This window comes from Bifidobacterium asteroides (genome assembly GCF_009683175.1).
Taxonomy (GTDB): Bacteria; Actinomycetota; Actinomycetes; order Actinomycetales; family Bifidobacteriaceae; genus Bombiscardovia; species Bombiscardovia asteroides_H.
In genome coordinates this window covers 230,687-287,608 of sequence record NZ_WKKW01000001.1, presented here as the reverse complement: position 1 = coordinate 287,608, position 56,922 = coordinate 230,687, and the positions used below count along the sequence as shown (strand labels likewise).

The following is a 56,922-nucleotide window of genomic DNA, read 5'->3' as shown; positions in this document are numbered from 1 at the left end:
CCATCAGCCTTATGGTTCCCTCCTGGATGGGGGAGAGCCCGGTGATCAGACGCATCAGAGTGGTTTTGCCAGCGCCGTTCTCGCCAATCAGTCCGTAGACCTCGCCCTTGTTTATGGAAAGGCTGAGATCGTCCAGTGCCTGGAAGCGGCCGAACCGTTTGCTGACATGGCTAATATCCAGAATGGTATCGTCCATGGAGTTCCTTTCTCTGTGTTGCTATCAAAGAATCTAAAATGCCTTTCTTAATTGCACGGCTAAGAAATCATTAAGAATTGCATAAATCCGCTTGGGCGAGATCGGCCTCGTTAAGCGGCTTCAGTAACATGAGGGTGACTCGCGAAAGGAAGACAGTATGCTGACGATTCTGGTCGTGGAGGATCAGGAGGACATCCAGTCCCTGCTCAAGGATGTGCTGGGTGGGACCTACCGGATCATTCAGGCGACGACGGGTGCCCAGGCCTTGGCTTGCTTCCAGCAGGAGGAACCCGACCTGATCCTTCTGGATCTGATGCTCCCTGTAGTCACCGGGGACAGCGTCCTCAAGGCCATCCGGCATCTGTCGTTGGTGCCGGTCATCATTCTCACGGCCATTCAGGATAAGACCAGAACCGTCAGCCTCCTGGAGAAGGGCGCCAATGATTATGTGACCAAGCCTTTCGACATTGACGAGCTCCGCGCTCGTGTCCAGGTCCAGCTGCGCCAATCCGGGGCACTGAAAACGGATGCGGATGCAGCAGGTGAATCGGATGCCAAGATTTGTTTTCAGGGGATCGAGTTGGACCGGATGGAGCACACGGTCAGCGTTGATGGGCACAGGGTCGAACTGGCACGCAAGGAATTCGCCATCCTTGAGCTTCTGATGGACCATCCACATCGGGTCTTCGAGAAGGAGGACCTTTATCGGCAGGTTTGGAACCAGCCATACATCAATGCCGAGAATACTCTCAATGTGCACCTGAGCACCCTGCGGACCAGTCTGAACAGGTACGCCGGCGGTCAGCGTTACATTGTGTCGGTCTGGGGCATCGGCGTTCGCCTGGTCTGAATTCGGATGGAAGAAAGAACGATGAATAAGGGTCGTCGGAGGTGAATCCGTGAAGGTGGCCGCACTTGTTTTGGGTCTTGTCGCCCTCGCCCTGGCGATTGGCCTGATAATGCTGATTGCCGACCTCAAACGGATCAGTGATGATCTGGACTTCATCAACCATGCCGACACCAATGCCTTGGTAACCACTGGGTCCAATATCGGGCTCATCCGCACTCTGGCGGATAGGATCAATGCCGTTCTGAACAAGACCAGGCGGCTGCAGATCACCCAGGCTGAGCAGAACAAGCAAGTCCGGCAGATGCTGACCAATCTGACCCATGACATCAAGACTCCGCTGACCGTGGCCAGGGGATACGCCCAACTGCTCAAGGAAGGATCGGCTGATCAGGAGCAATTGAGCAGGATCCTCAATAACCTGCAGTCGGTGGATCACTATCTGCATTACCTGATGGATTTCAATCTGATACAAGAGAAGAGTGTGAGCCTGGATCTGACCCGGGTGAACCTATCGGAACTGGTTCAGCAGGAGCTCTTCAACGCTTTCGATTCGCTGACTGCGCGGTCCGTCACGGTGGAGCCCAGGATTCAAACTGGTGTGGAAATTACGACGGACCAGACCATGATGAGTCGAATAATTCAGAACCTGATCGGCAACTGGCTCAAGTATGCTGACGAATCAGCCTGGGTTGAACTGAACAAGAGTGAAGACGGGCGGATTCATCTGGACTTCGGCAACAAAACCAAGGGCGGAGCCGTCGAGGTGAACAGGCTCATGGAACGGTTCCAGACCGACGACCAATCTCGGACCAAGATCAGAAGCACAGGCCTGGGTCTGAGCATTGTTGACTCTTTGGTGGATTCGCTCGGAGGCTCCATGAGGCTGGAATCCAGCAAGGGTATTTTCCTGGTCCACTTGCTGCTGAGTGATGCTCCTCAACCGAAGGAACTATGAACAACGTGGTTTTGCGACCGTTTGGTAAAATGCAGCGGCCTGCCATGGCCTTTATGGCAAGACCTTGACAGGCCGCAGTGCATGTAGGCGGAGAATAGTGTCAGCACATGAATCTAACAGTACCTAAAACTGATTGTTTAAATCCGGCTGACAGGTAAGCCGCTTCTCCGTCTACAATCAAAAGGGAAATCAGGCCTTGGTGTGGGGCACTATAACAGCCCTGGCCGAGAGCTTGTTGTCGACCAGCTTGTGATAGGCATCCAGGGCATTGTCCAGCGAATAGGTTTCGATCTCCGTCTCGATCTGGCCGTTGCGATACATGTTGGCCACATCGTAGAGCTCAGGGATGGAGCCCCAGTAAACGCCAAGCAGCTCCTGCTCCCAGGGCTTGGAGTACCAGTCGTACTCCGCCTTGCCGCCGGCGATGCCGACCACGGTCACCCGGGATCCCGGGCCGCCTGAAGCCTGTGCCGCAGCAATGGTCGGAGCCACACCCACGAAATCGAAGGCGGCATCCACGCCCTCCCCGTGGGTGATCTTCCTGATGTTTTCCACCTGGTGCTCGTCGCTCATAACGGGGATGGCACCCTTGGCCTCAGCCTTGGCCAGGGCCTCAGGCTTGGTGTCTGTGGCGATCACAGTGGCGCCGGTCAGTGCGTGCAGAATCTGAATGGCAATCTGGCCCAGTCCGCCCAGGCCAATGACCAGAGCGTACTTTCCGCCACCATTGAGGTGAGGCATGGCAGCCCGGATGGCGTGGTATGGAGTCAGGGCCGCATCAGCCAGGGGTGCTGCGCCGATTGGATCCGCATCTCCCAGCGGCACCAGGTTGCGGGCCGGGACGGTCATGTATTCGGCCATGCCGCCGTCGCGTCCCAGGCCCAGAGCCAGTGACTTATTGGTTGCGGCGCTGGAGCAGTAGTTCTCCTGGCCTGCCACGCAGTGAGGGCAGTGGCCGCATCCGGTGGGCCCATAGACGATGTAGGCATCGCCCTTCTTGAAGCCTGTGACATCGGGTCCTACTTCTTCGACCCAGCCGGTGGTCTCATGCCCCAGAATGAACGGCGGCTTGGTGTGGCTGCCGGTTTCGGGAGTGTAGTCCTGGAAGACTGAGACGTCTGAATGGCAGCAACCTGCCCCAGCCACCTTCAGCAGAACCTCGCCGCTCCCGGGAGTCGGTTCCGGCACTTCCTTGAGGGTGGGGAAGGTGTTGAATTGTTCAAAAACAACGGCTTTCATAAGTTTCCTTTCATCGTTGAAGCATTCCGCCCCCTAAGCTCAGGGCGGGGATGTGTGCATCAGCATCGTTGCAATAAAAATCTTACTGAAGACCAGCTTCGCACTCACCCGAACGAGTGTGATATGTCCAACAATGTTGGGATTGCTCGTATTTGCAGGGCGGATGAAAAGTTCTCGTATATATACGAATACCCCTCCCCCTAAAGATTGCCGGCGGGGGAGAGGATGACTTTGGTTTGCTTTGGTTTAGCTTGAGCGGCTTTTACAGCAGATTGATCAGAGCCTGGGTGTCTTCGACTGTCGTCGCCCAGGAGGTGGCCAGCCGGATCACCGTGTGGGTGGCATCGCTGCGTTCCCAGAAATCGAAGGCGACCTGTTTGGACAGCTCCTCCATGCGCTCATTGTCCAAGCGGACGAAGGTCTGATTAGTGGGGGAGTCCATGACGATCTGATACCCCTTCTCGCGCAGGGCCTTTTTGATCATCGCTGCCGACTGTATGGCGTTGCGGCTGATTCGTGAATAGAGGTCGTCGGTGAAGAGGGCATCGAACTGCACCCCCAGAAGCCTTCCCTTGGCCAGAAGTGCTCCCCTTCTTTTGATCATGGTGCTGAAATGCTCGGGAGCGTTCCCCCTGGGGAAGACCACCGCTTCCCCACAGAGTGCGCCGACCTTGGTCCCGCCGATGTAGAAGACGTCGCAAAGACGGGCTATGTCCGTCAGGCCGACGTCGGTTCCGGGGGCCACCAGTCCGTACCCGAGTCTGGCACCATCCAGGTAGAGCGGAATCTTGTGTTCCCGACAGATTTGCGAGAGGTCTTCCAGCTCCTGGCGAGTGTAGAGGGTTCCATATTCGGTGGGGTGGGAAATGTAGACCATGCCGGGGTAGACCATCTGTTCATGGTTTTCGTCGGCGTAGAAGCCTTCCAGGAAGGCCTTGAGATCCTCTGCGCGAATCTTGCCCTGTTCGCCGGGGATGGTCAGGACCTTATGACCAACTGCTTCAATGGCGCCGGCCTCGTGGACGTTGACATGGCCCGTGTCCGCGGCGACCACTCCCTGGTAGGACTTCAGCAGGCAGGAGGTGACGACCTGGTTGGTCTGGGTCCCACCTGCCAGGAAATAGACCTGCGCTTGCGGGCAGCCACAGGCCTGGGCGATCTTCTGAGAGGCGGAGGAACAGTACCGATCCTTGCCATAGCCGGGAAGGTGCTCCATGTTGGTGTCGATCAGCCGCTGCAGGACTTCGGGGTGGGCGCCCTCGGAATAGTCGTTGACGAATGACAGCATCTAGGTCCTTCCTGTTCGATGATGATTGCCTCCGGACCAGCAAAGCCGATCCGGAGCCATGGCTCTGACTACAGCATATGCTCAGGCGATGAGTTCCTTGACGGATGCAATGATCGCTTGCAGGCTGACCTTGGCATCGTTGAAGAGCATCTGCGTGTTTGGATTGAAGTAAAGCTCGTTCTCGATGCCGGCATACCCCTTACCTCTGCCTCGTTTGAGGACGACAACATGCTGGGCCTTGTCAACGTCCAGAATGGGCATGCCGGATACCGCGGTCCCCGGTCGGCGGGCTGCCGGGTTGGTCACGTCATTGGCGCCGACAACCAGGGCAACGTTGGCTGATGGGAACTGGGGATTGATATCGTCTAGGTCGATCAATTCCTCGTAGGGGACGTTGGCCTCGGCCAGGAGGACGTTCATGTGTCCGGGCATACGGCCAGCCACCGGATGGATGGCATAGGATACCTCCACGCCACGGCCCTTGAGCAGTTCACCCAGATCGGCCAGTTCGCGCTGGGCCTGGGCCTGAGCCAGACCAAAGCCGGGGACGAAGATGACCTTGTCGGCATAGACCAGCTGAACGGCCACATCGTCGGGTGTGGTCTCCTTCATGGTCCCCTGGGCACCCTGATCCTTGCTGGCGCTCGCAGAGGAGCTGCCGAACCCACCGGCCAGGACGCTCAGAAGCGGCCGGTTCATGGCCTGGGCCATCAGGACGGACAGGGTAGCACCTGCTGCGCCGACCAAGGCGCCTGCCACGATCAAGGCGACGTTGTCGATAGCCAGTCCGTTCATGGCCACAGCTGTGCCGGTGCAGGCATTCAAGACGGAGATGACCACGGGCATGTCGGCGCCTCCGATGGGGATGACGAAGACCAGTCCGTAGCCTAGAGCGAAGATGGCTGTGAGGATGGCCCATAGGGTCCGATTGCCAGGATTCAGGCAGAGCATGACCAGGCTGAGGATCGTCAGTAGGGCGAATAGCATATTCCAGACAGCCTTGGCCGGCAGCTTCAGGTTTTTGATCATGCTGATGCCTTGGAGCTTGCCGGCAGCTATCAGGGAGCCGGTGAAGGTGATGGAACCGATGACCACGCCCAGGCCGGCGGTGATCAACACCACCAGAGTCGGGGTACCCTCGGAAGTCAGTATGTCGTTCAGGGCGACCAGGGCTGCAGCGCCGCCGCCGACCGTGTTGAAGACGGAAACCAGCTGAGGCATGTCCGTCATTTTGACCTTTCTGGCTGAATAGACACCTGCTGCCGATCCGATCAGGATGCCGAGCACGAGCAGAATGATAGCTAGGGAGGAGTTGAAACCGGTGGCGAACAGATGGATGAAGGCCATGGCTACGGCGATGACCATGCCCGCTGCAGAAATCCTATTGCCTGTACGGGCCGTCTTGGGGGAATTCATGTAGTGCAGGCCCATGACGAACATGACTGAGGAAAGGAGGTAGACGAACCAGGTGATGATGTCGAGGGTGTTCACTTGTCGGCTCCCTGATCCTTAGCGGTCTCGGTCGTGACGGCCGAAGCCTGTTCGTCCTGGCTGGCCTTACCCTTCTTCTTGTCGGGTTTGGAGGACTTGAACATCTCCAGCATCCGGTCGGTTACCACGTAGCCGCCCACCACATTCATGGCGCCAAGGACGGCAGCCAGGAATATGAGTACGTAGGAAAGCGGGGAGTGAGCCTCCGCCGCGATGATGACTACCCCGACGATCACAATGCCATGAATGGAGTTGGCGCCTGACATGAGCGGTGTGTGAAGCGTGGCCGGAACCTTGCCAATCACCTCCACGCCGATCAGCAGGGCCAGAATGAAGAGCGTAATTGCTATGACCAAAGAATTCATTGCTCTTGACCTTTCTCTTCGGTCTCTTCGACACCTGGAGCATCCGCGCTTTCGCTCGTGCCGGATTCGGCTGCCTTTGTTACAACAAGTGCTTGATCAATCTCGTCGTCTGCTTTGATGCTGAGCGCGCCATTGCGAAGGAAATGCACCAGCACGTCCGCCACATTTCTGGACAGCAGGTTGGATGCCGTCGTGGCTACGCCGCTGGCCAGGTACGGGGCTCCGATCATGGTGACTCCGTTATCGGTGGTTTTTGTTCCCACCTGTGACCCCTCGACGTTGCCGCCCAGCTCGCTGGCAGCGCAGTCCATGATCACGGCTCCGGGATGCAGGTTGGCCACACCCTCGGCGCTCAGGAGGCGGGGAGGCTTTCCACCAGGAACCTTGGCTGTGGTGATGACCACGTCGAAGCCTGCCGCTTTGGTATCCACCGCAGCCTGCTGCTGGGCCTGTTCCTGATCGGTCAGCTGGCGTGCATAGCCGCCCTGCCCCTGTCCCTTGGAGAAATCCAGTCCCAGGTCGAGGAACTTGGCTCCCAAGGATTCCACCTCCTGTCTGGAAGCGGGTCTGACGTCATAGGCGGTGACCACGGCTCCCAGACGTTTTGCGGTCCCGATGGCCTGCAAGCCTGCGATCCCAGCGCCCAGAACCAGGACCTTGGCCGGTCGGATGGTTCCAGCTGCAGTGGTCATCATGGGGAAGAAGGATCCATAGGCATCGGCAGCCACCAGAGCCGCCTTGTATCCCATGACCGAGTTCTGCGAGGTCATCTCATCCATGGACTGGGCCGAGCTGAGTTGTCGGGGGAGTCGCTCCATAGCGATTCCGGTAAGTCCGGACGCCTCCAGGGATTCGGCGTAGTCCTTGTCGCTCAATGACCCCAGCATGCCGATGATCCATGTTCCGGCTGGAATTCGCTTTAGCAAGGGGCTATCCGGTCTGCCGACGAAACCCAGGACTGTCGACTTGGATAGGACAGTATCCCTGTCGGTGACGGTGGCTCCTGTCCGTTGGTAGTCCTCATCTCGGAAGCCGGCTCGGACCCCGGCTCCGGACTCCAGGAGGCAGGTAACGTCTTGCCTGGTCAGCCGGGTCACGATGTCAGGCGTCAGAGCCACACGGGCCTCCTCATCGTCTGTCTCTTTGAGGACCCCGAAGGTTACAGGAGATTGTTCTGGTCCACTCATGTCTTTCCTTCTTCAAGCACAACTGCGTGTGAACAATTTCATCAATGATTCTAGTTGCTGAATGTTCTTGTTGGGGGGCCACGGCAACTTATTATGCATCTGCGTTTTATAAGTATCAGTCGAGGATAAACTAAGTTCAAGATATCTTGTAGAGTATCTTGGCTTGGGGGATGAGAAACAGAAAGAGCAAAAGCTATGCTCGCCCAGTTGTGTCTACACAGCTCATAAATTGTCTGAAGAGTGGTTTTGCGGTTTTGATGCCGGATTGGCGGCATAGTGCAGGGCATTGCAGCCCGAGTCAAGTTGCAGCAGGTGACATGATCAAATTAAAGGGTGCCGCGCATCTTCAAGAACGATGAGCGGCACCCTGAGGCGGAAGGCCTTGGCGGGAAGAAAGCTGTGGCAATTTCACATGCACGGCCGTCTATTAGGCCTTCCCAACCTTCTTTTCTGTTTCAGACTAATGCTTGCTGCGCCTTATTGCTTCCCTTCGCGTTTATCGTTTGCCGCAGGGTCCTTGGGCTTGGACTGCAGGGGATTGTGATGATAAATAAGAGCGAAGGCAGCCAGGGTCTCGATCATGCTGGCAATGATCCAGGTGATGACGATGGCATTCTGGTGTTTGCCCACTGTTCCCATTCGCGTGAAGATGAACACATCCATGATGAAGGTCTGCAGAACCAGAAGGACCGTCGCCACAACTACCGTCCTGGTGTGCCTGTCCGTCTCCGTTCCCTCTCCTTCTGGTTTACCTGGAGACTTGAAGCTGGCATAGGAGAGGAGCCAGATGCCGATTCCAAAGAGGACAGCGGCAAGAGGCAGGGAGAAGAAGATCGGCATGGTGCTCAGACTGAGACCCAGAGCTGCGACCAGGACTGCCGAGGCCAGGCCCAGATAGAAGGAATCATGGTTTTTCGCCTTGCGCGGTTTAGGTAAGCTGGCAACGCTCGTCGGCTGAGATGGCTTATCGACAGGCTTACTGGGTTGGTTCGGCTTGTCGTCAGGGGAGGGGCCATGCTCTTTGTCTGGATGGCCGGCTTGCGCATGGCTGGCGGGTAGAGCCTGTTCCTGCTTATTCTGCGTTTCAGGTCCGCCATGGTCAGCGTTCTTGCTGGATGAATCCCTGCCTTCCTTCTCGCCAGTTTGTCCTGATGCAGGCTTGGCCTTGGAAGCATTTTCTGCTTTGCTTTCTTTTCCGATGTTCGCATTCTCCACTGGTTTCGGCATGCGATTCTTGTCATCCATTGTTGAGTGTTGGGAACTTTCCCGGGTGTTGTTGCTCTGTGAGGAGTTGCCCTCGTACCTCTTTTTCTGGTTATCGGGCACCCGCGATTCCTCATGCCTGCCTTGGTTCTTATTTGTACGTTCGTTTCGATTGTTACTCATCTGACCCTCCAGGCTTGTTCTTCCCCATTGCTTGTGGCAGGTCATCTGGCGGCCTGCCCATTTTTAGGAAGCAACCTCCGTTGAGGCCAGTGTATGTGCCGTTTTCTTGTAAAAGCGGCATTGACCGGCACTAGGCCAGCATCATTTTGATATCGACTTTTGCGGGTGAAGTGCTGGATTCGTTGCAGTGTATTCAAAGACGAAAGACGTTTGTTTATGGACGTGCAGAATCAGCGGTCATATTCTAGACTTCGACTCTTGACTAGGCTGCTTGTGCACTCTCACGTACTTTTATTCCTCTGCTCATTTTTATGCAGAAGATGTATCCTGCGCCGCTATGTTGCTGTGTGTCAATCAGATGATTGTATATCCTGACTTGTCGAGGGCATCCAGTGCGGCAGGGAAGTCATCGGCCTTGGTAAGGACATAGTCTGTGTTGTAGGTGGAGACGGCGAAAATACCTATGCCCTTGTCTGCCAAAATTGTGGCAATCGGCGCCAGGATGCCAATGAGCGAAAAATCGAGAATGCCTTGGATGCGGAAGGCCCGCCAGCCGTCGCTGCGTTCCAGGGCCTGGCGGGAACCATGTTGGCCGGACAGACCAATGAAGCCTCTTGATCGGTTCGCACTGTAAAAACATAGGGTGAGTTCAGGTCAACCCCTGTGCAATTAGCAACTTTGCAGACAGTCAGCTTCCGCTTCTGTAGGCTGAATGCAGATGCCTTGCCCCTGCCTGGTCGCGGAGCTGCAATTCTTGGTCGTAAGTGACTTGCTTTTTGAGTGGGAACGGGTGAAGGCGTATAGCGCAACCAAGGCCCATCCGCACTCGAGGGCAAAAGGGCCCACTGCCGGTTAGCCAGGGCATCGACGGCCAGCAAGCTTGCACCGACAAGGTTTAGGACAAGGTTGACTCGGCTGCCACTGGGCAGGTCTAGCAGCTGCTTCGCGACAAAGGCCATGAGCAGCAGCAAAAATCCAAAAAGTTGAACCAGCATGAATAAACCAACCACATCCTTCCACGAGTGACCTAATGAGCGTCGTCAATCCGGATACGGCGCGTCTCGTCCGGGGAAGGGATGCTTCCGGAAAGACACTGTAGCACCACTGGCAGGAGGCCGAAGGTCTGGTGCGCCGCATATGCAGAAGATGAATGGGCAGCCGTATACTGCAGGCATTGTACTGTTTTCCCGCGCTTTGTTAGATTGCAGGAGGGCATCACCAAGGAGACGATAGCGCATGGAAGACCTGTACGAGCATGGCCGAGCAGGGGGTTGCACCCATGGCCTGGGCGCCCCTGGCTGAGGGTCGTCGGGGCATTTTCGACAATCCTGTCCTCAAGCGTATTGGTCAGCGCTATGGCAAGACCCCGGCCCAGGTGGTATTGCGCTGGCTGATCCAGCAGGGGATATGCGCCATCCCGAAATCCGTGCATGAGGAACGGATTCGTGAGAACCACAATATTGCAGATTTCAGTCTTGATGATGACGATATGCATGACATAAGTGCTATGGATACGGGTGGGCCGCTCATTCTTGATGTGGATACGCCCGAGGAGGCTACACGTTTGCATGGGATATCCTATACACAGTGACTGAGGTCCGCTGAGTCGATAAGACGAGGGCGCCCGCACTTGAAGATTCCAGTGTGGAAGCCCTCGTCTTGATGTTAGGGATCGTCGCTGAGGCTTATTGTGTTGGCCAGTCGTCTTGCAGACGGCTCAAATAATCCTTGGCCGCCTTTTCCAGGTTCTGATCGCTCATGCCTGAGCTCACTCCTGTGAGAATAAAGGGCTTCCGATAAACGGTTCCGATGAGATTGCTGGTAGCTTTGAACGGAGCCAGGAGCTCGTCCACCGTATAGCCGAATTCACCCTCATGGTGATAGTTCTCTCCAGCAGAGCCAACCGAGACGGCGAGCATGAGTTCCTTGCCTTTCAGGGCATCGCCGTGGGTACCGTAGGCCCATCCGTAGGTAAGCACCAGGTCTTCCCACTCTTTGAGCAGGGGAGGGCAGCTGTACCAATACATGGGAAACTGCCATACCAGACGGTCACAGCCTTTGACGAATGCTTGTTCGTCGGGAATGTCGATTTGACCTGAGCGCAAGGCAGCGTATTCGTCCCGGACCAGGATGCCCTCATCATCATGCCCCATGGCTTCCCGCATGAGGCGGGCGTTGATCCGTGAGGCTTCCATATGGGGGTGGAAGACCAGGACCGCCGTCTTGGTGTTTTGTGCCATTCCTTGCTCTCTTTCAGTCATCATTTTGCCAGATTTGCTTGGCGCGGTTGAAGGCCGACCAGGCCTTCGGTCAGCCTGCGTAGAAGGCCAGATGGGTGATTTCCGCTACTATCTCGTCCTTGGTGATTCCGTTCTTTTTCCCGATGTTCAGATGGGCGTCGAGCTGTTCTGCGCTGCCCATGGCAATCAATGCAGCTATGGTGATCATGCTTCTGTCGTGTGCGGACAGTGCTTGTTCATCAGCCCAGACTTCGCCGAATAGAACATCGTCATTCAGAGCTGCGAACTGAGGTGCGAATTCACCCAACTGCTCTCTTCCTGCTGTTTGTTTTGTGGCCATGATACTCCCTTCCTTGCTGACTGTATGGTGGTCCAAGATGCAGGTTCACTGCTGTCATGGATGTGAATGGCAACAGTCTAGGGCTCTCGAAACGGTATTTATAATGCCGATTGCTTATATGTAGGTATTCGTTTTTTGCATGGATTTATTGTCGTGCTTCTGCCCGATCGGTTTCTTCTCGGCTCGGGTAGAGGACTTGTCTGTTGTGGCAATGGGTCGCCTTCTTTGCTGGTCGTAATGCCGTTTTTTGGCTTGCGGGAGTCTAGGCTGTCTTTTGGGTTGTTCTGCGATTGGAGTTGGGTGAATGAGGATCACTGGTTTGGATCATCTGGTCATCACGGTGCGGGATGTCGATGCGACCTGTGCCTTTTACCGTGAGGTGCTGGGCATGCAGGTGCAGACTTTCGGTAATGGGCGGTTGGCATTGAAATTCGGCCGGCAGAAGATCAACATTCATGAGGCCGGCTACGAGATTGACCCCAAGGCGGACAAGCCTACACCCGGCTCTGCTGATTTGTGTTTGCTGGTGGAGGATTCGCTGGATGATGTGGTTGCCGCGCTCCGTGAGCATCGTGTCGACTATCTGGGTCCGGTCAGCCGGACCGGCGCGGATGGGGCCATCACCTCGGTGTATGTCAGGGACCCCGATAGGAACCTGATCGAGCTTTCCAGATACGACCAGGACTGATACTGGAGAAGAACCGGATGCGTCGGCGCATGCATCCTTGCGGCTAGATTCTTTGAGCCGGTGGTTCGATAAGTGCAGGCTGGGTTTCGTGTTTCTGATATATTTTGAGTCGAATCATAGGGTTTTCCTGGCTTCTGCCGATTTGCAGGCGTATTCTGCTCCAATCTGGCTTCGTAATATTTCCAGATAATGACGCTGGAATCTGGTATACACAAAGCATAGGCCTTGAGGACACACTATTCAGGCCCCCAAAACTTTCAGGCGCTCCAGCGGCATAGTAATGAGGGATGTAACCATGCCTAATGCGGATGAGACGCTCTGGAATTGTCGCGACATCGATATGGAGCACGTCAGCGCGCAAGGCGATTATTTTGCCATGAACAGCCACGGCATCAAAGCACGCGATTTCAGCTTGGATGGCGATTATTCCTTTGATGGTGCCAGTGACGTTAATATTGACCATGCTCGAATACTGTCCAAGGACGCATTCTGGAACTCGGAGAATGTAACGGTCCGGAATTCGACCATCTCAGGGGAATACCTGGGTTGGAACTCTGAAAATCTGACCTTCGAGAATTGTCAGATTGAAAGTCTGCAGGGCATGTGCTACATAGATAACCTTGTTCTGCGCAACTGCCGTCTGATCAACACAACCCTGGCTTTCGAGTATTCAAATGTGGATGTGGAAGCCAAGGGTTATGTAGACAGCATACTCAATCCGCAGTCTGGAACCATTCAGGCGGATGGATTCGGCAAGATTGTTTTGGAGTCTGCGCGAGTCGATCCTGAGAAAACCATCATTGAAGACAATTCTCCGACTTCGCGTACGCGGTAATTGCGCCGGAAGCCGCTGCCCTATCAGGAGTAATAATGATCAGCTTGCTGACAGGTCTCGTGATTGGACTGGTTTTTGGAATGCCTGTTGGAGCTGCGGGAATTATGAGCATGCAGAGAACCCTGTCTGCAGGGCCGGCAACTGGTTTCATCACCGGCATGGGGCAGCCGTGGCAGTGTGCTTGTATCGTGCTCTCGGATTTTTTGGCCCCAGCCTGCTTTCTCAGACTTTCCTCAGTTATCAAAAGCCGATTGTATTTGCGGGAGCCATACTGGCTGCGGCGATCGGGGTCCTCAGACTTTACGACTTCCTTAAGCCGGAAAGGCCTGCCGAATGAACTGATTGCAAAAAAAGCGATGTTCGCCCTGCGGGGGACGAAATAGCATCTGGTAGTTGTGAGCAGCTTATACATTCGCAATCGCAGCTGTTCATGACACCTAATATCGGTAACAGATATAATCTAATTTCTTTCGCTTTGGGTCTGGCTGCAGGTGTTACCAATCCAGTTTCAATGCTTGGACTGTCGCTCTCTCGCTCTGTTCTCAATGCTGACTGGAATCAGAACTCTTGTTCGGGTATATGGATCATAATTGTCATATTTACAGGGATGATGACTTGGTGGTTCCTCTTGACTGCCATGGTGGAGGTATTACAAAAGAAGACACAGCCACGCATCGTAATTTGGTTCGATTTGGCTAGCAACCTGCTCCTTATCATATTCGGAATCTCGGTCTTCATCTTCAACTTGTGAGCTGTGCTGCTCTTTAGATAAGAGGGTATTTCTGATGTATCAAACCAACACATCGCATGTTGTTGTCGATGTATTTCGTCTGAATATTCGCCTCACCCTTGGGTAGAAAAGCGTTGTGCAGGTTCGCGACAGAGGGTTGGTTCCTTGTCCAATTATTGTCGGGAACAATACGAGAGGAGCTCGTTAGTGCAATACATAAACTATCCTGCCTTGCATATTTTGAAGACGGCTTCTAAAGAGGCTGAAAAGAAATTGAGAAAACCTACCCGTCAATGGATACGAGCACGTTATGGAGTCGGGAGTTTGGTGTCGGAACTCGGTTTCGACTTCATTCAGCTCTAATAGCTTTGTGATTAGTCATAGCCTTCCGTGTCGAGTGTCTACCGACAGTGGTTTCTCCCAGAATGGTGAGAAAAGCGGTCAAACTTCAAAGTCAGTAAGGAAAAGAACAGACGGATTTGATGCTGTAGCACGGTATGGCCCGTGCATGTCCGCATACTGCGTAATGGGGATCATGGCCATGTCAGTCCCCCTGCCCGCGCAGTGCCTCCTGAGCGTCCAGGATGGCATGGACGGGCTCCTGATGATCGACCCACCATGATGCGGACGCCTGGGCCTTGAGCCAGGCGGAGGTGCGGTCGGCCAATTCTGTCCCCTCTTCGGTGGCCCCGCTCTCGGCCCGGCCGTCGTGGTCCTCCTGTGTCTCGTCCAGCATCTCCAGCAGTTCCATCATCTTCTCACGTATGTCGGCGGCGCGAGCCACCTGCTCGTCGCTGCCTTCAAGTGCGGGCAGGCTATTGAGCTCTCGGCGGACCTTCGCCGCCCGGCAGGCTGGGCAGTCGATAGTCCCGTACCAGGCGGCCTTCTTCTTGCGCCTCCCGAACCAGTTGATGCCCTTGATCTCCACTGTGTCCGTGTGCCCGCATCTGTAGGTGATGCCGCAGAGTGCCATCTTATCCTCTTTGATTGTGTGTACCCCTTGCTGATGTCTATATTACATCTCTAGCGATGTGACGCATGATGGGGATACTAGGCCGCGTCGCACTGGGGCGGCGACCTCCCGGCCCTACTCATATCGTCATATGAGTCCGGCCTGTCATCCATGTATGGCCTATATCCTTGATGACATCTCCCAGATGCGCGACAACCATCCCGGCTATGTGCCCGCGTCAGAAGATTCGCGAAGAGGCTGATTATCCTCTTTCACAAGCTTCTCGACCAGGTCATCGACCAGTAGCAGCAGGCCGGCCTCAGCCGGCAGGACCATGAGCACCCCGCAAGTATCCATCAGCAGATTAGAGCAGATTTGGCCGCTATCTGGTACGGGGCCATCGAAAGGACCGTCAGGGAGATCGAGCGTAGGCATAGGGCGGGTCGCTATATTTTTCCTGATTTTGGCACACAAATGGCGCACAAGATTCGACCATAAGCAGGAATCACATATATGATAAAACCCCTGTTTCCCAGTCGGGAGTAGGGGCCTGATCTGGGGTGGCTAACGCGGCTCGAACGCGCGACCTCCTGAACCACAATCAGGTGCTCTACCGACTGAGCTATAGCCACCATGGTGAATCAACCCGCATCGCGGATCAATGCAACAGATGAAACTATACACGATGACATGACATGGCACGCCGGTGAAGTGTGACCCATGCCCAAAGACCGTGCTTTGTCCTTGGACTTTCAGTTCACGACCATGGCCTCTACATAAAAAGTCTCCAGCACCACCAGGGTCTGATCATCGACGGTGAAGTCCGGATCATCCAATGCTTGTCGCATGTTTTCTGAGGTCCAGAAAGACTCATGAGCCTCGCGCCACTCAGGAAGGCTTTGATAGTCTTCTCCTTCATTCAGAACATGCTGCAGTGTGACCAGGCCGAGTCGGGTCACACTCACCGAGGCATATCTGAGGACGGCAACTGGTTGGTCATCTGAGTTCAACAGAAGCGTTCGTCGGCCGGAGGAGGGGAGTGGCTCATGATCATGGATGAATTCTGCCATCAGGCTGGTCGTAGCGGTTTTGCGCCCCTCCAGGATCGCTTCCACCAGACAATCACGTCCTGGACCGGGGAAGGCAAATTCATCCCTGGGAAGATTCGCAACATCTTGGGCTTTGACCGCTGGTATTTGCTTATTTGTCATAGTCGTTGTGATTGTCTTGCCTATCAGACTTAGGCTCTTTGTCGTCGAGCGCTTTTCTTATGGGTTGGTATGCCTTGATCAGATCAGCCAGGCTCATAGCGGCATTGGCGGGACTGGTGGATGGCAGATTGATCATCGTCGATCGATATCCCTTCTCCTGCAGGATAGGCAGGCAGTAGCGACGGTAAAGCTGGCCGGCCTTGCGTCCTGTGGTGAATATGGTGCCGATGGGCACACGGTCCAGCAAGCCAGCGATGTCGGTCGGCACGACATTGGTTATTGAAGCGTCGGAGGCGCCGTGGATGTCGCATTCCTGGATGACATCCCAGAGTGCTATGCAATGATTGAGGGCAAACCTAGCACGGACAGCCGGATCAGGCCCTGGAACAGGCTGGTCGAAGAGTGCGGCCAGCACGGGCCAGAAGCGGTTGTGCGGAAACATGTAGTAGAAGCCGGCTTCGCGCGAACTCGGGCTGGGAATGGATCCCAGGATCAGCACACGAGATCGGGCATCCCAAATGGGTCCGAACTCGTGGGTGACGTGTGTGGTAGAACCTGCAGTCATGCGCCAAGCAGTCCAGTCAGAGACGCGGTCATCACGTTAGCCTGTGCAATCACCAGAATGAAGACCAGCAGGCTGGTTGCGCATTCGACCAGGCCCACATACAGAATGGGAATGCGGCGCCGCCTGGAGATGGCAGGCAGTGAGGCCGCGCGAACCAGCAGAACCAGGGCGGTCAACAGAGGCCACCATCCTGCGGTGCGTACCATGGCGACCCCGATCAGGCAGAGGGCCAGGTTCCAAGCCAGCGAAAGCAGGTAGCACCAGGTCTTGCCGCGCTCGCGGATCATGGTCTTGACGAAGATGACCGAACCGAACTGGGTTACAGCGAAGACAGCTGCACTGACCACTCCAATCGATGGCAGGGCAGCGCTTGGGAAAAATCCGCTGGCGAAGCAGTCCACAGCAGGATTCGGTTGGCATCCGAAGTAGCTGGCCTTGGCGCTTTCCGGACTCGGTCCCGGCGTCTGGAATCGTGACCCCAGGGAGACGGCGATCAGACAGAGCATGCAGGCCGCAATCACGGCTACGGTATCGTTCCACCAGGAGCGTTCCGTGCGCAGCCAGGCGGCGGCAAAGTTCAGCACACCTAGCACCAGATAGAGCGGGGCCCATCGCAGGAGCCCAGGGGTGCCGACCAATAGGATCAGTCCGGTCACGGCCGTGAGCAGGGCGTAACCCAGAGCTGGCGGTGCGAATCTGGCAGCCCGGTGCGATACCATCCATCGCGAGCCGGTGAATTCAAAGCAGTAGCAGAAGGCCCAGGCGACCATGAGCAGCAGACCCCTCCAGGTCGGGCCTCCGATCAGCAGACCGGCCAGGCCCGGCATCAAGGCCATGGCCCAGCCGCCTATCTGATCGGGTATCCATAGCCGCCGCCACTGTCGTCCCTTGGATCCTGATCCGGTCGATTCTGCCGATTTGCGGGCTTGAGGGTTTGGTCTGCTGCCGTTCGACCCGGCGGCCTTGCCCCTGTCTGCGTCTGTAAGCATACTCATCAGCCTACGCCCCGGTATGGGTGTCACTGCCTCTTCCGTAATGCAGATTCGGTCAATATCATGGTCGAAGGAGTCATGAATCACACGGGTTCCTGGTTTCAGGAGGCAGATGATGGGTCAGGTGGATATCAAGCGCGTATACGAGCAGACAGCTGACGAGGACGGGGTCCGCATCCTGGTCGACAGGCTTTGGCCGCGCGGCGTCAGCAAGGAGCGGGCAGCCCTGTCCGGCTGGCTCAAGGATGTCGCGCCCAGTCCGGACCTGCGGCGCTGGTGGCACCATGATCCTGACCGCTTCGAGGACTTCGTCCGCCGCTACCGTACTGAGCTGGATGACAATCCTGCCTTGGAGGATCTGCTGAGCATTGTGCGCGAACACGATCGGACGACACTGGTCTATGCGGCCAAGGATCCAGCCGTCAACCATGCTCTGATCCTGCGCGACTACATTCGTCAGGCCCTTGAAAAGAAAGACAAGTAGACGACTGGCCTTTTACAAATTCCAGGGCGTTGCGGGACACTGGCATTTGATGGAGCCAAAGCTGCTCCACCTAGGCACACTGCCAGCGCAAGTCCTAAAGCGGCCATCTTTTCGGAATATGAAACAGGAACGCCAGCGACTGTTCGCCCGCCTGTTCGGACACCATTCGGAGCAATGGCACATCTTCGTCGGTGCTGTTCGCTGAATCCGGAACGTAACCGGCGGCTCCCGCAAAGCCAGGCCCACCATTGTTCCTGGCATTTATCTGTCCTGGTTTAGACATGTATTCCCATGTATTCATATTCCGTCACTTGTAACGCTTATGGATTAGGAATCTGTTGGAGGCGTGTACCCGATTACTGGACCTGCATATATATGGTATGTGCAAAGGCCTATTGGGATTCTGCTGCAAGGGCTTTTCCCAAGACGTTTCCAATACGGCATCACAGTGAACAAAGCCTAGAGCATACAGACACGTGACAGGCGTAACGATGTCTGGTTCGGTGATATACTTTTCAACGTGTGTGCCGACAGCACGCCTTATGTCACAGGTGAGCTTGTCGGGATATCCCCAATCCGAAGAATGCAGGCAGCAATGCCCGGCAGGAGGATCAGGGGCCATCGGGCCGGTGGACAGTGGCTGATCTCTCCTCCTGGGAGCGACTGCGGCTGCGGTGCGGCGGTCTCGCAGTGCAAACGAAGACAAGTTCATCAAAGGAATCGGAGAGAGTCAGTTGCCAACAATTGAACAGCTCGTCCGCAAAGGGCGCAAGGCCAAGCCTCGCAAGTCGAAGACTTTGGCACTCAAGGGCAGCCCGCTGCGTCGCGGCGTGTGCACCCGTGTCTACACCACCACCCCCAAGAAGCCGAATTCGGCTCTGCGGAAGGTTGCCCGTGTCCGTCTGAGCTCCGGCATCGAGGTTTCCGCCTACATCCCCGGAGAGGGACACAACCTGCAGGAGCACTCCATCGTGCTGGTGCGCGGCGGACGTGTCAAGGATCTGCCCGGCGTGCGCTACCACATCGTGCGCGGTGCGCTGGATACCCAGGGAGTCAAGGATCGCAAGCAGGGCCGTTCCCTGTACGGAGCAAAGAAGGCCAAGTAACACATGTCACGCAAAGGACCAGCTAAAAAGCACCAGCTCCTGCCCGATCCCATCTACGGTTCCACCGTGGTGGCCCAGCTGATCAACAAGATCCTGCTGGACGGCAAGAAGTCCATCGCCGAGAACATCGTCTATACCGCCCTGGAGCAGGTCAAGGAGAAGACCGACCAGGAGCCTGTGGCCGTGCTCAAGCGCGCCCTGGACAACATTCGTCCCAGCCTGGAGGTCCGCAGCCGTCGTGTCGGCGGCGCCACCTACCAGGTCCCCGTCGAGGTCAAGCCGAACCGCGCCAATACGCTCTCATTGCGGTGGCTGACCGATTACAGCCGCGCCCGTCGTGAGAAGACCATGTCGGAGCGGCTGGCCAACGAGATCCTTGATGCCTCCAACGGCCTGGGTGCCGCGGTCAAGCGCCGCGAGGACACCCACAAGATGGCCGAGGCCAACAAGGCGTTCGCCCACTATCGCTGGTAATCCCAAGAGAGCGAGAACAAGGAATTATGGCACAAGACGTGCTCACGGACCTGACCAAGGTCCGCAACATCGGCATCATGGCCCACATCGATGCCGGCAAGACAACGACGACCGAGCGTATTCTCTACTACACCGGCGTCAACTACAAGATCGGCGAGACCCACGACGGCGCCTCCACCATGGACTGGATGGACCAGGAGAAGGAACGTGGCATCACGATCACCTCCGCCGCCATCACGGCCTTCTGGAACCGCCAGTCCCACGACCCTGAGGACCGCTACCAGATCAACATCATCGACACCCCCGGCCACGTGGACTTCACCGCCGAGGTGGAGCGCTCCTTGCGTGTGCTCGATGGTGCCGTGGCGGTGTTCGACGGCAAGGAGGGCGTGGAGCCCCAGTCCGAGACCGTCTGGCGTCAGGCCGACAAGTATGGCGTGCCCCGCATCTGCTTCATCAACAAGATGGACAAGCTGGGCGCCGACTTCTACTACTCGGTGGACACCATCAAGGACAAGCTGGGCGTCAAGCCGCTGGTCATGCAGCTGCCCATCGGCGCTGAGAGCGACTTCCACGGCGTGGTAGACCTGGTGCGCATGGTGGCCTACTACTGGAAGGACGAGGCCGACCTGGGCGCCAAGTACGACACCATCGACATCCCCGACGACCTCAAGGACAAGGCCGAGCAGTACCACACCGAGCTGCTCGAGGCCGTGGCCGAGTCGGACGAGGACCTGCTGGAGAAGTATTTGGGCGGCGAGGAGATCTCCCAGCAGGAGATTCGCACCGCTGTGCGCAAGATGACCATCGAGCAGTCGGCCTTCCCGGTCTTCTGCGGATCCGCCTTCAAGGACAAGGGCGTGCAGCCCATGCTGGATGCAGTCGTGGATTACCTGCCCAGCCCCGAGGACGTGCCGGCCATCAAGGGTTACAAGATTGGCGACGAGTCCGTCGAGATCGATCGCAAGCCTACAGTGGACGAGCCCTTCTCGGCCCTGGCCTTCAAGGTGGCCACCCACCCCTTCTACGGCAAGCTGATCTACGTGCGCGTCTACTCCGGCAAGGTGGCCCAGGGCGAAACGGTCCTGGACTCCACCAAGGACAAGAAGGAGCGCGTCGGCAAGCTCTTCCAGATGCACTCCAACAAGGAGAATCCGGTCGACGAGGCCATCGCCGGCAACATCTACGCCTTCGTCGGGCTCAAGAACGTCACCACTGGTGACACCCTGTGCGACGAGAAGGCGCCGCTGGTGCTGGAATCCATGACCTTCCCCGATCCTGTGATCGAGGTGGCCGTGGAGCCCAAGACCAAGGCCGACCAGGAGAAGATGGGCATCGCCCTGCAGAAACTCTCCGAGGAGGATCCCACCTTCCAGGTCAAGACGGACGAGGAGTCCGGCCAGACCCTGATTTCCGGCATGGGCGAGCTCCAGCTGGACATCCTGGTGGACCGCATGCGCCGCGAGTTCCATGTGGAGTGCAACGTGGGCAAGCCCCAGGTGGCTTACCGCGAGACCATCCGCAAGCCCGTCATGAACCAGGAGTACACCCACAAGAAGCAGACCGGTGGTTCCGGCCAGTTCGCCAAGGTGCTCATGAACTTCGAGCCCCTGGACACTTCTGAGGGCGAATCCTACATCTTCGAGAACAAGGTCACCGGCGGCCACATCACCAAGGAGTTCATCCCCTCGGTCGACGCGGGCGTGCAGGAGGCCATGGAGTCCGGCGTGCTGGCAGGCTTCCCGGTCGTGGGTGTCAAGGCGACCCTGACCGATGGCCAGATCCACGAGGTCGACTCTTCGGAGATGGCCTTCAAGATCGCTGGCTCCATGTGCTTCAAGGAGGCTGCTCCCAAGGCCAAGCCCGTCATCCTCGAGCCCATCATGGCTGTTGAGGTCCGTACTCCCGAGGAGTACATGGGCGACGTCATGGGTGACATCAACTCCCGTCGTGGCTCCATCCAGTCAATGACAGACGCCACCGGCGTCAAGGTCATCGACGCCAAGGTGCCCCTGTCGGAGATGTTCGGCTACATTGGCGACCTCAGGTCCAAGACCCAGGGACGCGCCATGTTCACCATGCAGATGGACTCCTACGCTGAGGTTCCCAAGACCGTCAGCGACGAGATCATCAAGGCCCAGCGAGGCGAGTAATGCCGGTTCGGTCCGCCGCCACGGCGGGCCTGCGCAAAAAGGCTCTTCTGTCACAAGTCGGCGTTACACTCTTGTAGCGCTGACTGGGCGGAGGGCAAAAGTGGCAAAGAACCCGATAACCCAGTAATATGTAGCGAGTGCTCTGTGCGTGGTTCGCGCAGGCAACCTACGAGACGTCCAGGAGGACAAAACACAATGGCAAAGGAAAAGTACGAGCGGACCAAGCCGCACGTTAACATTGGCACCATCGGCCACGTCGATCACGGCAAGACCACCCTGACCGCGGCCATCTCCAAGGTGCTGCATGAGGAGTACCCGGACGTCAACCCCGAGTACGATTTCGCTCAGATCGATGCTGCTCCTGAGGAGAAGGAGCGCGGCATCACCATCAACATCGCGCACATCGAGTACCAGACCGCCAAGCGCCATTACGCCCACGTGGACTGCCCCGGGCACGCCGACTTCGTCAAGAACATGATCACCGGCGCTGCTCAGATGGATGGCGCCATCCTGGTGGTCGCCGCCACTGACGGCCCCATGGCCCAGACTCGTGAGCACGTGCTGCTGGCCCGCCAGGTCGGCGTGCCGAAGATCCTGGTCGCCCTGAACAAGTGCGACATGGTCGACGATGAAGAGCTGATTGAGCTGGTCGAGGAGGAAGTCCGCGATCTGCTGGACGAGAACGGCTTCGACCGCGACTGCCCCGTCATCCGCACCTCCGCCTACGGCGCCCTGCATGACGATGCCCCTGACCACGACAAGTGGGTTCAAACCATCAAGGACCTCATGGATGCCGTCGACGACTACATCCCCACCCCGGTCCACGACCTGGACAAGCCCTTCCTGATGCCCATCGAGGATGTCTTTACCATCTCCGGCCGCGGCACCGTGGTGACCGGCCGTGTCGAGCGTGGCAAGCTGCCTGTGAACACCAACGTGGAGATTGTCGGCCTGCGGGATACCCAGTCCACCACCGTCACCTCCATCGAGACCTTCCACAAGCAGATGGACGAGGCTGAGGCTGGCGACAACACCGGTCTGCTGCTGCGCGGCATCGGCCGTGAGGACGTCGAGCGCGGCCAGGTCGTGGCTGCTCCCGGCACCGTGACCCCTCACCACAAGTTCGAGGGCGAGGTCTATGTGCTGACCAAGGACGAGGGTGGACGCCACTCGCCGTTCTTCTCCAACTACCGTCCGCAGTTCTACTTCCGGACCACCGACGTCACCGGCGTCATCACCCTGCCCGAGGGCGTGGAGATGGTTCAGCCTGGCGATCACGCCACTTTCTCCGTCGAGCTGATCCAGCCCGTCGCCATGGAGGAGGGCCTGACCTTCGCTGTTCGTGAAGGCGGCCACACGGTCGGCTCAGGTCGAGTCACCAAGATCATCGAGTAGGATTGTCTGTCGCTTGTCGACACGATCCAATGACGGGGCCCGGAATCCTTTCTGTGATTCCGGGCCCCGCCCATATCCGGCAGGCTTCGCCGCCGGACCAGCCCCGGTGTTCATGCGCCGTGGCATAATAGGCGAGGATTTATCGCGAGCGGGCCGGATCCTGTGTGGCCCGGTGCTTTCGGCAGATGGCCAGGAGCCCTCCGAAGGAACGTTCATCAGAATGAGGTGGTATCAAGGTGGCACAGACTTCCAACGACATCAAGAACGGATCGGTCATCAACCTGGACGGCAAGCTTTGGACCGTCATCAAGTTCCAGCACGTCAAACCGGGCAAGGGGCCGGCCTTTGTGCGCACGACCATCAAGGACGTCCTCTCGGGCAAGATTGTGGACCGTACATTCAACGCGGGCATGAAGATGGACTTCGAGACCGTCGACAACCGGACCATGCAGTACTCCTACCGGGACGGTGACTCCTTCGTCTTCATGGACATGAACACCTATGAGCAGGTCAACATCCCCGAGGCCCTGGTCGGCGATCAGGAGCGCTTCCTGCTTGAGGGCACCGACTGTATCATCAGCTTCCATGACGGCAACCCTCTGTCCGTGGAACTGCCTGCATCCGTGGTGCTGACCGTGACGGCAACCGAGCCCGGCGTGCAGGGCAACCGCTCCAATGCCGGCACCAAGCCCGCTACTGTGGAGACCGGGGCCGAGATTCAGGTGCCCCTCTTCGTAGGCGAGGGCGAGAAGGTCAAGGTGGACACCCGCGACGGCTCCTACCTGGGCCGCGAGAACTGAGTCAGGCAGAAACCACACATCCATGGCACGTTCCACAGCCCGCAAGCGGGCCTTGAATACCCTCTATGAGGCCGATGAGAAGAGCCAGGATTTCCTTTCCCTGCTGGAAGAGCGCAAGGTTCGGCCGGGGGCTCAGACACCTCTGCCTGCTTATGCAGTGACCATTGTCGAGGGTGTGGCAGAGCATCGTCGAGATATCGATGAGGCTCTGCAAACCCATTCCACCCGATGGCCGCTGAGCCGGATGCATGCCATTGACCGCAACATTCTGCGTATCGCCGCCTGGGAGATGCTCTACAACCCCGAGGTTCCTGACAAGGTGGCCATCGATGAGGCCCTTTCTTTGGCCAAGACACTTTCGGATGCCGATGCTCCCTCCTTCATCCACGGCGTTCTCAGCGCCCTGGAGCAGGAGAAGGATGAGCATCAGGCTCGTCGTGAGCAAGCCGATCGAATCGCCGCCCTGGCTGATGCCGAGGCCGATGCGGACGTTTCAGATGATGAATCCGACAAGGCAAAGCCAGGGGTTGCAGCCTCCGAGCCTGTTCCCTTCGAGGATGCCCATGCTGACAGCGAGTCGGATTCGGCAGCGAGTGGATCCGAAGGAGGGGACTCCGACCAGGTTCTTGACCATACTGTCGACCAGTCGGCACCCAGCTTGGACCAGCTGAAACTGACCTTGCCGGAGGAACTGACCCCCGATGCGGATCGTCCTTCAGGCAACTGACAATGATTCGGATAAAGGCCGACAGATGCCCGCTAACTATCTGGGCATCAGGTCGGCCTTTTGCCCTATTCGGACTGGTTGACCGGCGGTCTATCCTGGAAGATTTGACCAACCATTTTTTTGGCAGGGTCTGTCGGCATAATCCATGGGGGTCATTAATATGGGTGCGAATATCCGCGGTAATCAAGGGGGTTCGGTGAACCTGAAAGACACCAACACCATCACCTCCGATAGCCGTTTCTCCAATCGTGCCTTGCTCATCCTTGAGGATGGGGAAGTGTATGTGGGAAGAGCCTTCGGAGCGGTGGGCACTACCATAGGTGAAATTGTTTTCTCGACCGGAATGACGGGGTATCAGGAAACCCTGACGGATCCCAGCTATGCTCGGCAGATTGTTGTGCAGACCTTCCCCCACATCGGTAATACCGGCGTCAATGACCAGGACGGGGAGTCGGACAGGATCTGGGTGGCAGGGTATGTAGTCCGGGAACCCAGCCCCAACGTCAGCAACTGGCGGGCCCGGGGCAGTCTCCATGACCAGCTGGTCGATCAGGGCATCGTCGGTATCAGTCACATAGACACCCGCCGGCTCGTGCGACACTTGCGTTCTGCAGGTGTCATGCGGGCCGGTATTTTTTCAGGCCCGGACCCAATGCTCAACGACGGCGGCGGGCCCAGGACCATGCAGGAACTCCTTGACCAGGTCCGTTCGGCCCCCAAGATGAGCGGGTCCCATCTGACCGGCGAGGTCAGCACGCACAGGTCTTATATCGTCGAACCAGTCGGAGACCGTCAGACGAAAGAACCTGTCTGCACGGTGGCAGCGGTGGATTTGGGAATCAAGTCCATGACCCCTCACAGGCTGGCTGAGCGCGGGTGCAGGGTCCACGTACTCCCCGTCGACACCACCATCGAGCAGATAAAGGCCCTACGGCCTGACGGGGTTTTCTTCTCCAACGGTCCAGGCGACCCATCGACCGCAGACGAGGAGGTGTCGCTCCTCAGGCAAGTTTTGGATGCCGGACTGCCATTCTTCGGCATCTGCCTGGGCAACCAGCTTCTGGGCCGTGCCCTGGGCTTCGAGACCTACAAGCTGAAATTCGGTCATCGCGGCATCAATCAGCCGGTCATGGATCTCAGCACCGGCAAGGTTGAGATCACCGCCCATAATCACGGATTCGCAGTCAAGGCACCCAAGGGGGACCCAGTGCCCTCACCCTATGGTGAAGGCCGATATGGCCGTGTCCGGGTGTCTCATGTCGATCTCAACGACGGCGTGGTCGAGGGTCTGGAGTGTCTGGACATTCCGGCCTTCTCCGTTCAGTACCATCCGGAGGCGGCGGCTGGTCCGCACGATGCCTCCTATCTGTTTGACAGGTTCGTCACTTTGATGCGGGACGCCAGGGAAGGGAAGGCACATGCCTAAGCGGCAGGACATCCATTCGGTCATGGTTATCGGCTCGGGGCCCATCGTCATCGGGCAAGCGGCCGAGTTCGACTATTCGGGGACCCAGGCCTGCCGGGTGCTGCGCGAAGAGGGGATTCGCGTCATCCTGGTCAATTCCAATCCCGCCACCATCATGACGGACCCCGAGATGGCCGATGCCACCTACATTGAGCCCATCGCCCTGCCCTTCCTGGAGCGGATCATCGCCAAGGAGCGGCCTGATGCGTTGCTGCCCACCCTGGGCGGCCAGACCGCTCTGAACGCTGCCGTGGAGCTGGGCAAGGCTGGCGTGCTGGAGCGCTATGGGGTTGAGCTGATCGGCGCTTCGCTGGAGGCCATCGACAGGGGAGAAGACCGCGAGCTCTTCAAGCAGGTTGTGGACCAGGCTGGCGCTGAGTCGGCCAAATCCCGCATCGCCCACAGCCTGGATGAGGCCGAGGCTGTAGCAGCCGAACTGGGCTACCCGCTGGTGGTTCGCCCCTCCTTCACCATGGGCGGCTTGGGCTCGGGAATCGCCCATGATCGCGAAGAGCTGCGAAGGATTGCCGGTGCAGGCATCCACTATTCACCCACGGATGAGATCCTCCTGGAGGAAGGCATAGAGGGCTGGAAGGAGTATGAGCTGGAGCTCATGCGGGACCGCCTGGACAATGTGGTTGTGGTCTGCCCCATCGAGAATGTGGACCCGGTCGGCGTGCACACCGGTGACTCCATCACCGTGGCCCCGGTTTTCACCCTGACCGACCGGGAGTATCAGCGCATGCGCGACATCGGCATCGCCATCATCCGCGGCGTTGGGGTGGATACGGGTGGCTGCAACATCCAGTTCGCCGTCAACCCAAAGAATGGCCGGATCATCGTCATCGAAATGAATCCCCGTGTTTCGCGATCCTCGGCTCTGGCATCCAAGGCCACTGGCTTCCCCATCGCCAAGATCGCGGTCAAGCTTGCCCTGGGATACACCCTGGATGAGATCGAGAACGACATCACCCGCTCAACGCCTGCCTCCTTCGAACCGACCATCGACTATGTAGTCACCAAGATCCCACGTTTCACCTTCGAGAAGTTCCCCGGGGCGGACACGACTCTGACCACCTCGATGAAGTCCGTAGGCGAGGCCATGGCGCTGGGCGGAAACTTCCGTGAATCCCTGGGCAAGGCCATGCGCTCCATCGACAAGCGGCACATGACCTTCTCCTGGGATGGCCCCCGGCCCGACCAGGCCGAAACGGATCGGCTGCTGGAGGCCATGCACACCCCCACCGAGCACCGCTACCTGCAGATTCAGCGGGCCTTCTGGGGCGGAGCCACTGTGGAGCAGGTCCACCAGGCTACCAGGATCGATCCCTGGTTCCTGGAGCAGATCAGCATGATCAATGACCTGGCTCTTCAGGTGCGCGAATCCGAGGTCCTGGACGATGACCTGCTGCGCCGGGCCAAGCAATCAGGACTGAGCGACCTGCAGATCGCCCACCTGCGCGGTATGGGCGACCAGGGCGAGGCAGTCGTCAGGGAGCTGCGTTGGGCCTTCGGCCTTCATCCTGTCTACAAGACTGTGGATACCTGCGCAGCCGAGTTCGATGCCGTCACGCCCTACTACTACTCCTGCTACGCCGACGAGTCCGAGTTGCGACCCCGTCAACGTGAGGCAGTCATCATCCTGGGCTCGGGCCCCAACCGGATAGGCCAGGGGGTCGAGTTCGACTACACATGCGTGCACGCCGTCCAGGAGTTGGGCAAGGACTATGACACCATCATGGTCAATTGCAATCCCGAGACGGTCTCCACCGACTATGACATGTCGGACAGGCTCTATTTCGAGCCGTTGACCTTCGAGGACGTTCTGGAGATCTACCGGGCTGAGAAGGCCATGGGACCTGTCAAGGGCGTCATCGTCCAGCTGGGCGGTCAGACGCCCCTGTCTCTGGCGGCCAGGCTCAAGGCAGCCGGGGTGCCCATTCTGGGAACCAGCCCCGAGTCCATCGACCTGGCCGAGAACCGTGAGCTCTTCGGCCAGGTGCTCAGCAAGGAGCATCTGAACGCCCCCCGGTACGGCACCGCTCTTTCCCTGGATGAGGCCAGGGATGCGGCACATGCCATCGGCTATCCGGTTCTGGTCAGGCCCTCATACGTGCTGGGCGGACGAGGCATGGAGATCGTCTACGATGACCGGCAGCTGGCCACCTACGTGGATCGCGCCCTGGATGAGGCCAAGGCCGATACGGTGGTCTCTGGCCGCCTGCCCTCGCCCCTGCTGATTGACAAGTTCCTTCAGGATGCCATCGAGATCGATGTGGATGCCCTCTATGACGGGCAGGAGCTCTATATTGGCGGAATCATGGAGCATGTGGAGGAGGCCGGGGTCCACTCCGGCGATGCTGCCTGCACCCTGCCGCCCTCGACTCTCTCTGACGACCAGATCGATCGTTTGCGGCAGGCTACTTTGGCAATAGCCCAAGGATGCGGAGTCCAGGGGCTGATCAATGTTCAGTATGCCTTCATGGCCAACACCCTCTATGTGATTGAGGCCAATCCTCGCGCCTCCCGGACCGTTCCCTTCGCTTCCAAGGCCACGGGTACGGCACTGGCCAAGGCTGCGGCGCGGATCATGGTGGGGGAGACTATCGAGCAGCAACGAGCCAATGGTCTGCTCCTGCCCGTCGGCGACGGCGGCATGGTCCGTGTCGGCCAGCCTGTGGCGGTCAAGGAGTCCGTTCTGCCCTTCAAACGCTTCCGCACTCCGGTGGGTCGGACCGTGGACATCCTGTTGGGACCGGAGATGCGTTCCACAGGGGAGGTCATGGGCTTCGATCGGGACTTTCCGCACGCCTTCGCAAAGAGCCAGCTGGCCGCCTACCAGGGAGGATTGCCCACCGGTGGGGTCGCCTTCCTGTCGGTCAATGATTCGGACAAGCGCCAGCTGCCCATGCTGGCCGCCCGTCTGCTGGAGCAGGGCTTCAGCATCTGCGCCACCAGTGGCACGGCTTCCGTCCTGCGCCGGTATGGCATCGATGTGGCCGTTGTCGACAAGATCAGCGATGGCGAAGAACAGGGTCGGGCCTTCACGGATGCCGACGGGGTCAGACACATGGGCCGCAATCCTGTCCAGCTTATTGAGGATGGGTCCATCGACATGATCCTCAACACGCCCAGCTCCAGGGGCTCGCGTTCTGACGGCTATCTGATCCGCGTGGCCGCCATAGCCGCCGATCTGCCACAGTTCACCACCATCACCGAGTTCTCAGCCGCCCTGATGGCCATTGACGTGGTCAAAAAGGACGACTACGAGGTCATGAGCATCCAGGAACATGCGGACCGGCTGCTGGAGTTGGAGAAGGCCAGGTAGGTACTGGCTATATGATTGACCCATGTTCCGGTCCATATATGCCGGAGGATGACCCTTAGGAAAGGAAGTGGCCGTGTCAGCGATCAACGGTGCCGACATGTCGATTCAGGATTCTTCGGGAGAACAGACCGGAGGTCCAAGGAAGGCGGGCGGCCGGCTGATCGTGCTGACGGGTCCCACAGCCGTAGGCAAGGGCACTGTGGAGGCGGCCCTACGCCATGCCCACCCGGAAGTCTGGGTCTCCGTCTCGGCCACCACCCGGGCGCCGCGTCCGGGCGAAAAGGACGGCATCACCTACTGGTTCATGAATGAACAGGAGTTTGCCCGCAGGGAGGCCGCTGGGGACTTTCTGGAGACCGCCCTGGTCCATGGCATGTCCCACTATGGCACCCCGCTGCAGCCGGTTCTGGACCATTTGGCGGCAGGGGTGCCCACGATTCTGGAAATAGATCTGCAGGGGGCGCATCGTGTCCGCCAACGGGCGGGGGAGCTGGGCCTGGAAGTGTTCTACGTCTTCCTGGCGCCGCCCTCATTCCAGGACCTGGTCACCAGGCTGAACATGCGGGGAACCGAAAATGAGGAGCAGCGGGCCCGCAGGTTGGAGACCGCCAAGGTGGAACTGGCCTCAGAGGATCAGTTCGACCAGGTCATAGTCAACGACAGCGTGGATGAGGCAGCCCAGGCGCTCTGGGAGGTAATCGCCAAGGAATACGGTCTCTGAGTACCTGGCCTTTACTTCAGAAGAGTCAAAAATCCCCCAATCGAGTCAGAGCTCGATTGGGGGATTTTGGTTTATCAGTCCAGACCGGACAGCCGGTTGATCAGATCCGGGTCGCGGGTGGCGCCCTTGTCTGCCGAGCGGGCGAAGGCGGCGTAGGCCTTCAGCGCCAGGGAGACCTTGCGGTCCCTGTGGGCTACGTATCCCTCGCCGGCCTCCAGCTCTGCGCGGCGCTGGGCGAGTTCCTCATCGCTCAGCTCGACGTCTACACGCCGGTTGGGGATATCGATGCGGATCATGTCGCCGTTGCGGATCAGGGCGATTGGGCCCTTGTTGGCTGCTTCAGGAGCGATATGACCGATGGCCAGGCCTGATGAGCCTCCGGAGTAGCGGCCGTCGGTCAGCAGAGCCACATCCTTGCCGATGCCCTTGCCCTTGACGAATGAGGTGGGGTAGAGCATCTCCTGCATGCCTGGGCCACCCTTGGGTCCCTCGTAACGGATGACCAGGGCCTGCCCCTTGTGCAGGGTGCCATTGAGGATGACCTCCACGGCCTGCTCCTGTGATTCGACTACCAGGGCCGGTCCGCGGAAGTTCCAGATCTCCTTGGGCACGCCTGCGGTCTTGACCACGCACCCATCGGGGGCCAGATTGCCCCGCAGTATAGCCAGGCCACCTTCGGAGACGGCCGGGTGATCCAGGTCGTGAATGGCGCCGTTGATCCGGTCGGTGTCCAGGTCCTCCCACTCCTTGGACTGATTGAAAGGCTCTGGGGAGGTGATGTGCCCGGGCGCTGCATGGTAGAGCTCCTTGGCCTGGTCCAGGCAGGTGGGGCGCATGATGTCCCAGTCGTTGAGCTTGGACTCCAGGTCCGGGTAGTCGATGGAATGCGTGTCCTGGTGAAGGACTCCGCCACGGTCCAGCTCGCCCAGGATGCCGCAGATGCCACCGGCCCGATGGACGTCGGATATCTCCCAGTCTCCGGAGGGAGAGGCCTTGCAGATGCAGGGGACCGTGTGGGAGATGCGCTCGATGTCGTCCAGGGTGAAGTCCACATCCGCCGACTGTGCGGCAGCCAGGATGTGCAGGACGGTGTTGGTCGACCCACCCATGGCCACATCCATGGTCATGGCGTTTTCGAAGGCTTTCTTGGTGGCGATGGAACGCGGCAGGACCGAGTCGTCGTCATCCTGGTAGTACCGGTTGGCGATTTCGACGACCAGCTTGCCGGCCCGTTCGAAGAGCATCTTCCGGGCTGTGTGAGAGGCCAGGGTGGTGCCGTTGCCGGGCAGGGCCAGACCCATGGCCTCGGTCAGGCAGTTCATGGAGTTGGCGGTGAACATGCCGGCGCAGGAACCACAGGTTGGGCAGACCGTCTTCTCCAGGGCCAGCAGACCCGCATCATCGATGCTGTCATCCGCCGAGGCGTACATGACGTCGATCAGATCGGTGCTCTCCTGAACCGTTCCGTCGGGCATGACGGTACGTCCGGCCTCCATGGGGCCGCCGGAGACGAAGACCGTGGGGATGTTCAGACGCAGAGCGGCCATGAGCATGCCGGGGGTGATCTTGTCACAGTTGGAAATGCAGATCAGGGCATCGGCGCAGTGGGCGTTGACCGAGTACTCCACGGCATCCGCTATCAGGTCACGGCTGGGCAGGGAGTAGAGCATGCCGGTATGACCCATGGCGATGCCGTCGTCCACGGCGATGGTGTTGAACTCGCGGGGGATGCCTCCCGCTTCCTTGACGGCCTTGGAGACCAGACGCCCCACCTTGTTCAGGTGGACGTGGCCGGGCACGAACTCGGAGAAGGAATTGGCGATGGCCACGATGGGCTTGCCGAAGTCCTCACCCTTGACGCCAGCGGCACGATAGAGAGCACGGGCGCCCGCGAACTCTCGTTCCTTCATCAACTTGGCTGATCGCATCTGCATAGTTTTATTCAAGTGATTGCGGGCATCGACGGGTTGGTCATGACCACATGTTGGAATTCTCGGCCTTTTCGCCCTGCTTTTTCCGGCAGAGAAGCATCCGAGGCTAAAATCGAGCCCGGGCGGTAAAATCATTCAGATTGAATGAATGGTTCATCCAGTTGAATTGGAGAAACATCTTATGGCATTCGGTACCGAGCCCCATCCGCAGGGATTTGCGAATCCTCCCATCGACGACCTCATGAAGCACGCCGATTCGAAGTATGCACTCTCTATCTTCGCGGCCAAGCGGGCCCGTCAGATCAATTCCTATTTCACTCAGCTCAATGAGGGCCTGCTGCAGAACGTCGGCCCGCTGGTCGAGTACCAGAACCAGGAGAAGCCCCTGTCCATCGCCTTCCGTGAGATCAACGAGGGCCTGCTTGAGGAGACCCTGGGTGAGGACGATCTGAGCGAAGGCAACTGAGCCTTCGACTCTCATTGCAGGGTTCTCGGGCGGTGACGGTTTCTAGACAAAGGTGAATGAAATGACAGAGCGACGGCTGATTTCGGCTGAATCAGTGACCGAGGGCCATCCAGACAAGGTCTGCGACCAGATTTCCGATGCCATCCTGGACGATCTGATCGCCCAGGATCCGCACTCGCATGTGGCTGTGGAGACCTCGGCGGCCACTGGCCTCTTCTTCGTTTTCGGAGAGGTATCGTCCCAGGGCTACACGGACATTCAGTCCCAGGTCCGGTCGGTGCTGCGCAGGATCGGCTACACGTCGTCCGATATTGGACTGGACGCGGATTCCTGCGGCGTGACCGTGGCTCTGAGCGAGCAGAGCAAGGAGATCAACCAGGGTGTGGAACGGCTGTCGGCCAGCCAGGAGAGCGCCGCCACCCGCGAGGAGCGCTACCAGTCCCAGGGGGCCGGCGACCAGGGCGTCATGTTCGGCTACGCCTGCGATGAAACCGATACGCTCATGCCCCTGCCCATCTATCTGGCCCACCAGCTGGCCTTCCGGCTGGCACAGGTGCGCAAGGAGGGGATCATCCCTCATTTGCGCCCCGACGGCAAGACCCAGGTCACCATCGAATACGATCAGGATGACCGCCCCCGCCGTGTGGACACGGTCCTCATCTCCACCCAGCATGATCCCGAGGTGGGGCATGACTGGCTGCAGGAGCAGTTGATGGAGCATGTCATCACGCCCGTTCTGGATCGTGTCTGCGGCAAGGCCGTCGAGCACCAGGGCTACCGGGTGCTGGTCAATCCGACCGGCTCCTTTATTCTGGGCGGACCAGCGGCTGACGCAGGACTGACCGGACGCAAGATCATCGTGGACACCTATGGCGGTGCGGCCCATCATGGAGGCGGCGCCTTCTCCGGCAAGGATCCCAGCAAGGTCGACCGGTCCGCTGCCTACGCTGCGCGTTGGGTTGCCAAGAACATAGTGGCCGCTGGACTGGCGCACAAGGTCGAGGTCCAGGTGGCCTATGCCATTGGCGTGGCCGATCCGGTCAGCGTCAACGTGGAGACCTATGGCACCGAGCAGGGGGTCAGCCGCGAGCAGATCCAGGAGGCCGTGCGCGAGGTCTTCGACCTGCGGCCTGCTGCCATCATCGATGAGCTGGATCTGTTGAGACCCATCTATGCCAAGACTGCAGCCTATGGGCACTTCGGCCGGGAGGACCCGGATTTCACCTGGGAGCAGGTGGACAAGGTGGGCGAGCTCAAGGCCGCCATCGGCATGACCAGGTAGTAGCTGTTCGTCAAGAGCCACGGCGGGTTTCCAGGTCATCGACTGGGGGAATCCGCCGTGGTTCTCTTAATTGTGAAAGCGAGGGGAGCATCCATGGATTCGCAGGCCGTCAGTCAGCCCGCCCTGGATGGTCTTGCCCCACGCCGTCGTTCGAGCAGCAGTCGAAAGAAACCTCCGCGCCGACCGGCCCATGAACTCCCTGTGGCACGGGTGGTACTGGATGTGCAGGCCACTCACTTGGGCGGGACTTTCGATTATCTGGTGGATGCCGACCAGGACGATCATGCGCAGCCGGGATGCCTGGTTCGCGTCCGGTTCGGGGCGCGCAGGGTCAACGGCATCATCTGGGAACGTGTGGCAGATAGCCAGGTTCCCCGTGCCTCCCTGCGTTTCCTGGAGCGGGTGGTGCTGGATCGCAGCCTGATCTCACCTTCCCTGCGCGCGGACATCACTGCCATCGCCGGAGCCTATGGGGGCACCGAGGCCAATATTCTGCGGCTGGCCCTCCCCCCTCGAGTGGCGCGCATTGACAAGGAGCAGCAGCTGGTTCCCGGTCAGCCCCGATTGGCTTCCGACCCCGCCTGGGTGGCCGGGCTGGCCCAGCGACACAAGGACCTGAAACAAAGGCTTGATCCGGGCTATCAGGGGTTGGAGAATCTGGACCGATCGCTGGAAGACGATGCCTTCGCCTCCTTTTTGGCTGACATTCTGCCTGGCATGGACCAGGCCGCCCTGCTGGCTGCCAGGGTGCTGATAGCCGCCCTGCTGGCCGGCAGATCGGCGGTTATGGTGCTGCCGGGCACCCGTCAGGTGGTCCACCTGTCCGCAGTCCTCCAGCAGCTGGGGTTGCGTCCCTTTGGTCCCTCTGTTGCCGCCGGTCCTGGCCAACAGGATGCTCCTGGTTGGTCCGGCGATTTCGCCATTCTGGACAGCGGAATGGCTCCTGCCGAGCGTTACAGGGCCTACCTCGCGCTGGCCTCCGGTCAGGTTCGTTGCGCCATCGGGCTGCGGGCCGCCATGTACGCCCCGGTGGAGGGTCCAGCCCTCTTCGCCCTGATGGACGATGCCAGCTACCAGTATGCCGACGGAATGATGCCCTACGCCAATGCCCGCGGAGTGCTCAGACTACGGGCGCGTGCCCATGGTGGAGTCTTTCTGGCCATGGCCCGTGCCAGAAGCGTGCGTTCCCAGTGGGAGAGCCTGCCCGAGGCCACCGAAGCGGACTCGGGAGTGACCGGTCCATGCACCGCCTTGACCCTCGACCGGTCTGCGGTGACGACACTGCTGCCCTGGATCCGCTGGCTGAACCGGGAGGAACTGAGTCATCTGGCCGACCCGACCATTGGCGCCCGGGTTCCTCATACCGCTGTCGCCGTTATCAACAAAGCCCTGGAGCGTGGCCCGGTTCTGCTGTCCATCCCGCAGGACGGCATCTTCGAGAGCCTGAGCTGCGCTCGCTGCCATCATCAGGCTCGTTGCCCGCGTTGCACCGGACCCCTGCGGGCCAGGCGGTCTGGCGCACCCCGCTGCGCCTGGTGCGGTGCTGCGGCTACGGACTGGTCCTGCCCGGATTGTGGGGGTTCACGGCTTCGGGTGGTCAGGGTAGGCGCCGCTGGGACGGCCCAGGAGCTGCGCATGCTCTTCAGAAATGTGCCCATCGTCATCTCTTCGCCCAGCCAGCCCCGTGGGGTGGTCGAGCGTGTACAGGATCGTCCCAGTCTGGTCATCGCCACCCCGGGCGCCGAGCCCAGGGTGGTTGGTTCGGGCGTTGATGGCAACAATACAGACATTGGCGATCCGAATCTGCCCAGGCTGTCGCGAGGATACCGTGCGGTGGCAATTCTGGATGCCTGGACCAGCCTGTATGCCCCTGGCGTCGATGCACGTATGGACACTCTGGGAGCCTGGATGCGCGTGGCCTCCTTCTGTCGCCCCCGGGCCCAAGGAGGTCAGGTGCTCCTGCTGGGGGAGTGCGATCCCCAGCTGGCCCAGGCGCTGATGACCTGGCAGGGGCCGGTGTTGGCCGCCGCCGATCTGGAGGACCGCCGGTTGACTGCCATGCCCCCTGCTGTCGGCATGGCTGCAATCTGGGGCGAAAGGGAGGCCGTTGTCTGGATGTTGGACGCCGTCGGGATTGCGCCGGGTCAGGAGGCTGTGACGGATGCTGGCCCTGAGCCAGTACCTGCCTTGCTTGGGCCTGTGCCCATACCGGCACCGTCCACGCTGAAAGCCGGCTATCTGGAGGGAACCCAGGACAGGGTCCGAGCCCTGGTTCGGGTGCCCACCAGCCGCCGGGACAAGCTGGCTGACGATCTCAAGCAGGCTCAGGCCAAGTATGTGGCCGGGCGCGGGCGAGGAGAGCTGCGCTTCCGGATGGATCCCAAGGATCTGACCTGATTGGTGCTTCAAGCGGATATGCAGGGGGTCTATGCGGAGTGGTTTCATGAGGGGGCGCAGGCAGAGGCGCATACGAACGAATTCAGGAAAGGCGGAGAGTCATGAAGGGATGGCCGGGCGAGATCCAGGTTGAGGCAGATGTGATCCAGGCCGAGCAGGAAGCGGCTCAGTCCCAGGGACAGCCCATTGAACAGGTCATCTTCGACTTCGGCAACGTCCTGATTCGTTGGCAGCCCGAAATGGCTATGGTGGCCCGATACGGGCACAGGAGCATCGAGGCCATGCTGGATGACAGCCGTTCCGGCTTCTACCGGGCCAACAACATGATGGACGGCGGAGCTACCTGTGCCCAGGCCCGTGACTGGGTGGCCGCCAACTGCGGAGCCCCCTGGGATGACATGTTCGCCTACTATTGTGACCACTTTGTCGATTCGCTGACCGGCCCGGTGCCCGGTGCCCGCATGCTGGTGGATGATCTGAAGGCGGCAGGTCTGGGCGTTTGGGGGTTGACCAACTGGGGTGCCGAGCTCTTCCATCACGCCTGGGACGGCGACTCCTTCCTGCATAGGCTGGACGGGGTGGTGGTCTCCGGGCCCATCCACATGCGCAAACCCGACCCGGCCATCTACCGCTATGCCCTGGATCAGTTCGGAATCCAGGCTGACAGGACCCTCTTCGTGGATGACAAGGGTATGAATGTAGTCGGCGCCAACAAGGCCGGCATCCGCAGCCTGCGATTCAGCGACCCCTACGGACTGCGCACCGCCCTGATCGAGGCCGGGGTGAACATTCCTCAGGTGCAGTGAAAGCGCGGAGGTCCACAGCCGTCGGATGAAAAGGAGATTGCCGATATGGTCATGACATTGCTGTTTGCGGGCACACCTCAGGTCGCCTTGCCATCTCTGAGATTGCTGGCGGCCGATCAGGAGCATTTTCGGGTTGCTGCCGTGCTCACCAGACCCGACGCCCCCCAGGGGCGTGGAAGGCATCTGCATCCCAGTCCGGTCAAGGCTGAGGCACTGAAGCTGGGGATCCCTGTTCTTGAGGACGACCCATCCGATCCGGATTTCCCGGCGCGGTTGCAGGATACGGGTGCCAGCTGTGCGGCCGTCGTGGCCTACGGGCGGATCCTGCGTCAGCCGGTTCTGGACGCCTTTGAGGACGGCTGGTATAACCTGCACTTTTCACTGCTGCCACAGTGGCGGGGGGCAGCTCCGGTCCAGCGGGCCATCTGGGCCGGGGATACCATTACTGGCGCCACGGTCTTTAGGCTGACGGCCGGCATGGATGAGGGGCCCATCCTGGCTCAGTCCACCGTGGAGATTGGGCCGCACGAGACCTCGGGCGAGCTGCTGGATCGGCTGGCTGAGGATGGGTCCCATCTGCTGGCTGCCAGTCTGGAGGCCCTTGCCGAAGGTCGGATTCAACCCAAGGAGCAGACGCAGGGCGCCTACCAGGTGGCCGCTAAAATCACCCACCAGGATGCTCACATGCGTTTCGATGTGCCCGTCTTTGCCCTGGATCGACAGGTTCGGGCCTGCAGCCCGGAACCGGGAGCCTGGTGCTTGTATCAGCAAGGCGATGACCTGCAGGACAAGCAGACAGGGCTGACCGTGCTCAGGGCGGCACCGGCCCGGGGGGATGAGCCCGGTCTTCCCTCGCATCTGGAGCCGGGTCGGCTGGCCATGGACCGTCGCCACCTCTGGGTGGGCACCAAGACCCTGCCTCTGGAGCTGCAGATGGTCAAGGCTGCCGGCAAGCGTGCCATGAAGGCCATGGACTGGGCCCGTGGCGCTCGCTTGGAAGATGGGGCCCGTTGCAGCTGAGCTCTTCCGCTCGGCTGGCGGTCCAAGCTGAGAGGGGATTCCAGGGACGGACGAAGGAGAGAAGCCATGCGGTCCGATGATGTCGAGCAGGCTGAACCTGCCAATGACCGGGACCAGGCCGCTGATCGGCGCAACCGGGCCCTGGCTGCGGCGCTGACCAGGGCTGCCAAGGAACTGGCCAAGGCCAAGAGCCAGTTGGCCCAGCTGGGTCAGCCGCCCTTGACGGTCGCCCTGGCCTTGGGTGTGGATTCCGTCGCATATGACAGCCAGGGGGTGCAGCAGGCCCACCTGCTGATTCTGAACGGTTCCAGGCGGATGGTGGTTCCTCTGGCGCCCAATATCCGCGCCGAACGGATCAGAGCCGGACAGGAGGTTCTGCTCAATGCCGATATGGTGGTGGTGCGTGTGGGCGATCAACCGGTGACCGGGCAGGTTCGCACGCTGCGGGAGACCTTGGAATCCGGAGCCTTGCTGGTTGAAGATCCCTCCGGACAGACTCGCGTTGTTGCACGCGCAGGGTCTCTGCAGGACCAGCCCATCGAGGCGGGCAGCGCCTTGCTCATGGACGAAAGCTGTTCAATGGCCCTGGCTGTTCTGCCTGAGTCGGACCAGTCAGACATGCTGCTGGAAGAGACTCCCGACGTGGACTTCTCGGATATTGGCGGATTGGACAGGCAGATCGAGCGGATTCGAGATGCGGTCCAGCTGCCCTTCCAGCATGCCGATCTGATGCGTCGTTATGGGCTCCAGGCCCCCAAGGGTGTCCTGCTTTATGGGCCGCCAGGTAATGGCAAGACCATGATCGCCAAGGCTCTGGCCCGTGCACTGGCCCAGGAGAGCGACGGCCACGGGGTCTTCCTATCGGTCAAGGGCCCCGAGGTGCTCAACAAGTTCGTGGGCGAGTCCGAACGTCTGATCCGCCGCCTGTTCGCCAGGGCCCGCAGCCTGGCAGGCCAGGGTGGACCCGTGGTGGTCTTCATCGACGAGATGGATGCCCTGCTGCGCACCCGTGGGTCGGGTATCTCATCGGATGTGGAGACCACCATCGTCCCCCAGTTCCTGACCGAGCTGGATGGTGTCGAGTCCCTGGACCAGGTCATGGTCATCGGCGCCTCCAACCGGATTGACATGATCGACCCGGCGGTTCTGCGCCCGGGGAGACTCGATGTCAAGATCCGCATCGACCGGCCCGACAGAACCAGGTCAGCCGCCATCCTGGGCAAGTATCTGAGCTCCGATATGCCCATGGAGGATGATGCCAGGCCCGAGGAGCTGATTCAGATACTGGTCGACGGACTCTTCGCTCAGGATGATGACCATCTGCTGGGCAGGATCATGGATGCCACGGGCCGCTGGCAGCCCCTCTACCTGGAGTCCGTGGTCTCCGGTGCCATGCTGCATAATCTGGTTGATCGGGTCAAGACCATGGCGGTCAAAGCCTCCATCGAGCAGGGACAGCAGGTGGGTCTTGACCGTGGGCTCTGCATGAGGGCGGTCCGTGGGCAGTATGAGGACACTCTGGAGGAGCTCCGCGGCCAGGACCCGGACCGTTGGGCTGATCTGGCCGGACTGCGCCCTGGGCAGGTCCAGGAGGTTCGCCCAGTCGACGGGCCAGGAGAGCGGTCATGAGTTCCGGACGGGTCATGGGTACCGAGACGGAGTATGGCATTGCCGACCCCCAGGATCCCGGCGCTGATCCCCGTACTTTGGCCCTGCGTCTGGTAAGGGCAGCTGCCCAGCCGGACCTGGCGCACATCCGCTGGGACTACGGGGGCGAGGATCCGGTCAATGACGCCAGGGGAGGTCGGCTGCCGCGTTCCGCTGCCGCACCGAGCATGCTCACTGATGCACTCGGCGCCCGGCTGATCGATGTGGCAGCTGCCAATGGGGCAAGGATTTATGTGGATCACGCCCATCCCGAGTATGCCTCGGCGGAAACGGTGAATGCCTTCGATGCTCTGGTCCAGGACCGCGCGGGTGACCGGATGATGGCCCAGGCCGCAGAAAGGGCCGGAGGTTTGGCCCTCTACAAGAACAACGTGGATGGCAAGGGTGCCGCCTGGGGATCCCATGAGAACTATCTGATGGATAGGGCGGTGCCCTTCGCCAGGGTAGCGGCCCTGATGACCATTCATTTCGTCACCCGCCAGATTTATACCGGTTCGGGCAGAGTGGGCCTGGGGCCCAGGAGCGAGGAGGCTGGCTTCCAGCTCAGCCAGCGCGCCGACTATCTGACCAGCCGGATTGGACTGCAGACCACCTTCGGACGACCGATCATCAATACCCGGGACGAGTCACACGCCGGGCCGGGCAGCCGCCGTCTCCACGTGATTGTAGGCGATGCCAACCGGTTGGATGCACCCCTGGTCCTCAAGCTGGGGACCACCGATTTGCTGCTTGGGCTCTTGGAGTCCGAGGATGATTCGACCAGTCAGGTCGATGAGCTGCTGGATCACTGGACGCTTGATGATCCGGTGTCGGCCCTGCACACGGTTTCGCGAGATGTAACTCTGACCAAACCGCTGGCCTTGGCAAACGGAGGATGCGCTGATGCGCTGACCATCCAAAGGGCGTTGCTGGATGCGCTCCGTCAGACTACACGGGATGCCGACCGGACAGGTTGTGCCGAGGACCGGGTTCTTAAACTCTGGGACCAGGCGCTCGATGATCTGGCTCTGGTGCGTTCGGGTGATGACGAGGCCCGTCTGGCCATGCACGACCAGGCAGGCAGGTTGGAATGGCTGCTCAAGTGGCAGCTCTTGGAGCGTCTGCGCCGTCGTCGGTCCATATCCGACTGGTCGGATCCCCGTCTGGCGGCCCTGGATCTGGCCTGGGCAAGGGTGGATCCCGGCCGTGACCTGCCTTGGCGACTCAGAGGATCCGTCCTTCGACTGGCCGATCCCGAACAGATCACCAGAGCCATGGACAAGGGTCCTGAGCAGACTCGTGCCTGGTGCCGTTCCCAGCTGCTTCACCGTTGTCCTGATGCAGTCAGGGCCATTTCCTGGAGTCGTGTCATCCTTGAGGAGCAGGGACCGGAGGGAGAGCCCAGGACCAAGGTCGTGGACTTGTCTGATCCGCTGGGTCACACACGGTCTTCCTGCGGGGATGGCCGCGGCATATACTGCTGATAGCGCAGAAAATAGTCCGATATCCGACCGGACGACCACCGGTGGACCACGGTCGGCAATGCCTCGACCACCCGTTTGAAAGAGAAGAGAAGTATGGAATTGCGCGATTTGGCCATGCAGGCCGCCACCATTGCCGTGGAGGCCGGCCGTCATGCCCTTCAGGACCAGATCAACCCCCACGATCCCCGATCCACCTCAGCCATCGGCCAAGGCACCCAATTCTCGCCGAGCATTGACACGCGTCTGATCCGCTACTGCCGGACCAAGATCGCTGCCCTGGACCCCATGGACGGCTTCTGGGAGGAGGAGGCCGGCAACCGTCGTCCAGGCGGACGCTACTGGTGCCTGGGCCACATCGACGGACCGGTCAACTACGTACGCAACATGGCCGAATGGACGCTGACCATCTCCCTCTTCGCCGTGGACGAGAAGGGTCACGCTTCACCGGTCCTGGGCATTGTGCATGCGCCGGTCCTGGGCCTGACCTATCTGGCCGCCAAGGGCCAGGGCGCCATCAGGATCCGACGGACCATCGTGGGCGACAAGCGGGAGAAGATCATCCCCTCCACGATGACCACCCTGACCGGATCAGTGATCAGCTTCGGCATGTCCTACTTCCCCAACGAGTCCGAAAAGGTCCTGCAGATCGTCTCGCGCATGGCCGGCAAGCCTGCCGACATCAAGCGCGTCGGCCCGGTCTCGCTGGACCTGTGCCGGGTGGCGGACGGCAGTTACGACGCCTACTTCGAACCGGCCCTGCACTCCTGGGACATCCCTGCCGTCTCTGCGGCGGCTGTCGTGGTCCGGGAAGCCAAGGGCACCCTCTGGCGCTGGGATGGTGGGCATGTGCGCTGGGAGGGCAGCAACGACGTGGTGGCCACCAACGGGCTCATCGCCGAGGATTTGAACACGTATCTGAGCGGGCGCTGATCCGCTCCGGGAAGGAGAGTGACCATGGCTGAGGCATCACAGCAGGGACGGCGCATGGCAGCCGGGCAGCAGCAGGAGCAGGAAGAGGATCTGCCGCAGACCGGTGCACAGGAACAGGACCAGGCGGCTGGGTCCGACCTGGATGCCGTCCTGGATGACATCGAGACCACCCTGGAGACCAATGCCAAGGAGTATGTGCAGGGCTTCGTCCAGAAGGGCGGCCAGTGATCCATGGCGGACGGGCAGGGCAGTGACTCGGACTTTCGCAGGATATTCGGCATCGAGACCGAGTATGGACTGAGCCTGACCGGTGCCAGTGCCCCATATGCCGCCGGCAGGGTGGCCATGGCCATGTTCCGCCCGCTCATTGTTAAGCACGGTTCAACCAACATCTATCTGCCCAATGGCGCCAGACTCTACCTGGATGTGGGCTCCCACCCGGAGTATGCCACGGCGGAGGCGCGCGATCCGCTGACGGCACTGACCCAGGTGCTGGCCGGGGAGCGGATCATGACCGACCTCGCGGAGCGCGCCGGGAAACGCTTGGCGGATGACCTGGGCAGGCCCGTGAAGGTTCACGTCTTCGCCAACAATGTGGATGCCCAAGGCCATGCCTTCGGTTGCCATGAGAACTACCTGTTGGACCGGCGAGTCCCCCTGGACATGATCGGAGCCTGCCTGGTTCCCTTTCTTGTCACCCGACAGCTGATAACGGGGGCGGGTCGTCTGAGTTCGGATGGGTTCCAGCTCAGCCAGCGGGCAGACTTTCTGGACGAGGCGGTCTCCTCGGCCACCACCCGTGCCCGTCCCATGGTCAACACCCGTGACGAGCCTCTGGCCGATCCTGAACGATGGCGGCGTCTGCATGTGATCGTAGGGGATACCAACCGGTCGCCGTTGGCCACTTGGTTCAAGATGGCCAGTACCCACCTGGTCCTCAACCTGATCGAGCAGGCCTGCCGTCGGGATCGACGGCCAGACCTGGCCGACTGGGCCCTGGCTGATCCCGGTACAGCAGTCCGAGCCGTCAGCCGGGATCGGACCGGCCGGGTCACCCTGAAGCTGCAGGATTCCACGAAGACCGGCGGCATCAGCGCTCTGGGTCTGCAAGAGGCCTATTGGTCGGCCTGCAAGGCCTTGGTGGACCAGCAGGAGGATATAGGCATCGACCGGTCCCAGGCTCTGCGTGCCCTGCAACTTTGGAGGTCCGCCTTGGATGCGTTGGACGCAGGACGTTGGCAGGATCTGGCTGACTGGGTGGACTGGGCTGCCAAGCTGCGGCTGCTCCAGGGTCTGAGTCGACGAGGCGTCGGACGGGATCTGGAGGAGGCGATGGACCTGGACTATCACGATCTGAACGCGGGAAGGTCCTTCCCTGGCCTGGTCAGGCATGGGCTCATGCGCTCGCCGGTCGACGACTCCAAGGTGCAGCACGCCATGAACCAACCTCCAGAGGATACCCGGGCCCGTCTGCGCGGTGACTTCGTCCGTGCCGCAGACCGGGGAACGCGCACATGGTCATGCGACTGGAGCCACCTGGTCCTGGGCGGTTCTCGTCGGGTCGATGTGGATCTGCCCGACCCCTTCGACCATCTGGGCCCGCCCCGATACCACTCCCTGATGGACTTTCTAAAGAGTGCCGCAGAGTCTCGTTCCTAGAAGCCCGGTTTGCACTGCGGGGCATCCATCAGGTCTGCCCAAACAAGAAGGGCCCCCGCATCCCGTGGATGGATGCAGGGACCCTTGCAGAAAGGCTGGTTTCACTTCTTGTTGGTGACGGCCTTCTTCAGCAGCGAGCCGGCAGAGATGCGCACGCCATAGCTGGCCGGAATCTTGATGGTCTCACCGGTGCGGGGGTTGCGTCCGGTACGGGCGGCACGCTTGACACGCTCGGCCGAGAACAGACCGGTCAGCTTCAGACCCTCACCGGACTTCATGGCCTCGACGAAGACATCCTGGAAGGCGTTGACAGCAGCTTCCGCCTGAGCCTTGGTCAGGTTGGACTTCTGTGCAATCTTCGAAACGAGATCAGACTTGTTGTATGCCATAGAACATCCTTCTTTCGGGGGCCTCCCACTGCTTGATTTGGGGAAAGCCCAACGGTCAATGACTGATATTAGCGCAGATTAGGCCCAAACACCGCATTTTCCGGGGGTTTTCGACATTTCACCACGCGATTTTTGGGGCCGTCGGGATTGGGACTGCCCGAAGGTTCCTCAGATGCGATTATGGCTGCTCAACCAGCGCATGGCCAGGGCTCCCAGGGGGATGCGTAGCCAGTAGGTGGCCACCCGGAAGACCAGAGTGGCCGATATGGCCACACCCGAGGGGACACCTGCCAGGCGGAAGGCGGAGAAGAGCACTGCCTCTATGGCCCCCAGGCCGCCGGGGGTGGGGACGGCCGAGCCCAGCGTGTTGGCCAGGAGGAAGACGAAGGTGGTCTCGAACACGTTGGTCCTGCATCCGAAGGCCATCAGGGCGGCCCAGAAACTCATGCCCAGGGCGGCTGACTGCAGCACGGCCCCAAGCACGGCCACCACCAGCTGCCTGGGCTGGGTCAGAATCTCCACAAGGTGGCGGGCGTAGGAGGCCACAATGGGCATCAGTCGTTCCATGACCAGCCGCCGTGTGTATGGGATGGCCATGATCAGGGCCGCGATGATGGCCACCGTCCCGATGACGATGACCAGGGTGTTGGTGGGGATCATCCCGGATAGGGTGTTGCGCCCTGTGAACAGCCCGATGACGATAAGCAGACAGAAGGTGGTCGCGAACTGAACTGCCACCACAGCGCTCATGATGGCCGTGGCCATGGTGTTGTCGTAACCGTCCCGCCGCAGGAACTGCAGGTTGACGAAGGCCGGCCCCACCCCGGCGGGCATGGAGACCGAGGTGAACGAGGAGGCGACCTGGGACAGGAAGATGCCCTTGAAGTCGCGTTTGGCCGGGTCGATGAAGACTCCCAGGGTGATGGCGCAGCCCACCCAGGACAGTGACCCCAGCAGGAAGGAGAGTCCGGCCATCCAAGGGTTGGCGTTGCGGACGGCGCTGATGACCTGGGGCAGGTTGAACTGGGTGATGATGACCGCCACTGCCACCACCAAGAGGGCCAGGGCCACGAAGCTTCGCAGGCTGAAGCGGGAAAGGGTCACCTGGCCGGTCTCCGCCACCGACTCAGGTGGAGCCAGGGCCCGCAGCTGTTTGCGAAGGTCTGCCAGAATCTGCCGATCCCAGCCGGGCAGGGACTGGGTCTGTGAGGGAATGGCCACCATCTGGCAGAAGGGCGACAGTCCGGCCAGGGTCTTGACCCCCCAGGAGGCACGGGCGGCCTCGATGGCTTGGTCCACACCGATCATCGTGGCAACCAGGGCCAGAAGCTGGATACGGTCCAGGGCGATGTTGGCTTGGGAACTGGCGCTGTCGCCGTTCTCCCAGCCGGCGATGACCATGGAGCCCGACTGGTCCATGGCCAGAGTCTCCGGACGGATGCGACGGTGCGTGAAGCCGCGCTCGTTGGCCCGGCGGAGGTAGTCCATCAGCTGCTTGGCCCTGTCCGTGTCCAGGCTTCCCGGTTCCAGGGGCCGAAGGTGGACGTCATCCTCCAGGACCAGAATTGAGGATTCCGCGCTCTCCGCCAGACCATAGGGGTGCAGGGCGGTCAGCCCCAGGTCCCGCAGTTCAGCCAGCATGGCCATGTGGTGTTGCATGGAGTTTCTGACCGACCGGTCCCGGCGCATGGAGACTCCGGACAGCTTGATCCACTGCCAAAGCTGCATCAGATAGCCCATGGTGTGCAGCTGGCCGTCCATGACCGACACCGTATAGTTGCGGCCATCCCTATCCTGGGCCCTATAGATGCGGGAGGCCTCGATGAGGTCGTCGTCAAGGGCGGGCAGGGGTTGGCCATCGGCATCCAGACTGGGATCCTGACGTTCCAGGCTGGCGGCGTGGATACCGATGGAGGCTATGGCCTGTACCACTACCTGCCCCCAGGCGCCCTTGTTCTGCGTGCCCGCCAGGTATCGGACGACCATGCCCATGATCCGTCCCAGAATCAGTGAGACCAGAACCCCGCTGGCCGAATTGGAGGATATGGCGACCATGATGATGGCCACAATATAGAGAGCGTTCCACCCCCACTTGACCGAGCTGCGCAGGCGACGGGGTCCTGCTGCGCTCAGGAAGGCTGCCAGACCTGCATAGAAGTCAGGCAGCAGGACGGGCGACCCTATGGTGTTCTGGGAGCTGAATGAGGCAATCAAGGTCGGGTTGCCCGCCTTCAGGATCAGGTTGGAGATCAGCATCACCAGCCCGAACCCTAGGAACATGGCCAGGGGGGCAGTGATGGCCTGAATCCATTCCCTGTTGACCAACAGGTGGACAATCACGGCCAGGACCACGGTCACGGTCACCGCCTGCTGGAGGAATGCGGTGGGTACGTCCATGAGCCAGTCCATGGCATTGCCGGCCTGGCGCATGTCTGACTCGACCCCGGCGGCTATGCCTTTCAGATAGACTGCCGCCAGGGTGACCAGGATTCCCAGGACCAGGGCTGCTAGGGCTCGAAGCAGGTCCTCGGCGTCATGGACTCGTTGTGGAGGGGTATCCCGGATGACGACCTGATCTGCCTTGACAGGCTCGGCGGAATCAGTGTCCTCGGGGGGAATGGTCGACTGGGACGGGGTCATGGTCAGTCGCGATCGAAGTCCACCAAGGTTCCGGCTGCGCCGGTGTAGGTTGCCGGCGTCAAGGCCTTGAGCCGACTGGCCGTGTCCTGGTCCAGATCCAGATCTTCGATGAAGCGCTCGACATCCTCCCGGCCGATTCTCTTGCCCCGCATCAACTCCTTGACCTGCTCATAGGGATGATCCATGCCTGAGCGTCCAGCCAATCCAGCGGCCCGCATGGCCGTCTGTATGGGCTCGCCCAGGACCTCCCAGTTGCTGTCCAGCTCGTGGGCCATCAGTGCCTTGTCCGGGTGGATGGTCTGCAGGCCGCCGTCCAGGTTGTCCAGAGCCAGCAGGCTGTAGCCCAGGGCCGAACCGATGTTGCGCTGGGTGGTGGAGTCAGTCAGGTCCCGCTGCCAGCGGGTTTCGGTCAGGGTGGTGGCCAGGGTGTCCAGCAGTGCTCCTGAGATCTCCAGATTGGCCTCGGCGTTCTCGAATCGTATGGGGTTGACCTTGTGGGGCATGGTACTGGACCCTGTCGCGCCTTTGACGGGCTCCTGGGCGAAGACGCCGCGGGAGATGTACATCCAAATATCCACGGCAAGATTGTGCAGGATCCGCCCCAGGTGGGCGATGTTGCTGAAGAGCTCGGCCTGCCAGTCGTGTGACTCGATCTGGGTGGTCAGTGGATTCCAGACCAGACCCATCCGCTCCACGATGAAGGTCCGGGTCAGATCAATCCAATCCACCTGCGGAAGGGCGGCAAGATGGGCGCCAAAGGTTCCGGTGGCGCCATTCATCTTGCCCATGTAGTCCTGATTGTGGATCCGGTCCAGCTGCCGGTGCAGCCGGTGGACGTAGACCGCCATCTCCTTGCCCAGGGTGGTGGGTGTGGCTGGCTGGCCGTGGGTCAGGGCGAGCATGGGCAGATCCCGGTACTGCTCCGCCATGGTTGCCAGATGCTCCTCGATCCGGGTGGCCTTGGGGAGCCAGACCTGCTCGACCGCACCCCGAATGCAGCGGGCATAGGCCAGGTTGTTGATGTCCTCGCTGGTGCAGGCGAAGTGGACCAGGGGTGTCAGCCTCGGAAGTTGGGACTCGGGGCCAAGTGCTGTGGCTGCAGCATACAGACGGCGGTCGATGTAGTATTCCACAGCTTTGACATCGTGGTGGGTCTGGGCTTCGATGCCTGCCAGTTCGGTGATGCCGTCGGCGTCGAAATCCTCGGGTATGGTTCGCAGGTAGGCCTGTTCAGCATCAGTCAGAGGCTCCACGCCCGGCAGGACCGGGTGCTGGCCGTTGCCCTGGTAGCCGTTGGCCAACATGATCATCCATTCGACCTCGACCCGCATGCGCTCGCGGTTCAAGGCAGGTTCGCTCAGATAGTCCACCAGATCGGCGGTCTGTCTGCGGTAACGTCCGTCCAGAGGATTGAGGGGGATGACTGGAGTGATTCGGCTCAGGTTCATGCCTCCAGCCTAGACGACCGGGTCAACCAGCGAGAACCGGCATGGATGCTCCTGGGGGCCAGCGTGTCCCGCTCATCGTCGTAGTCTGCCACGGTAGTAGCGGGTCTCCTGCAAATCGCCCTCGATGGCATGGGCGAAGTGGTCGTCCTGACGTCGTACTGCTGGTGAGTTCTGATCTCGGGCATCTGCCCAGGCTGCCTGTTGGTAGGCCATGCCGTGGGTGGATTCCTTGCCGGGTCCAGCGGTGGTCACTGTTCGGCCAGTCTGGTTGCCGCCTGGAGGGGGAGGTCCACCCGCTCTTCCCCTGACTGTCAGCTGATTGGGTCGAGAGGGGTTGTCGGCTCCATCAAGGCTGGAGACCAGCTCTTCGCGCATCTCCACACTGGTCACCCAGGTGTCAGACTGTATTTTGCGATGGGCGATGGGCGAGCCGACGGTCACGATGTGATCAAAGCGGTAGCGGTCTGAAAGATCCGAGGCCATGGTGGCGGCCACAATGCCACCCTGGGAATGGCCCACCAGGCTGACCGGATCATCCGGACGCACCCCCGCATCCCGCATGGCCCGGTCCACTAGACGTAGGGAGGCTGCCCTGTCACGAACTGAAGCCTTGTCGCTCATGAGCTGAATGTTCTGGGCCCAGCCGATGGGGGAGTCCAGGTGGGAGCTGGTGCCGGGTATGTAGACCAGCCAGTGGTCCTTGCCGTCGGCATTTCGGTAGCGCTGTACGGCGACTGTGGCGTAGGGAATGCCGTCCCGGCAGGATCCCAGGGTCTCCAGGTTGTGTAGAGCGCCGGCGATGTCATTAATCTCGCCCAATCCTTTGCCCTGCGGCTGAACCGGATCCATGGCGATTCGGTCGCCCTGGAAATGAGCGAGCATCAAGGGCATCAAAAGGCCCGGGCCGGTGACCAATCCGCCGATGGGATCATGATGGTCCGAAGACAGGCCGGATGCGACAGCGGTCAGCAGGGGCTGTTGGATGCTGGCTGTGGTTTCCAGAAATTCCTGGAATTGCGATGCGTCCAGGTGGCCGGTTAGTTTGGCCACCCCCAGGCCCAAACCGATGGACCCCAGCATGAACGGGGCAATAGGCTGAAAGACGGTCAGGGCCTTGGAGGTCAGGGAGCCCATCAGCCGGTCCATGAACGATTCAGCTTGCGAGTACAGCCCGTAGGCCTTGGTCAGTCGGTCGGCCACAGACTGGAGCCGGGTGCGCAGATTTTCGCAGGCCTGGGCCTGGTCACTGCAGAAGGACACCATCCGATCCATGGGCAGATGGGCATGGCCCGGCGGCGGTACGGCAGCCTGGGTGCAGGGGAGGGCAGGCAGTCCCGGCATGGTTCTGCAGATGGCCTGATTGGTCAGAACCCATTGGGACTGCATGGTGGCCAGGGCACCACCTGCTTGGTTGAGCCGGTCCGCCATGCCGGTCAGGTGGTCCAGCTCGGTGCGCGTATAGCCGTTGGCGTCGGGGGCGGCGGTGATTGTCCGCTTCATGGCCGGATCTCTTGATTGATCAGGCTCAGGGTGCGGCCTGCCTGGATGCGCTGATCCTGGCAGACGGCATCCATGGCCCGCACCTGGGCCCTATAGGCCTCAGCAGCCCGGCCTTCCCAGTCGACCCTCAGAGCTTGGTCGGCTAATTCACTCAGATGGACCAGAGTGGTTCGCGACTGCCGTGCCATATCGGACAGCATGGCCCGGCAGCGGGCCGCTCTAGCATGACAGGGGCAGGTTTGGGCCGCTTCCGGATCAGCCAGGAAGGGTTGCTGCTCAAGGAAGGGACCCAGGGTGGGTAGTGACGAGGATGACCTATGCATGTCTCCACTACAACATTGCAATCATCCTGAAATGATCCCCGTAGGGCCATGTGGTCGAATGAGGTCCGATTCATCTGGGTGTGGACGGATTTACCGCTAATTCTGTCGGTCTGATAGTCATGGGACGTTCGTCTGCATGGGGATCGATTTGTTGGGAAAGAGGGTGGTGGAATGACTCACGCGAAAGGTTGTGTGGGCCAGTCACCAAGGCTTGACGTTCTTCCCCTGACCCTTGTTGTCGCTGGCCCTCCCTGTCGGCGTGGGGGAGGTCGACGGTTCACTCTGTTGCTGATTGCGCTTGAGCAGATCCTCCACCTCGGCCTCCTGCTGCTTGGTCAGCCCTGAGGAGGAACCCCTGCCGGATCCGTTCTTTCCGTCCTGGGCCTTATCGGCATTCTGCTTCTTGAACAGACGCTCCGTGCGTCTGGTCAGCGCAGCGTTGGCAGCGCGGTTGGCCTGGGCAGCTTGCCTGGTCTGTGGCAGAATCAGGGGTCCAGGCCGTTCGACCTGGGCGAAGAGATGTTCAGCCTGGTCCTGCAGGGCCTTGATGGATGCTGGATCGGCATGGGGGTTTTGAGCCTGTCGAACATTGGTGCTTAGCGTGCGCGTGCCCTCGTTATAGGTGGCGATGGCCTTGACGTTGATCAGGCCCCAGGCTCCTGCCAGGGCTGCGACCAAGGCCAAGCCAGCCAAAATCAGACGCACCCGCAGTCGGCGTCCGCTTCTTGCATCCTGCTGGGACTTCCTACTCATAGCAGTCTCCTAGAAGTGCGGATCCACAGCCCCGCCTCAATCAGGATCAGGACCAGCTCCACCAGAGCCAGCGGCCAGACCAGCGGGGTGACATGCTGGCGGACCTGATCGACCTTGGTCACCCGGTAGCGCTTGGAAACCGCAGCCGTGGCCCCCTCACGCACCGTGGCCCCCTTGGCCAGGGCCTGATAGTGGCCGCTCATCTCGTCGGCCATGGCCTTGAGGGTTTTCGGGTCCATGGAGGAGATGCCAGGCTGGCCGGTCTTGGGGTCCGTCACCCAGCCGTCGGCATCACTGCCAGCGACATCAGAGCTCATGGGCACCATGCCGCCCTTGGTTGAGCCCGTTCCCAGAACGAAGGCATCGTCCAGCCCCTCCCTGAGGACACTGAAGGATCGTCGTTCATCAGGTCCTGTCTGTTCGCCGTCGCTGATCAGGTAGAGCAGGATTCGGTCGTCGGGATGCCGATCCCTGGTCTGCTTCATGACCAGACTCAGGCGATCCAGCGGAGCATCCAGGCTGGAGCCGGCGGATCTGGATGTGGGCTCCGTAACCAGCCCCCTGGCCCAATTGTCCACAGCCCGCACGTCGGGAGTCAAAGGCAGATCGACGCTGGCTGAGGCGCCGAAGCTCAGGGCCGAGAAGGAGGCATCCGGGTAGGTGCTTGTCAGGTCATGGACGGCTGCCCGGGCCGCTTCCAGTCGACTGATTCCTTCCTGGTCGCCATATCCGGCATCCTTGACCGCCATGGAACCGGTCACGTCAACCGCAATGAAGACATCAGTGGCGTTGACGGCTTTATTGGTGGTCTTACTGACCGTGCTGGGGGTCAGGACCATGAGGGCCAGAATCAGGACCATGGCGGTGCGTCGGGTCAGGGCCCAGCGATCGGCATCCGTATCCCGGCCCTTGCGCAATCCATGGATGACCAGCGCAATGGCCAGGAGCAGGAGCAGACCCGCCAGAAGGCCGCCGGCCACCCAGCCCAGGGCAGGCTCAAAGGTCAGGGACTTGAGTGTGTTCATCGCTTCAGCCTCCAGGCTAGGAGCAGATATCCCGACAGCGCCAGGGCCAGGGCCAGGGTCCACCAGCCGGGTGCATCCACCAGGCTGGACTGCTCCTGCTGGCGCGGATCGGCTCCGTGTCGGTGCTCTATCCGGCGGACCAGTGCGTTGATGGAGTTCCCGTCCTGCCGTCGTAGGAAGATGCCGCCGCTTGCTTCGATCAGCCGCTGCATCTGCCGGGTGCTCTCATCCCCGGTACCCTGGTCCGGTCCCGAATAGAGCCCGTCCACTGTGATTCCTGCAGCCGAGGTCAGCTTGAGCGCCTCTTCCAAGGTGTATGTGGGTTTGCCGGAGACCACGTTATCGGTGGCCAGGATCAGGGAGCTGGACCGTTGGTCGGCCTTTGCCGGTCCGCTATGGTCCTTGGGAGCAAATTGCGGCAGGAGAGCAGCGCAGCCTACAAGCCCGTCGCCGATCAGTGAGGTGGTGTCCCGGCGGTTCTGCGTGCCCTCAAGCCAGTCGCTGATGTCCTGATACTGCCGTCCGCTCATGGCATCGATGCGGTCCTGGGACTGCACCCCGTCCAGGATTCGCCGCGCCTTGCTCAATTCGGCGGTGATCATGTCGTAGTCGTCGGTCAGAGGAAAAACAGTGCGCGAGGTGGAGTTGAAGATGCTGAGGGCCATGCGTTCGCCCCGGAAATTGCGGACCAGATCAAGGTAGGAGGCGATCACCTGCCGGTCATAGGGCAGGGTGGAGCCTGAGACATCCAGGCATAGGACAATATCGCGGTTATGGCCCTGCTCCAAGGTCCGATCGACCCGGGCAGGCCTTGCAGCCAGGCTCAGAACCATCAGCAGGGCCAGAGAAAGCAGGATTGCGGCGCAACGGTTCAGTCGCCGCCAGCGCCGCAGGGCCTCATGGCCCTCCTCGGTGTCCAGATCGCTGCTCAAGGTCCAGACCCGGGCTTCCGGCTCCTGATCCGGCTTGCCGCGACGCGCCTTACGGTAGGCCAGCAGGCCGAACGCCATGGCCAGGACCAGGGCCAGAACTGGCAGCCAGGGCCACCGCCAGGACAGGTTGCCTATGCTCATCGCGGCCACCGTTCAATCAAATCCCATACCCAGCCGGCTGCCTGATCCACTGTGGCGTCGGTTCCCGCGCTGTCCCGGGGAAGGGCGAATTCAGGCGGGTAGAGGGCGTCTATGGTCTGTCGAAGCAGGTCCAGGCCCTTTCGCGTACTCGGTGTACGGGGCTGGGCCTGGATTTCAGCCAGGGTCTTGGTCTTCATGTCGCTGTTCCAGGAGTGGGAGGCAAATCCACGAGCGATAGTGGCCAGTGCCGTCATGGCCTGGTCGCGGTCCAGATGGCCGTTGTCGTACCGGGCCACCACATGATCGATCTGCTGGCGCCATGCATCGCGGGAGTCGGAGCTCACCTGGGCCGGACGTCCCTCTTGCTGACGACGGAACCGGGGCAGGAAAATGGCTGCAGCAGCCAGAGCCAGGGTCAGAATAATGGCGGTCGTCGTCAGGGTCAGCAGCCAGGTGGGCTGGGTCATGGTGGGCATGACCTTGATTCGGTCATGATCGGACGCAAGACGGATAAGGACGACAGCACTCATGCCGCCATCACCGTCCGTCGCATGGGGATGCCCGGTCGGCCGGCTGAAAGCAGGTGGATGAACCGGTTGAACATGGCTGTGCTGGATTCGGCCCGAATCAGCGAGGCTCCGATTCGGGACAGTTCCCGGCCAAAGGCTTCGATCTGATAGCGCCTGTGCAGGTCCACAGCCTTTGTTCCGTTCGCAGTGCGCAGGAATGCCGGGATCTTCCGTCCGCTGGGTGCATCCGTCACCGTGCCCACAGCGGGCTGCTGACGCAGGGGATTCATGGTCTCCACTCCGATGAGATTCACGGGATGGGTGGTGGCCAGCCGGCGGATGGTCGGCACCAGGTCAACCTTCAATGCCGACTGGTCGGTGGCGATGACCAGCATGGCCTGCCGGTCCTGGATGCCGGCGGCGTAGCCCAGCAGGGCTTCAAGGTTGCGTGGCTGATCCAGCGGTGACTCCAGAGCCCGGTCCAGGGTCTGCTCGAATCGGGCGAAGCCGCCTTGGCAGGGTATGCGGCGGATGGCGGATGAATCGACCAGGACCAGGTCCACTTCATCGCTGCGGCGCAGGCAGAGGGAGGCGAACATGCACAGGGCGTTGGCCGCCACCTGAATGGCCTGCTCCCCGTCAGGGCATGTTCCTGACATCTCACGGCCGACGTCCAGCAACAGCCAGACCCTGCTGGTGACCAGGCGCTCGCGCTCGACAACCATAGGCCGACCCACCCGCGCGCTGGCGTGCCAGTCGATCATGCGGGTTTCGTCTCCGAACTCATAGGCGCGCAGGTCGGCACGCTCGTCCCCACCGCCGCGACGGCCGGAGGAGTGCTCGCCCTCAAGCAGACCCAGGGCCCTGCGCACCGTGGGAAGGCGCAGGCTGGTGTCCAAGGACTCGATCCGTCTACGGACCGGGTCGCGATCCGAGCGTCGACGGCTCATGGCACCGGCACCGTGTCGACGATCTGGTCGATGATGTCGTCGCTGCTGACGCCGTCGGCCTGGGCCTCGAAGGTCAGCAGGATCCGATGGCGGAGCACCGAATGGGCCCAGTCCTTCAGGTCCTCGGGAATGACGTAATCCCTGCCTGTCAGCAGGGCTCTGGCCTGGCCGATGCGCACCAGGGCGATGGAGGCGCGCGGACTGGCCCCCAGCCTCACCTGCTCGGCCAGCCCTTGGATGGGTCGCGATCCGGCTCCCCTGCTGGTGGCTGCCAGATCGACTGCGTATCGCATGATGGGCTGTGCCACGTGGACCTGCCGGGCCTTCTGCCTAAGGAAGTCTACATCGGCGATGGTCAGTGCGTCCCGATCATCCTTGCCTGGCATATCGGTGCCGCGACTGGTCAGCATCTGCAGCATTCGGGTCTCCTGGTCGGCATCAGGATAGGTCATGACGGCCTTGAGCATGAACCGGTCCATCTGGGCCTCGGGCAGGTTGTATGTGCCCTCCTCCTCGATGGGGTTCTGGGTGGCGATCACCATGAAGGGCCGGGGCAGGGCTATGCGCTCGCCTCCGATGGTGGTGGCGCCCTCGGCCATAGCCTCCAGCATGGCTGACTGCGTCTTGGCATTGGAGCGGTTGATCTCGTCCAAGAGGACGAAGTTGGCGTGGATGGGGCCAAGCTGTGTGGAGAAACGCTGTGTGGAGAAGTCATAGACCTGGGTGCCTACCAGATCCGAGGGCATCAGGTCGGGCGTGCATTGGATCCGCTTGAAGCTGCCGGAGACCGAGGTGGCCAGGGTCTGGGCGGCAGTGGTCTTGGCCAGACCGGGCACGGATTCAATCAGGATGTGCCCTGAGGCCACCAGCGTCAGGATCAGGGCCTCGCGCAGGTTCTCCTGGCCTACCAGAGTCCTTGAGAAGCGGGTCCGGATCCGGTCGGTCAACTGACGGCAACGTTGCAGGTCGTCCTGGCTGATTGGCGGAACCTGCCGGTCCTGACTGGGCTGAACAGATGGGGACTGACTGGGTCGAGGTGGGAATAATGCCATAGCAGACATGGTAACGGCATTTCCTGACGACTCAGCCGGCAGGACTCAGGTCAGGGACCAGTCCACCGGCTCGGCGCCCATGGCCTCCAGCGCCTGGTTGGCCTTGGAGAATGGACGGGAGCCGAAGAAGCCGTACCGGGCCGACAAGGGGCTGGGATGCGGGGATTTGATGATGGCGGCGTTGGTCAGCAGGGGCTCAAGGCTCTGTGCCTGCCTTCCCCAAAGAATAGCCACCAGGGGCCGGACCTTGCCCTCCTGGTCGCGTCTGTCGTTCAGGGCTCGGATGGCGGCATCGGTGATCTCCTCCCAGCCCTTGTTCCGGTGGCTGGCAGGCTTGCCCACCCGGACAGTCAGGCAGCGGTTGAGCAGCATGACCCCTCGCCTGGTCCAAGGTGTCAAATCGCCGTTGGAAGGTGTGGGCAGACCCAGGTCGGAGTTCAGCTCGGCATATATATTGCGCAGAGAGCCGGGAATGGGGCTGACTGAAGGGGCCACGCAGAAGCTCAGGCCCACCGGATGGCCCGGCGTCGGATAGGGATCCTGGCCCACGATCAGGACCTTGATGGAGTCGAAGGGGATGGTAAAGGCCCGCAGAATGTTTTTGCTGGCAGGCAGATAGCGGTGACCCTGAGCGAGCTCGCTCCTGAGGAAGTCGCCCATCCGATGAATGTTGGGTTCGACTGGTGCCAGAGCACGGGCCCAGCCGGGGTCCACCAGGGCGCTCAAAGGTTTGCGTTGGGTCCGGCCCTGGCCTCCTGCTATGGTCGGATGATTGGTACCGGTTCGGTTCGTCGGCTCAGGGGAGGTTGCGGCAATTGGCTGGCTGCTGTTCATAAGGTCACTATATCGCTTGGCAATATGGGCCGGTCAGGACTGCCTCGGCCATTCCAGGGTTGGCGGAGGACGTCGAATGGTCAGTTGAATATTGACCCGGCGACGCATTACTTATAATGGTTCAGGATCCGGTGGAGCAGAGGAGAGTTCATGGCTAGCACGCGCGACAACGGGACGCAGGCGCGCCCTCAGGTTCATGATGCGTTCGACAATCCTCCCAAGGGGCCGGTCGGCGTGCACCGCGGGCCTCGTTCCCTGTCGGTCAGGGTTTTGCCCTACCTGCTGGTGGTTGTCCTGGCGGTGCTGTGCGGTCTGGGCCTATGGGCTGCAGTCAGTGGCTCTTTGCCCTGGCAGCAGACGCACACTGAAGCCTCCCGGGTCATCAGCAGCCATCTGCCCAAGCGTTCAGCCTCCTCTTCGGCTTCAAACAGCGCGACCGCTACCGATCAAGCCTCCCAGGAACAAACTTCTGAGCCATCCTCCCAGTCGCCCTCAGCGAGCGCTTCCAGCAGCAGTCCGGCTCCTGTGGTCGACAGGGGCACGCGGGTCACTGTCATCAACGGAACCAGGGTCACCGGGTATGCCGGCAAGAAGCGCCAGGTTCTGGTCAATGCCGGTTACACTGCGGTCACGGCAGCTAA

General features: G+C 60.5%; 54 protein-coding genes, 1 tRNA gene, 1 pseudogene and 1 riboswitch (2 of these 57 only partly in view). Of the genes and pseudogenes, 27 read left to right on the top strand and 29 right to left on the bottom strand.

Annotation, left to right across the window (positions count from 1 at the left end):
- Positions 1–196: the start of an ABC transporter ATP-binding protein gene (locus tag GKC41_RS01280; protein WP_154312579.1), read on the bottom strand. The gene continues 737 nt to the left of window position 1, outside the view; 196 of the gene's 933 nt are visible here — the first part of the coding sequence; it begins with the start codon at positions 194–196; the stop codon falls past the left edge of the window.
- 157 nt (positions 197–353) lie between these two features.
- On the opposite strand from GKC41_RS01280, the gene GKC41_RS01275 reads away from it, so the two are divergent.
- Complete coding sequence (locus tag GKC41_RS01275) at positions 354–1,046, top strand: response regulator transcription factor (protein ID WP_154312578.1); 693 nt, start codon at positions 354–356, stop codon at positions 1,044–1,046.
- A gap of 49 nt (positions 1,047–1,095) precedes the next feature.
- Positions 1,096–2,001, top strand: coding sequence for a HAMP domain-containing sensor histidine kinase (locus GKC41_RS01270; protein WP_324611996.1), 906 nt, complete (start codon positions 1,096–1,098; stop codon positions 1,999–2,001).
- A gap of 189 nt (positions 2,002–2,190) precedes the next feature.
- Here GKC41_RS01270 and GKC41_RS01265 read toward each other — a convergent pair whose 3' ends face one another.
- The 7 genes from GKC41_RS01265 to GKC41_RS09065 form a co-directional block, all read right to left on the bottom strand.
- Positions 2,191–3,240: an NAD(P)-dependent alcohol dehydrogenase gene (locus GKC41_RS01265; protein WP_029678622.1), complete on the bottom strand. Its 1,050-nt coding sequence runs from the start codon at positions 3,238–3,240 to the stop codon at positions 2,191–2,193.
- 262 nt (positions 3,241–3,502) lie between these two features.
- Positions 3,503–4,528, bottom strand: a complete 1,026-nt coding sequence (locus tag GKC41_RS01260; protein ID WP_154312577.1) for a threonine aldolase family protein — start codon at positions 4,526–4,528, stop codon at positions 3,503–3,505.
- Positions 4,529–4,609: 81 nt separating this feature from the next.
- Positions 4,610–6,019 carry an NAD(P)(+) transhydrogenase (Re/Si-specific) subunit beta gene (locus tag GKC41_RS01255; protein WP_324611995.1) on the bottom strand — a complete coding sequence of 470 codons (1,410 nt, stop codon included), beginning with the start codon at positions 6,017–6,019 and terminating at the stop codon, positions 4,610–4,612.
- Complete coding sequence (locus GKC41_RS01250) at positions 6,016–6,384, bottom strand: NAD(P) transhydrogenase subunit alpha (RefSeq protein WP_154312576.1); 369 nt, start codon at positions 6,382–6,384, stop codon at positions 6,016–6,018. The genes GKC41_RS01255 and GKC41_RS01250 overlap by 4 nt, the downstream gene beginning before the upstream one ends.
- Positions 6,381–7,571 carry an NAD(P) transhydrogenase subunit alpha gene (locus GKC41_RS01245; RefSeq protein WP_154312575.1) on the bottom strand — a complete coding sequence of 397 codons (1,191 nt, stop codon included), beginning with the start codon at positions 7,569–7,571 and terminating at the stop codon, positions 6,381–6,383. Before GKC41_RS01245 ends, GKC41_RS01250 begins: the two co-directional genes overlap by 4 nt.
- A 477-nt stretch (positions 7,572–8,048) precedes the next feature.
- Positions 8,049–8,816, bottom strand: coding sequence for a hypothetical protein (locus GKC41_RS01240; protein WP_229281550.1), 768 nt, complete (start codon positions 8,814–8,816; stop codon positions 8,049–8,051).
- 495 nt (positions 8,817–9,311) lie between these two features.
- A complete protein-coding gene (locus GKC41_RS09065; protein WP_418904380.1) occupies positions 9,312–9,461 on the bottom strand; it encodes an ACT domain-containing protein in 150 nt (49 codons plus the stop codon).
- 527 nt (positions 9,462–9,988) lie between these two features.
- Positions 9,989–10,046, bottom strand: a riboswitch (guanidine-III (ykkC-III) riboswitch).
- Positions 10,047–10,212: 166 nt separating this feature from the next.
- Here GKC41_RS09065 and GKC41_RS01230 point away from each other — a divergent pair.
- A complete protein-coding gene (locus GKC41_RS01230) occupies positions 10,213–10,548 on the top strand; it encodes an aldo/keto reductase (protein ID WP_154312573.1) in 336 nt (111 codons plus the stop codon).
- Between the two features lie 94 nt (positions 10,549–10,642).
- Here the strand turns inward: GKC41_RS01230 and GKC41_RS01225 are convergent, their stop codons facing one another.
- Together GKC41_RS01225 and GKC41_RS01220 are read right to left on the bottom strand one after the other, a co-directional pair.
- Entirely contained in the window at positions 10,643–11,197 is a 555-nt protein-coding gene (locus tag GKC41_RS01225; RefSeq protein ID WP_154312572.1) for an NAD(P)H-dependent oxidoreductase, read from the bottom strand.
- 70 nt (positions 11,198–11,267) lie between these two features.
- The gene (locus GKC41_RS01220; protein ID WP_154312571.1) at positions 11,268–11,537 is read right to left on the bottom strand and encodes a carboxymuconolactone decarboxylase family protein; all 270 of its coding nucleotides are present in this window, start codon (positions 11,535–11,537) and stop codon (positions 11,268–11,270) included.
- Positions 11,538–11,841: 304 nt separating this feature from the next.
- Between GKC41_RS01220 and GKC41_RS01215 the strand changes: the two genes are divergently transcribed.
- The 3 genes from GKC41_RS01215 to GKC41_RS01205 all read left to right on the top strand — a co-directional run bounded on the left by GKC41_RS01215 (position 11,842) and on the right by GKC41_RS01205 (position 13,443).
- Positions 11,842–12,225 carry a VOC family protein gene (locus GKC41_RS01215; RefSeq protein WP_154312570.1) on the top strand — a complete coding sequence of 128 codons (384 nt, stop codon included), beginning with the start codon at positions 11,842–11,844 and terminating at the stop codon, positions 12,223–12,225.
- Positions 12,226–12,463: 238 nt separating this feature from the next.
- Positions 12,464–13,060, top strand: a complete 597-nt coding sequence (locus GKC41_RS01210; RefSeq protein WP_418904379.1) for a DUF3737 family protein — start codon at positions 12,464–12,466, stop codon at positions 13,058–13,060.
- Positions 13,061–13,095: 35 nt separating this feature from the next.
- Positions 13,096–13,443, top strand: coding sequence for a hypothetical protein (locus GKC41_RS01205; protein WP_154312568.1), 348 nt, complete (start codon positions 13,096–13,098; stop codon positions 13,441–13,443).
- 891 nt (positions 13,444–14,334) lie between these two features.
- On the opposite strand, the gene GKC41_RS01200 is transcribed toward GKC41_RS01205, so the two are convergent.
- The 6 genes from GKC41_RS01200 to GKC41_RS01180 all read right to left on the bottom strand — a co-directional run bounded on the left by GKC41_RS01200 (position 14,335) and on the right by GKC41_RS01180 (position 17,513).
- Complete coding sequence (locus GKC41_RS01200; RefSeq protein WP_029678615.1) at positions 14,335–14,763, bottom strand: hypothetical protein; 429 nt, start codon at positions 14,761–14,763, stop codon at positions 14,335–14,337.
- A gap of 204 nt (positions 14,764–14,967) precedes the next feature.
- Entirely contained in the window at positions 14,968–15,099 is a 132-nt protein-coding gene (locus tag GKC41_RS08930; RefSeq protein WP_267872833.1) for a hypothetical protein, read from the bottom strand.
- Positions 15,100–15,298: 199 nt separating this feature from the next.
- Positions 15,299–15,374, bottom strand: a tRNA-His gene (locus GKC41_RS01195).
- A 120-nt stretch (positions 15,375–15,494) separates the two neighbouring features.
- Positions 15,495–15,953 carry an ASCH domain-containing protein gene (locus GKC41_RS01190; protein ID WP_154312567.1) on the bottom strand — a complete coding sequence of 153 codons (459 nt, stop codon included), beginning with the start codon at positions 15,951–15,953 and terminating at the stop codon, positions 15,495–15,497.
- Positions 15,943–16,518: a DNA-deoxyinosine glycosylase gene (locus GKC41_RS01185; protein WP_154312566.1), complete on the bottom strand. Its 576-nt coding sequence runs from the start codon at positions 16,516–16,518 to the stop codon at positions 15,943–15,945. The genes GKC41_RS01190 and GKC41_RS01185 overlap by 11 nt, the downstream gene beginning before the upstream one ends.
- Entirely contained in the window at positions 16,515–17,513 is a 999-nt protein-coding gene (locus GKC41_RS01180; RefSeq protein ID WP_154312565.1) for a YwiC-like family protein, read from the bottom strand. The genes GKC41_RS01185 and GKC41_RS01180 overlap by 4 nt, the downstream gene beginning before the upstream one ends.
- A 112-nt stretch (positions 17,514–17,625) precedes the next feature.
- Here GKC41_RS01180 and GKC41_RS01175 point away from each other — a divergent pair, with 112 nt between their 5' ends.
- The 10 genes and pseudogenes from GKC41_RS01175 to gmk all read left to right on the top strand — a co-directional run bounded on the left by GKC41_RS01175 (position 17,626) and on the right by gmk (position 30,163).
- A complete protein-coding gene (locus GKC41_RS01175) occupies positions 17,626–17,994 on the top strand; it encodes a DUF488 domain-containing protein (protein ID WP_154312564.1) in 369 nt (122 codons plus the stop codon).
- 734 nt (positions 17,995–18,728) lie between these two features.
- Entirely contained in the window at positions 18,729–19,100 is a 372-nt protein-coding gene (rpsL, locus tag GKC41_RS01170; protein WP_015022141.1) for a 30S ribosomal protein S12, read from the top strand.
- Between the two features lie 3 nt (positions 19,101–19,103).
- A complete protein-coding gene (gene rpsG / locus GKC41_RS01165) occupies positions 19,104–19,574 on the top strand; it encodes a 30S ribosomal protein S7 (RefSeq protein WP_015022140.1) in 471 nt (156 codons plus the stop codon).
- A 26-nt stretch (positions 19,575–19,600) separates the two neighbouring features.
- Complete coding sequence (fusA, locus tag GKC41_RS01160) at positions 19,601–21,727, top strand: elongation factor G (protein WP_110413173.1); 2,127 nt, start codon at positions 19,601–19,603, stop codon at positions 21,725–21,727.
- 195 nt (positions 21,728–21,922) lie between these two features.
- Positions 21,923–23,122 (top strand): elongation factor Tu, encoded by a 1,200-nt coding sequence (gene tuf, locus GKC41_RS01155; protein ID WP_015022138.1) that lies wholly within the window; start codon positions 21,923–21,925, stop codon positions 23,120–23,122.
- Between the two features lie 236 nt (positions 23,123–23,358).
- On the top strand, positions 23,359–23,922 hold the full coding sequence (gene efp / locus GKC41_RS01150; RefSeq protein ID WP_015022137.1) for an elongation factor P: 564 nt from the start codon (positions 23,359–23,361) through the stop codon (positions 23,920–23,922).
- 22 nt (positions 23,923–23,944) lie between these two features.
- Positions 23,945–24,421 (top strand): annotated as a pseudogene (gene nusB, locus GKC41_RS01145) (transcription antitermination factor NusB); the annotation flags it as partial.
- A gap of 424 nt (positions 24,422–24,845) precedes the next feature.
- On the top strand, positions 24,846–26,075 hold the full coding sequence (gene carA, locus GKC41_RS01140) for a glutamine-hydrolyzing carbamoyl-phosphate synthase small subunit (RefSeq protein ID WP_324611994.1): 1,230 nt from the start codon (positions 24,846–24,848) through the stop codon (positions 26,073–26,075).
- Positions 26,068–29,442, top strand: coding sequence for a carbamoyl-phosphate synthase large subunit (carB, locus tag GKC41_RS01135; RefSeq protein ID WP_154312562.1), 3,375 nt, complete (start codon positions 26,068–26,070; stop codon positions 29,440–29,442). The genes carA and carB overlap by 8 nt, the downstream gene beginning before the upstream one ends.
- A gap of 97 nt (positions 29,443–29,539) precedes the next feature.
- Positions 29,540–30,163, top strand: coding sequence for a guanylate kinase (gene gmk, locus GKC41_RS01130; protein WP_154313047.1), 624 nt, complete (start codon positions 29,540–29,542; stop codon positions 30,161–30,163).
- A 74-nt stretch (positions 30,164–30,237) separates the two neighbouring features.
- Here the strand turns inward: gmk and ilvD are convergent, their stop codons facing one another.
- On the bottom strand, positions 30,238–32,097 hold the full coding sequence (gene ilvD / locus GKC41_RS01125; protein WP_154312561.1) for a dihydroxy-acid dehydratase: 1,860 nt from the start codon (positions 32,095–32,097) through the stop codon (positions 30,238–30,240).
- A 178-nt stretch (positions 32,098–32,275) separates the two neighbouring features.
- Here ilvD and rpoZ point away from each other — a divergent pair, with 178 nt between their 5' ends.
- The 10 genes from rpoZ to GKC41_RS01075 all read left to right on the top strand — a co-directional run bounded on the left by rpoZ (position 32,276) and on the right by GKC41_RS01075 (position 43,785).
- A complete protein-coding gene (gene rpoZ, locus GKC41_RS01120) occupies positions 32,276–32,560 on the top strand; it encodes a DNA-directed RNA polymerase subunit omega (protein ID WP_015022131.1) in 285 nt (94 codons plus the stop codon).
- A gap of 61 nt (positions 32,561–32,621) precedes the next feature.
- Positions 32,622–33,842, top strand: coding sequence for a methionine adenosyltransferase (gene metK, locus GKC41_RS01115; RefSeq protein ID WP_154312560.1), 1,221 nt, complete (start codon positions 32,622–32,624; stop codon positions 33,840–33,842).
- A gap of 93 nt (positions 33,843–33,935) precedes the next feature.
- Positions 33,936–36,239: a primosomal protein N' gene (locus GKC41_RS01110; RefSeq protein WP_154312559.1), complete on the top strand. Its 2,304-nt coding sequence runs from the start codon at positions 33,936–33,938 to the stop codon at positions 36,237–36,239.
- 101 nt (positions 36,240–36,340) lie between these two features.
- Entirely contained in the window at positions 36,341–37,045 is a 705-nt protein-coding gene (locus GKC41_RS01105; protein WP_154312558.1) for an HAD family hydrolase, read from the top strand.
- Positions 37,046–37,090: 45 nt separating this feature from the next.
- Positions 37,091–38,065: a methionyl-tRNA formyltransferase gene (gene fmt, locus GKC41_RS01100; RefSeq protein ID WP_154312557.1), complete on the top strand. Its 975-nt coding sequence runs from the start codon at positions 37,091–37,093 to the stop codon at positions 38,063–38,065.
- 66 nt (positions 38,066–38,131) lie between these two features.
- A complete protein-coding gene (gene arc / locus GKC41_RS01095; protein WP_154312556.1) occupies positions 38,132–39,694 on the top strand; it encodes a proteasome ATPase in 1,563 nt (520 codons plus the stop codon).
- Positions 39,691–41,196, top strand: a complete 1,506-nt coding sequence (dop, locus tag GKC41_RS01090; protein ID WP_154312555.1) for a depupylase/deamidase Dop — start codon at positions 39,691–39,693, stop codon at positions 41,194–41,196. The genes arc and dop overlap by 4 nt, the downstream gene beginning before the upstream one ends.
- 93 nt (positions 41,197–41,289) lie before the next feature.
- Positions 41,290–42,126, top strand: coding sequence for an inositol monophosphatase family protein (locus tag GKC41_RS01085; protein WP_154312554.1), 837 nt, complete (start codon positions 41,290–41,292; stop codon positions 42,124–42,126).
- Positions 42,127–42,150: 24 nt separating this feature from the next.
- Complete coding sequence (locus GKC41_RS01080) at positions 42,151–42,354, top strand: ubiquitin-like protein Pup (protein ID WP_154312553.1); 204 nt, start codon at positions 42,151–42,153, stop codon at positions 42,352–42,354.
- Positions 42,355–42,357: 3 nt separating this feature from the next.
- Complete coding sequence (locus GKC41_RS01075) at positions 42,358–43,785, top strand: proteasome accessory factor PafA2 family protein (protein ID WP_154312552.1); 1,428 nt, start codon at positions 42,358–42,360, stop codon at positions 43,783–43,785.
- Between the two features lie 101 nt (positions 43,786–43,886).
- On the opposite strand, the gene GKC41_RS01070 is transcribed toward GKC41_RS01075, so the two are convergent.
- The 12 genes from GKC41_RS01070 to GKC41_RS01015 all read right to left on the bottom strand — a co-directional run bounded on the left by GKC41_RS01070 (position 43,887) and on the right by GKC41_RS01015 (position 56,281).
- Positions 43,887–44,174, bottom strand: a complete 288-nt coding sequence (locus GKC41_RS01070) for an HU family DNA-binding protein (protein ID WP_015022121.1) — start codon at positions 44,172–44,174, stop codon at positions 43,887–43,889.
- Positions 44,175–44,342: 168 nt separating this feature from the next.
- Positions 44,343–46,814 carry a lysylphosphatidylglycerol synthase transmembrane domain-containing protein gene (locus GKC41_RS01065; protein WP_154312551.1) on the bottom strand — a complete coding sequence of 824 codons (2,472 nt, stop codon included), beginning with the start codon at positions 46,812–46,814 and terminating at the stop codon, positions 44,343–44,345.
- Positions 46,815–46,816: 2 nt separating this feature from the next.
- Positions 46,817–48,262 (bottom strand): adenylosuccinate lyase, encoded by a 1,446-nt coding sequence (purB, locus tag GKC41_RS01060; protein WP_154312550.1) that lies wholly within the window; start codon positions 48,260–48,262, stop codon positions 46,817–46,819.
- A gap of 72 nt (positions 48,263–48,334) precedes the next feature.
- On the bottom strand, positions 48,335–49,762 hold the full coding sequence (locus GKC41_RS01055) for an alpha/beta hydrolase (RefSeq protein ID WP_154312549.1): 1,428 nt from the start codon (positions 49,760–49,762) through the stop codon (positions 48,335–48,337).
- The gene (locus tag GKC41_RS01050; protein ID WP_154312548.1) at positions 49,759–50,085 is read right to left on the bottom strand and encodes a hypothetical protein; all 327 of its coding nucleotides are present in this window, start codon (positions 50,083–50,085) and stop codon (positions 49,759–49,761) included. Before GKC41_RS01050 ends, GKC41_RS01055 begins: the two co-directional genes overlap by 4 nt.
- A gap of 201 nt (positions 50,086–50,286) precedes the next feature.
- Positions 50,287–50,838 carry a DUF6466 family protein gene (locus GKC41_RS01045; protein WP_154312547.1) on the bottom strand — a complete coding sequence of 184 codons (552 nt, stop codon included), beginning with the start codon at positions 50,836–50,838 and terminating at the stop codon, positions 50,287–50,289.
- Positions 50,835–51,863 (bottom strand): vWA domain-containing protein, encoded by a 1,029-nt coding sequence (locus GKC41_RS01040; RefSeq protein ID WP_154312546.1) that lies wholly within the window; start codon positions 51,861–51,863, stop codon positions 50,835–50,837. The genes GKC41_RS01045 and GKC41_RS01040 overlap by 4 nt, the downstream gene beginning before the upstream one ends.
- Positions 51,860–52,936, bottom strand: a complete 1,077-nt coding sequence (locus GKC41_RS01035; protein WP_154312545.1) for a vWA domain-containing protein — start codon at positions 52,934–52,936, stop codon at positions 51,860–51,862. The genes GKC41_RS01040 and GKC41_RS01035 overlap by 4 nt, the downstream gene beginning before the upstream one ends.
- The gene (locus GKC41_RS01030) at positions 52,933–53,466 is read right to left on the bottom strand and encodes a hypothetical protein (protein ID WP_154312544.1); all 534 of its coding nucleotides are present in this window, start codon (positions 53,464–53,466) and stop codon (positions 52,933–52,935) included. Before GKC41_RS01030 ends, GKC41_RS01035 begins: the two co-directional genes overlap by 4 nt.
- Complete coding sequence (locus tag GKC41_RS01025; protein ID WP_154312543.1) at positions 53,463–54,395, bottom strand: DUF58 domain-containing protein; 933 nt, start codon at positions 54,393–54,395, stop codon at positions 53,463–53,465. The genes GKC41_RS01030 and GKC41_RS01025 overlap by 4 nt, the downstream gene beginning before the upstream one ends.
- Positions 54,392–55,447 (bottom strand): AAA family ATPase, encoded by a 1,056-nt coding sequence (locus tag GKC41_RS01020; RefSeq protein ID WP_418904373.1) that lies wholly within the window; start codon positions 55,445–55,447, stop codon positions 54,392–54,394. Before GKC41_RS01020 ends, GKC41_RS01025 begins: the two co-directional genes overlap by 4 nt.
- A 45-nt stretch (positions 55,448–55,492) precedes the next feature.
- Positions 55,493–56,281, bottom strand: coding sequence for a uracil-DNA glycosylase (locus tag GKC41_RS01015; protein ID WP_229281548.1), 789 nt, complete (start codon positions 56,279–56,281; stop codon positions 55,493–55,495).
- Between the two features lie 150 nt (positions 56,282–56,431).
- Here GKC41_RS01015 and GKC41_RS01010 point away from each other — a divergent pair, with 150 nt between their 5' ends.
- Positions 56,432–56,922: the 5' portion of a LytR C-terminal domain-containing protein gene (locus GKC41_RS01010; RefSeq protein ID WP_154312541.1), read on the top strand. 154 nt of this gene lie beyond the right edge of the window; only the first 491 of its 645 coding nucleotides appear in the window; its start codon is at positions 56,432–56,434; its stop codon lies off the right edge, out of view.

Excerpts from the sequence above, each read along its gene's own strand:
- GKC41_RS01275 (WP_154312578.1), top strand. The coding sequence starts at position 354 with ATGCTGACGATTCTGGTCGTGGAGGATCAGGAGGACATCCAGTCCCTG.
- GKC41_RS01265 (WP_029678622.1), bottom strand. The coding sequence starts at position 3,240 with ATGAAAGCCGTTGTTTTTGAACAATTCAACACCTTCCCCACCCTCAAG.
- GKC41_RS01260 (WP_154312577.1), bottom strand. The coding sequence starts at position 4,528 with ATGCTGTCATTCGTCAACGACTATTCCGAGGGCGCCCACCCCGAAGTC.
- GKC41_RS01250 (WP_154312576.1), bottom strand. The coding sequence starts at position 6,384 with ATGAATTCTTTGGTCATAGCAATTACGCTCTTCATTCTGGCCCTGCTG.
- GKC41_RS01245 (WP_154312575.1), bottom strand. The coding sequence starts at position 7,571 with ATGAGTGGACCAGAACAATCTCCTGTAACCTTCGGGGTCCTCAAAGAG.
- GKC41_RS01240 (WP_229281550.1), bottom strand. The coding sequence starts at position 8,816 with ATGGATGACAAGAATCGCATGCCGAAACCAGTGGAGAATGCGAACATC.
- GKC41_RS01230 (WP_154312573.1), top strand. The coding sequence starts at position 10,213 with ATGGCCGAGCAGGGGGTTGCACCCATGGCCTGGGCGCCCCTGGCTGAG.
- GKC41_RS01225 (WP_154312572.1), bottom strand. The coding sequence starts at position 11,197 with ATGGCACAAAACACCAAGACGGCGGTCCTGGTCTTCCACCCCCATATG.
- GKC41_RS01220 (WP_154312571.1), bottom strand. The coding sequence starts at position 11,537 with ATGGCCACAAAACAAACAGCAGGAAGAGAGCAGTTGGGTGAATTCGCA.
- GKC41_RS01215 (WP_154312570.1), top strand. The coding sequence starts at position 11,842 with ATGAGGATCACTGGTTTGGATCATCTGGTCATCACGGTGCGGGATGTC.
- GKC41_RS01205 (WP_154312568.1), top strand. The coding sequence starts at position 13,096 with ATGATCAGCTTGCTGACAGGTCTCGTGATTGGACTGGTTTTTGGAATG.
- GKC41_RS01200 (WP_029678615.1), bottom strand. The coding sequence starts at position 14,763 with ATGGCACTCTGCGGCATCACCTACAGATGCGGGCACACGGACACAGTG.
- GKC41_RS08930 (WP_267872833.1), bottom strand. The coding sequence starts at position 15,099 with ATGGATACTTGCGGGGTGCTCATGGTCCTGCCGGCTGAGGCCGGCCTG.
- GKC41_RS01190 (WP_154312567.1), bottom strand. The coding sequence starts at position 15,953 with ATGACAAATAAGCAAATACCAGCGGTCAAAGCCCAAGATGTTGCGAAT.
- GKC41_RS01185 (WP_154312566.1), bottom strand. The coding sequence starts at position 16,518 with ATGACTGCAGGTTCTACCACACACGTCACCCACGAGTTCGGACCCATT.
- GKC41_RS01180 (WP_154312565.1), bottom strand. The coding sequence starts at position 17,513 with ATGAGTATGCTTACAGACGCAGACAGGGGCAAGGCCGCCGGGTCGAAC.
- GKC41_RS01175 (WP_154312564.1), top strand. The coding sequence starts at position 17,626 with ATGGGTCAGGTGGATATCAAGCGCGTATACGAGCAGACAGCTGACGAG.
- rpsG (WP_015022140.1), top strand. The coding sequence starts at position 19,104 with ATGTCACGCAAAGGACCAGCTAAAAAGCACCAGCTCCTGCCCGATCCC.
- fusA (WP_110413173.1), top strand. The coding sequence starts at position 19,601 with ATGGCACAAGACGTGCTCACGGACCTGACCAAGGTCCGCAACATCGGC.
- tuf (WP_015022138.1), top strand. The coding sequence starts at position 21,923 with ATGGCAAAGGAAAAGTACGAGCGGACCAAGCCGCACGTTAACATTGGC.
- carB (WP_154312562.1), top strand. The coding sequence starts at position 26,068 with ATGCCTAAGCGGCAGGACATCCATTCGGTCATGGTTATCGGCTCGGGG.
- gmk (WP_154313047.1), top strand. The coding sequence starts at position 29,540 with ATGTCGATTCAGGATTCTTCGGGAGAACAGACCGGAGGTCCAAGGAAG.
- ilvD (WP_154312561.1), bottom strand. The coding sequence starts at position 32,097 with ATGCAGATGCGATCAGCCAAGTTGATGAAGGAACGAGAGTTCGCGGGC.
- rpoZ (WP_015022131.1), top strand. The coding sequence starts at position 32,276 with ATGGCATTCGGTACCGAGCCCCATCCGCAGGGATTTGCGAATCCTCCC.
- metK (WP_154312560.1), top strand. The coding sequence starts at position 32,622 with ATGACAGAGCGACGGCTGATTTCGGCTGAATCAGTGACCGAGGGCCAT.
- GKC41_RS01110 (WP_154312559.1), top strand. The coding sequence starts at position 33,936 with ATGGATTCGCAGGCCGTCAGTCAGCCCGCCCTGGATGGTCTTGCCCCA.
- GKC41_RS01105 (WP_154312558.1), top strand. The coding sequence starts at position 36,341 with ATGAAGGGATGGCCGGGCGAGATCCAGGTTGAGGCAGATGTGATCCAG.
- fmt (WP_154312557.1), top strand. The coding sequence starts at position 37,091 with ATGGTCATGACATTGCTGTTTGCGGGCACACCTCAGGTCGCCTTGCCA.
- arc (WP_154312556.1), top strand. The coding sequence starts at position 38,132 with ATGCGGTCCGATGATGTCGAGCAGGCTGAACCTGCCAATGACCGGGAC.
- dop (WP_154312555.1), top strand. The coding sequence starts at position 39,691 with ATGAGTTCCGGACGGGTCATGGGTACCGAGACGGAGTATGGCATTGCC.
- GKC41_RS01085 (WP_154312554.1), top strand. The coding sequence starts at position 41,290 with ATGGAATTGCGCGATTTGGCCATGCAGGCCGCCACCATTGCCGTGGAG.
- GKC41_RS01080 (WP_154312553.1), top strand. The coding sequence starts at position 42,151 with ATGGCTGAGGCATCACAGCAGGGACGGCGCATGGCAGCCGGGCAGCAG.
- GKC41_RS01075 (WP_154312552.1), top strand. The coding sequence starts at position 42,358 with ATGGCGGACGGGCAGGGCAGTGACTCGGACTTTCGCAGGATATTCGGC.
- GKC41_RS01070 (WP_015022121.1), bottom strand. The coding sequence starts at position 44,174 with ATGGCATACAACAAGTCTGATCTCGTTTCGAAGATTGCACAGAAGTCC.
- GKC41_RS01065 (WP_154312551.1), bottom strand. The coding sequence starts at position 46,814 with ATGACCCCGTCCCAGTCGACCATTCCCCCCGAGGACACTGATTCCGCC.
- purB (WP_154312550.1), bottom strand. The coding sequence starts at position 48,262 with ATGAACCTGAGCCGAATCACTCCAGTCATCCCCCTCAATCCTCTGGAC.
- GKC41_RS01055 (WP_154312549.1), bottom strand. The coding sequence starts at position 49,762 with ATGAAGCGGACAATCACCGCCGCCCCCGACGCCAACGGCTATACGCGC.
- GKC41_RS01050 (WP_154312548.1), bottom strand. The coding sequence starts at position 50,085 with ATGCATAGGTCATCCTCGTCACTACCCACCCTGGGTCCCTTCCTTGAG.
- GKC41_RS01045 (WP_154312547.1), bottom strand. The coding sequence starts at position 50,838 with ATGAGTAGGAAGTCCCAGCAGGATGCAAGAAGCGGACGCCGACTGCGG.
- GKC41_RS01040 (WP_154312546.1), bottom strand. The coding sequence starts at position 51,863 with ATGAACACACTCAAGTCCCTGACCTTTGAGCCTGCCCTGGGCTGGGTG.
- GKC41_RS01035 (WP_154312545.1), bottom strand. The coding sequence starts at position 52,936 with ATGAGCATAGGCAACCTGTCCTGGCGGTGGCCCTGGCTGCCAGTTCTG.
- GKC41_RS01030 (WP_154312544.1), bottom strand. The coding sequence starts at position 53,466 with ATGAGTGCTGTCGTCCTTATCCGTCTTGCGTCCGATCATGACCGAATC.
- GKC41_RS01025 (WP_154312543.1), bottom strand. The coding sequence starts at position 54,395 with ATGAGCCGTCGACGCTCGGATCGCGACCCGGTCCGTAGACGGATCGAG.
- GKC41_RS01020 (WP_418904373.1), bottom strand. The coding sequence starts at position 55,447 with ATGGCATTATTCCCACCTCGACCCAGTCAGTCCCCATCTGTTCAGCCC.
- GKC41_RS01015 (WP_229281548.1), bottom strand. The coding sequence starts at position 56,281 with ATGAACAGCAGCCAGCCAATTGCCGCAACCTCCCCTGAGCCGACGAAC.